General features: G+C 55.7%; 43 protein-coding genes (2 of these 43 cut by a window edge). 19 read left to right on the forward strand and 24 right to left on the reverse strand.

All coding sequences use genetic code 11. The annotated features are described in order from the left end of the window. From lon to ACYVGU_RS18510, 4 genes are all read left to right on the forward strand, one after another. On the forward strand, nucleotides 1-150 hold the 3' portion of the coding sequence (lon, locus tag ACYVGU_RS18495; RefSeq protein WP_460623258.1) for an endopeptidase La. 2,307 nt of this gene lie to the left of the window's left edge; the window shows 150 of its 2,457 coding nt (coding positions 2,308-2,457); its start codon lies beyond the left edge, outside the window; it ends in the stop codon at nucleotides 148-150. A 127-nt stretch (nucleotides 151-277) separates the two neighbouring features. Next, on the forward strand, nucleotides 278-1,363 hold the full coding sequence (porQ, locus tag ACYVGU_RS18500; RefSeq protein ID WP_460623259.1) for a type IX secretion system protein PorQ: 1,086 nt from the start codon (nucleotides 278-280) through the stop codon (nucleotides 1,361-1,363). A gap of 82 nt (nucleotides 1,364-1,445) precedes the next feature. After that, nucleotides 1,446-2,858, forward strand: a complete 1,413-nt coding sequence (gene hslU, locus ACYVGU_RS18505; RefSeq protein WP_460623260.1) for an ATP-dependent protease ATPase subunit HslU — start codon at nucleotides 1,446-1,448, stop codon at nucleotides 2,856-2,858. A gap of 121 nt (nucleotides 2,859-2,979) precedes the next feature. Further along, nucleotides 2,980-3,708 carry a Rossmann-fold NAD(P)-binding domain-containing protein gene (locus tag ACYVGU_RS18510; protein ID WP_460623261.1) on the forward strand — a complete coding sequence of 243 codons (729 nt, stop codon included), beginning with the start codon at nucleotides 2,980-2,982 and terminating at the stop codon, nucleotides 3,706-3,708. Between the two features lie 70 nt (nucleotides 3,709-3,778). Here ACYVGU_RS18510 and ACYVGU_RS18515 read toward each other — a convergent pair whose 3' ends face one another. Beyond that, on the reverse strand, nucleotides 3,779-5,146 hold the full coding sequence (locus ACYVGU_RS18515) for a RagB/SusD family nutrient uptake outer membrane protein (RefSeq protein WP_460614128.1): 1,368 nt from the start codon (nucleotides 5,144-5,146) through the stop codon (nucleotides 3,779-3,781). A gap of 26 nt (nucleotides 5,147-5,172) precedes the next feature. After that, complete coding sequence (locus ACYVGU_RS18520; protein WP_460623262.1) at nucleotides 5,173-8,373, reverse strand: SusC/RagA family TonB-linked outer membrane protein; 3,201 nt, start codon at nucleotides 8,371-8,373, stop codon at nucleotides 5,173-5,175. A 1,474-nt stretch (nucleotides 8,374-9,847) separates the two neighbouring features. Here ACYVGU_RS18520 and ACYVGU_RS18525 point away from each other — a divergent pair. Next, nucleotides 9,848-13,063 (forward strand): SusC/RagA family TonB-linked outer membrane protein, encoded by a 3,216-nt coding sequence (locus ACYVGU_RS18525; protein ID WP_460623263.1) that lies wholly within the window; start codon nucleotides 9,848-9,850, stop codon nucleotides 13,061-13,063. A gap of 12 nt (nucleotides 13,064-13,075) precedes the next feature. Next, entirely contained in the window at nucleotides 13,076-14,524 is a 1,449-nt protein-coding gene (locus ACYVGU_RS18530; protein WP_460623264.1) for a RagB/SusD family nutrient uptake outer membrane protein, read from the forward strand. Between the two features lie 74 nt (nucleotides 14,525-14,598). Here the strand turns inward: ACYVGU_RS18530 and prfB are convergent. From prfB to ACYVGU_RS18570, 8 genes are all read right to left on the reverse strand, one after another. Further along, a protein-coding gene (gene prfB / locus ACYVGU_RS18535; RefSeq protein ID WP_460623265.1) for a peptide chain release factor 2 occupies nucleotides 14,599-15,676 on the reverse strand; the annotation gives its coding sequence in 2 pieces (ribosomal slippage) (nucleotides 14,599-15,615 and nucleotides 15,617-15,676; 1,077 coding nt in all). 137 nt (nucleotides 15,677-15,813) lie between these two features. Further along, nucleotides 15,814-16,878, reverse strand: coding sequence for a branched-chain amino acid transaminase (locus ACYVGU_RS18540; RefSeq protein WP_460623266.1), 1,065 nt, complete (start codon nucleotides 16,876-16,878; stop codon nucleotides 15,814-15,816). 175 nt (nucleotides 16,879-17,053) lie between these two features. Then, on the reverse strand, nucleotides 17,054-17,602 hold the full coding sequence (locus ACYVGU_RS18545; RefSeq protein WP_460623267.1) for a cob(I)yrinic acid a,c-diamide adenosyltransferase: 549 nt from the start codon (nucleotides 17,600-17,602) through the stop codon (nucleotides 17,054-17,056). Nucleotides 17,603-17,697: 95 nt separating this feature from the next. Next, entirely contained in the window at nucleotides 17,698-18,420 is a 723-nt protein-coding gene (locus tag ACYVGU_RS18550; protein ID WP_460623268.1) for an ABC transporter ATP-binding protein, read from the reverse strand. Nucleotides 18,421-18,436: 16 nt separating this feature from the next. Continuing rightward, nucleotides 18,437-21,526 (reverse strand): tetratricopeptide repeat protein, encoded by a 3,090-nt coding sequence (locus ACYVGU_RS18555; RefSeq protein WP_460623269.1) that lies wholly within the window; start codon nucleotides 21,524-21,526, stop codon nucleotides 18,437-18,439. Nucleotides 21,527-21,532: 6 nt separating this feature from the next. Further along, nucleotides 21,533-21,820: an Asp-tRNA(Asn)/Glu-tRNA(Gln) amidotransferase subunit GatC gene (gene gatC, locus ACYVGU_RS18560; protein ID WP_460623270.1), complete on the reverse strand. Its 288-nt coding sequence runs from the start codon at nucleotides 21,818-21,820 to the stop codon at nucleotides 21,533-21,535. Between the two features lie 27 nt (nucleotides 21,821-21,847). After that, nucleotides 21,848-22,687: a lysophospholipid acyltransferase family protein gene (locus tag ACYVGU_RS18565; RefSeq protein ID WP_460623271.1), complete on the reverse strand. Its 840-nt coding sequence runs from the start codon at nucleotides 22,685-22,687 to the stop codon at nucleotides 21,848-21,850. Nucleotides 22,688-22,756: 69 nt separating this feature from the next. Beyond that, a complete protein-coding gene (locus ACYVGU_RS18570; RefSeq protein WP_460623273.1) occupies nucleotides 22,757-23,329 on the reverse strand; it encodes an NUDIX hydrolase in 573 nt (190 codons plus the stop codon). Nucleotides 23,330-23,758: 429 nt separating this feature from the next. Between ACYVGU_RS18570 and ACYVGU_RS18575 the strand changes: the two genes are divergently transcribed. Both ACYVGU_RS18575 and ACYVGU_RS18580 read left to right on the forward strand, forming a co-directional pair. Continuing rightward, entirely contained in the window at nucleotides 23,759-24,001 is a 243-nt protein-coding gene (locus ACYVGU_RS18575; RefSeq protein ID WP_460623274.1) for a hypothetical protein, read from the forward strand. A gap of 157 nt (nucleotides 24,002-24,158) precedes the next feature. After that, nucleotides 24,159-24,734, forward strand: a complete 576-nt coding sequence (locus ACYVGU_RS18580; RefSeq protein WP_460623275.1) for a ribonuclease HII — start codon at nucleotides 24,159-24,161, stop codon at nucleotides 24,732-24,734. 31 nt (nucleotides 24,735-24,765) lie between these two features. Here ACYVGU_RS18580 and ACYVGU_RS18585 read toward each other — a convergent pair whose 3' ends face one another. From ACYVGU_RS18585 to ACYVGU_RS18595, 3 genes are all read right to left on the reverse strand, one after another. Next, nucleotides 24,766-25,206 carry a response regulator gene (locus ACYVGU_RS18585; RefSeq protein WP_460614142.1) on the reverse strand — a complete coding sequence of 147 codons (441 nt, stop codon included), beginning with the start codon at nucleotides 25,204-25,206 and terminating at the stop codon, nucleotides 24,766-24,768. 84 nt (nucleotides 25,207-25,290) lie between these two features. Next, nucleotides 25,291-26,793 (reverse strand): sensor histidine kinase, encoded by a 1,503-nt coding sequence (locus tag ACYVGU_RS18590; RefSeq protein WP_460623276.1) that lies wholly within the window; start codon nucleotides 26,791-26,793, stop codon nucleotides 25,291-25,293. A gap of 33 nt (nucleotides 26,794-26,826) precedes the next feature. Next, nucleotides 26,827-27,192, reverse strand: a complete 366-nt coding sequence (locus ACYVGU_RS18595; protein ID WP_460623277.1) for a CZB domain-containing protein — start codon at nucleotides 27,190-27,192, stop codon at nucleotides 26,827-26,829. Between the two features lie 263 nt (nucleotides 27,193-27,455). Between ACYVGU_RS18595 and gcvT the strand changes: the two genes are divergently transcribed. Both gcvT and ACYVGU_RS18605 read left to right on the forward strand, forming a co-directional pair. Beyond that, entirely contained in the window at nucleotides 27,456-28,562 is a 1,107-nt protein-coding gene (gene gcvT, locus ACYVGU_RS18600) for a glycine cleavage system aminomethyltransferase GcvT (protein WP_460623278.1), read from the forward strand. Between the two features lie 231 nt (nucleotides 28,563-28,793). Further along, nucleotides 28,794-29,510, forward strand: a complete 717-nt coding sequence (locus ACYVGU_RS18605) for a 2-phosphosulfolactate phosphatase (RefSeq protein ID WP_460623279.1) — start codon at nucleotides 28,794-28,796, stop codon at nucleotides 29,508-29,510. Between the two features lie 152 nt (nucleotides 29,511-29,662). Here the strand turns inward: ACYVGU_RS18605 and aceA are convergent, their stop codons facing one another. After that, entirely contained in the window at nucleotides 29,663-30,949 is a 1,287-nt protein-coding gene (aceA, locus tag ACYVGU_RS18610) for an isocitrate lyase family protein (protein ID WP_460623280.1), read from the reverse strand. A 146-nt stretch (nucleotides 30,950-31,095) separates the two neighbouring features. Then, nucleotides 31,096-32,727: a malate synthase gene (aceB, locus tag ACYVGU_RS18615; protein WP_460623281.1), complete on the reverse strand. Its 1,632-nt coding sequence runs from the start codon at nucleotides 32,725-32,727 to the stop codon at nucleotides 31,096-31,098. Nucleotides 32,728-33,057: 330 nt separating this feature from the next. Here aceB and ACYVGU_RS18620 point away from each other — a divergent pair, with 330 nt between their 5' ends. Beyond that, nucleotides 33,058-34,542, forward strand: a complete 1,485-nt coding sequence (locus tag ACYVGU_RS18620; protein WP_460614149.1) for a helix-turn-helix domain-containing protein — start codon at nucleotides 33,058-33,060, stop codon at nucleotides 34,540-34,542. Nucleotides 34,543-34,560: 18 nt separating this feature from the next. On the opposite strand, the gene chrA is transcribed toward ACYVGU_RS18620, so the two are convergent. After that, nucleotides 34,561-35,841, reverse strand: coding sequence for a chromate transporter (gene chrA / locus ACYVGU_RS18625; RefSeq protein WP_460623282.1), 1,281 nt, complete (start codon nucleotides 35,839-35,841; stop codon nucleotides 34,561-34,563). Nucleotides 35,842-36,005: 164 nt separating this feature from the next. Between chrA and mltG the strand changes: the two genes are divergently transcribed. Next, nucleotides 36,006-37,061 carry an endolytic transglycosylase MltG gene (mltG, locus tag ACYVGU_RS18630; protein ID WP_460623283.1) on the forward strand — a complete coding sequence of 352 codons (1,056 nt, stop codon included), beginning with the start codon at nucleotides 36,006-36,008 and terminating at the stop codon, nucleotides 37,059-37,061. A 22-nt stretch (nucleotides 37,062-37,083) separates the two neighbouring features. Here mltG and ACYVGU_RS18635 read toward each other — a convergent pair whose 3' ends face one another. Continuing rightward, nucleotides 37,084-38,553, reverse strand: coding sequence for a hypothetical protein (locus tag ACYVGU_RS18635; RefSeq protein ID WP_460623285.1), 1,470 nt, complete (start codon nucleotides 38,551-38,553; stop codon nucleotides 37,084-37,086). Nucleotides 38,554-38,726: 173 nt separating this feature from the next. Between ACYVGU_RS18635 and dtd the strand changes: the two genes are divergently transcribed. Together dtd and ACYVGU_RS18645 are read left to right on the forward strand one after the other, a co-directional pair. After that, nucleotides 38,727-39,173 (forward strand): D-aminoacyl-tRNA deacylase, encoded by a 447-nt coding sequence (gene dtd, locus ACYVGU_RS18640; protein ID WP_460623286.1) that lies wholly within the window; start codon nucleotides 38,727-38,729, stop codon nucleotides 39,171-39,173. 51 nt (nucleotides 39,174-39,224) lie between these two features. Next, the gene (locus ACYVGU_RS18645) at nucleotides 39,225-39,551 is read left to right on the forward strand and encodes a nucleotide pyrophosphohydrolase (RefSeq protein WP_460623287.1); all 327 of its coding nucleotides are present in this window, start codon (nucleotides 39,225-39,227) and stop codon (nucleotides 39,549-39,551) included. Nucleotides 39,552-39,631: 80 nt separating this feature from the next. On the opposite strand, the gene ACYVGU_RS18650 is transcribed toward ACYVGU_RS18645, so the two are convergent. Then, the gene (locus tag ACYVGU_RS18650) at nucleotides 39,632-40,807 is read right to left on the reverse strand and encodes a ribonuclease D (protein WP_460623288.1); all 1,176 of its coding nucleotides are present in this window, start codon (nucleotides 40,805-40,807) and stop codon (nucleotides 39,632-39,634) included. Nucleotides 40,808-41,143: 336 nt separating this feature from the next. Between ACYVGU_RS18650 and ACYVGU_RS18655 the strand changes: the two genes are divergently transcribed. Next, the gene (locus tag ACYVGU_RS18655) at nucleotides 41,144-44,158 is read left to right on the forward strand and encodes a SusC/RagA family TonB-linked outer membrane protein (RefSeq protein WP_460623289.1); all 3,015 of its coding nucleotides are present in this window, start codon (nucleotides 41,144-41,146) and stop codon (nucleotides 44,156-44,158) included. Between the two features lie 22 nt (nucleotides 44,159-44,180). Next, entirely contained in the window at nucleotides 44,181-45,539 is a 1,359-nt protein-coding gene (locus ACYVGU_RS18660) for a RagB/SusD family nutrient uptake outer membrane protein (RefSeq protein ID WP_460614157.1), read from the forward strand. Between the two features lie 105 nt (nucleotides 45,540-45,644). Here ACYVGU_RS18660 and ACYVGU_RS18665 read toward each other — a convergent pair whose 3' ends face one another. Next, nucleotides 45,645-46,124, reverse strand: a complete 480-nt coding sequence (locus tag ACYVGU_RS18665; protein ID WP_460614158.1) for a hypothetical protein — start codon at nucleotides 46,122-46,124, stop codon at nucleotides 45,645-45,647. 170 nt (nucleotides 46,125-46,294) lie between these two features. Here ACYVGU_RS18665 and ACYVGU_RS18670 point away from each other — a divergent pair, with 170 nt between their 5' ends. Further along, entirely contained in the window at nucleotides 46,295-46,555 is a 261-nt protein-coding gene (locus tag ACYVGU_RS18670) for a hypothetical protein (RefSeq protein WP_460614159.1), read from the forward strand. Nucleotides 46,556-46,599: 44 nt separating this feature from the next. Here the strand turns inward: ACYVGU_RS18670 and ACYVGU_RS18675 are convergent, their stop codons facing one another. Further along, on the reverse strand, nucleotides 46,600-48,537 hold the full coding sequence (locus ACYVGU_RS18675; protein WP_460623290.1) for a CocE/NonD family hydrolase: 1,938 nt from the start codon (nucleotides 48,535-48,537) through the stop codon (nucleotides 46,600-46,602). A 222-nt stretch (nucleotides 48,538-48,759) separates the two neighbouring features. Between ACYVGU_RS18675 and ACYVGU_RS18680 the strand changes: the two genes are divergently transcribed. Further along, on the forward strand, nucleotides 48,760-51,357 hold the full coding sequence (locus ACYVGU_RS18680) for a M14 family metallopeptidase (protein WP_460623291.1): 2,598 nt from the start codon (nucleotides 48,760-48,762) through the stop codon (nucleotides 51,355-51,357). A gap of 68 nt (nucleotides 51,358-51,425) precedes the next feature. Here the strand turns inward: ACYVGU_RS18680 and ACYVGU_RS18685 are convergent, their stop codons facing one another. From ACYVGU_RS18685 to ACYVGU_RS18695, 3 genes are all read right to left on the reverse strand, one after another. Further along, nucleotides 51,426-51,776: a hypothetical protein gene (locus ACYVGU_RS18685; RefSeq protein ID WP_460623292.1), complete on the reverse strand. Its 351-nt coding sequence runs from the start codon at nucleotides 51,774-51,776 to the stop codon at nucleotides 51,426-51,428. A 182-nt stretch (nucleotides 51,777-51,958) separates the two neighbouring features. Then, entirely contained in the window at nucleotides 51,959-53,191 is a 1,233-nt protein-coding gene (locus tag ACYVGU_RS18690; RefSeq protein WP_460623293.1) for an S-adenosylmethionine:tRNA ribosyltransferase-isomerase, read from the reverse strand. Between the two features lie 54 nt (nucleotides 53,192-53,245). Continuing rightward, nucleotides 53,246-54,019 carry a class I SAM-dependent methyltransferase gene (locus tag ACYVGU_RS18695; protein WP_460623294.1) on the reverse strand — a complete coding sequence of 258 codons (774 nt, stop codon included), beginning with the start codon at nucleotides 54,017-54,019 and terminating at the stop codon, nucleotides 53,246-53,248. A 227-nt stretch (nucleotides 54,020-54,246) separates the two neighbouring features. Here ACYVGU_RS18695 and ACYVGU_RS18700 point away from each other — a divergent pair, with 227 nt between their 5' ends. After that, nucleotides 54,247-54,846, forward strand: coding sequence for a hypothetical protein (locus tag ACYVGU_RS18700; RefSeq protein ID WP_460623295.1), 600 nt, complete (start codon nucleotides 54,247-54,249; stop codon nucleotides 54,844-54,846). An 851-nt stretch (nucleotides 54,847-55,697) separates the two neighbouring features. On the opposite strand, the gene priA is transcribed toward ACYVGU_RS18700, so the two are convergent. Continuing rightward, a protein-coding gene (gene priA / locus ACYVGU_RS18705) for a primosomal protein N' (protein ID WP_460623296.1) crosses the window boundary here: on the reverse strand, nucleotides 55,698-57,671 show its 3' portion. The gene runs 573 nt beyond the window's last position; only the last 1,974 of its 2,547 coding nucleotides appear in the window; its start codon lies off the right edge, out of view; the stop codon is at nucleotides 55,698-55,700.

The following is a 57,671-nucleotide window of genomic DNA, read 5'->3' on the forward strand; positions in this document are numbered from 1 at the left end:
TACCTCAAGGACCTCACCATTCATTACGCCGACCGGGTAGATGATGTGCTGCGGGTAGCGTTGCTGAAAGAAAAAGTAGCACACCCGATGAAGCTAATTGTGCGCGATGATGTTCCGGTTCCGGCTTCTCCGAGCGTAGAAGTCAGCTAGTAAACGCGCAGGCCCTTTCGGCTGGCTTAAAGGCTAGGCAGCAGGGCCTGCGCGTGTAAGTGGCTACCATACAATAAAGCTTCTTCGGTCGGCGTCTTATCCGGCAACCTGCTTTATCTTTCGTCTGATGACCCGACCGTTACGCTGCACTATAGCGCTTGTTGCTTTACTAGGCCTGGCTTTGGGCGTAGCCTCGCGGGCACATGCGCAAATTGGCGGCAAACAGGCCTTTTCGTTTCTGAACCTGCCTACCAGCGCCAAGCTAGCCGGATTAGGCGGCGTGAACGTATCGGCCCGGGATGCAGACCCCACGATGCTGTACGGTAACCCGGCCTTGCTGAACCCCGACATGGACGGCACCCTGGCCTTGGGCTACGTCGATTACCTAGCGGATATCAAGCAAAGCACGGCAGCCTACGTGTTCAATACCCAGAAAGCCGGCCGATTTGGGGTGGGCCTCACCTATCTGAACTATGGGCAGTTTGACCAGTTTGATGCGGCTGGAAATTCACTAGGGCAGTTTTCGGTGAATGAGTACGCGCTTAGTATTGCCGACGCCTACACGACCGGGGTATTCACGCTCGCCGGTACGCTCAAGCTCGCCGGCTCCGGTATTGCCGGTAACCACTCGTTTGCTGCGCTGGCTGATGTTGGGGGTGTGTTCAAGCACCCGGAGCAAGACTTCACGGTGGGGCTGGTGATACGCAACGTAGGCATTCAGCTTAAACCCTATGACGGGGCTAGTAGGGAGCCGATGCCGCTGGATGTGCAAATAGGTACTTCCTTTAAGCCCGAGCATCTGCCGTTTCGCTTTTCCTTCACGGCCCACCACCTCCAGCAACTGGATATCGTGTACCTCGACCCCAACCAGCGCGGCCAGCTGGATGAGAATGGGCAGGAGGTAAAGCCTAAAAAAAGCCTAGGCGACAAAATTGCCCGGCATTTTGTGGTAGGAGGGGAGCTGCTACTTAGCAAGAACCTTAACGTGCGGGTTGGCTACAACCATCTGCAGCGCCGCGAGCTTCGCCTGGATAATACCTCGGGCGGCGCGGGCTTTTCGTTTGGCGTGATGTTGCATATCAGTCAGTTTCAGCTTGATTACACGCACGCCGGCTACCACGCATCGGGCGGCGCCAACTACCTTACCGTTTCCCGTAACCTGAATTCTTTGTTTAAAAAAGTACCAGCATCCGCTGCGCCCGTTACTCCCTAGGCTCAGAACTACGCTAAACCCTCCCAACCGCTGTGGCGCTGTGTATTGGCTTGGTCCGCGCCCGGCTTACCCTACTTGCTCTATGCTCGAATCATCTGATTTTCTGACCCCGGCCCAGATTGTGGCCGAGCTTGATAAATACATCATCGGCCAGCATGATGCCAAGCGGCACGTGGCTATTGCCTTGCGAAACCGCTGGCGTCGGCTGCACGCGCCCGCCGAAATGCAGCGCGAAATTGTGCCCAACAACATCCTCATGATTGGCTCGACGGGTGTTGGTAAAACTGAAATTGCCCGCCGGCTGGCCAGCATCTCCGGCGCTCCGTTCACCAAAGTAGAGGCCTCCAAGTTTACGGAAGTGGGCTACGTAGGCCGCGACGTAGAAAGCATGGTCCGCGACTTGGTAGAGCAATCCGTGAACATGGTAAAGCTGCGCCGCAAGGAAGAGGTGAAAGTACAGGCGGCTCAAATGGTCGAAGACATTATCCTCGACATCCTGATTCCACCCGTTACGGCCAGCAATGGTGCTACCAAGCCTGCGCTGGGTTTTCCTACCACTACCGGCACTGAGCTGCCCGACTCCGATCAGGAGCTGAATGAGCGCACCCGGGAGCGGTTTCGGGAGAAAATCCGCAACGGTGAAATGGACGAGCGCAAAATTGACATCCGGGTGCAGCAAAGCAACAATCCAGGCATCGGTGTTATTGGGGGGCCTGCCGGCATGGATGAGGCGAGTATGGCGGGCATTCAGGACATGCTGGGCTCCATGCTCCCGAAAAAGACGCGTAAGCGCAAAGTAACCGTAGCCGAGGCCCGCAAAATCCTGCTGGATGAAGAGGCTGCTAAGCTCATCGATATGGATGAGGTAAAAGACGAAGCCATTCGTCACGCTGAAAACGCGGGCATCATTTTCATCGATGAAATTGATAAGGTTGCCAGTCGCAGCGGCAAAGGCGGTGGCGGCCCCGATGTAAGTCGCGAAGGTGTGCAGCGCGACTTGCTACCTATCGTGGAAGGCTCAGCCGTCAGTACCAAGTATGGCATCATCCACACTGACCACATTCTGTTCATTGCCGCTGGTGCCTTCCACGTCTCGAAACCCTCAGACCTGATCCCGGAACTGCAGGGACGTTTCCCCATTCGCGTGGAGCTGCAGAGCTTAACGAAAGACGATTTCTACCGCATTCTAAAAGACCCCAAGAATGCTCTCACCAAGCAATACGAAGCGCTCTTGCAAGCCGAACAGGTGTTCCTGACCTTCGACGATTCAGCCCTGGAGCGGTTGGCGGAAATTGCCTTTGAGGTAAACAGTGAGGTAGAGAATATTGGCGCACGCCGCTTGCACACCGTTATGAGCCGCTTGCTCAATGATATTCTCTTCGATGTTCCGGACCTGATCGGGCCGAACGCCCGCATCCAGATTACGCGTGAAATGGTAGAAGAGCGGCTTAGCGGCATGGTCAAAAACCGTGACCTGAGCCAGTATATCCTGTAAGAATTGCTAGGTTCTAAAGAGGCTGAAACCTCCCGAAAGAATAAAAAAGGCAGCACACGCTGCCTTTTTTGCGTTTCCCGCGTACTTTTTAGCTGTCTGCCATCTTCCTTTCTCCATTCCCATGCACTACTATATCATCACCGGAGCCAGCCGTGGCCTAGGTAAAGCGCTAGCCGAAGCAGTACTGCGCCAGCCTGCTAACATTGTTATTGGTGTTTGCCGCCACGCTACCATCGAGCACGAGCGGTATTGCCACCAGCCACTTGATTTATCGGATATGCTGGCCGTGCAGAATAATCTATACAAAGTATTTCCGCACTGGTCTGATGCCGACAGCATCACGCTGATAAATAACGCCGCCGTGCTTGGAGAAATTGGCTACCTAGGAGAGCACACCAACGAGCACTTTGAGTTTGTGTTTGACGTGAATATAGTCGCGCCGGCTATGTTAATGAACACCTTCCTTAGTGCCTACAGGGGCAGTACGGTGCCGCGAACTATCTTGAATATCAGTAGCGGAGCCGCCCAACGCGCTGTCGATGGTTGGGGCGCCTACTCCGCCTCCAAAGCAGCCCTTGATGCCCTTTCCCGCACGGCGCAAAAGGAGCAAGACCTGCGGGGCAGTGGCGTGCGTATTCGCAGCCTGGCGCCTGGCATCCTTGATACCCCTATGCAGGAGCACATCCGGGCAGCCGACACGCATAGCTTCAGCGAGGCCGATCGGTTTGCAAGCTTTCACGCCGAAGGCAGGTTAGCCGAGCCTAATGAGGTAGCAGAAAAGATTGTCAGTTGGTTACGCCACGTACCATCAGCTACGGAAGAGGTAGTGCTACGAATAACGGATATCTGATGCGGATAACATAAAAAAAGGCTCCCACATTGCGTGAGAGCCTTTTTTGGAACGATAAGCGTGCTGTTGACTAGTAACCAGGGTTCTGAGTTACAATGCCACCGCTAACCTGCACTTCCCGCTGCGGGATAGGCAACACGTTGCGGAATGCTTGCTCATAGGCCGGAATAGCCGTCTGGATCATGTTCGTACGGCGCAGGTCGAACCAGTAGTGGCCTTCATACGCCAGCTCCAAGCGGCGCTGCAGCATGATGTCCGTAATCAGGTCCGCTTCGGTTTCAGCCGTAGTAGGGGCTAGGCCAGCGCGTAGGCGAATCACATCTAACTTTGCTTTAGCGTTTACCAAGTCGCCAGTGCGGGCGTAAGCTTCTGCAAGGGTCAGCACCACTTCTGAGTAACGTACCATGCTGAACTGATCATCGCCAGTAGAAGTCCGGACAAACTTAGCGGTGGTTCCAGTCGGGGAAGTCTGCGAGTTGATAACGCGACGCAGGTCGCCGGTTGGGTGAGCTGCTATCAACGAAGGAGTTGGGTCAAACTCATTCCGTCCACCTGCGGTAGAGGGGAACCAGTAAAACGCCATAGCGTTTTGGTCGGTAGGAGAGAAGAACAAACGCCAGATAGCATCATTTGCTGGGGCCGCAGTAACTGCGCCAGCCGCATTAAAACCAGCGGTGGCCGGGACTTGTAGCGCGAACGTGAGAGCATCGGTGTAGTTGCGCATCCGCAGCTCCAGACGAGCCCGCAATGCTTGCGCCGAGTTCTTGGTGATGCGGTTGCCGTTGCCAACCGGCAGATTGGCAATTGCAAAATCCAGGTCAGCCCGGATGGCTGCTACTACTTCGGCTTCGCTTGCCCGAGCGGTGGGCTTGGTCGGTTCGCCAATCTCAGTAGTTGGGGTTAGGCGCAGCGGCACACCTAGGCCGTTAGGATAGCCGTACCCTTCCGTGGTACCACCCCAGAAAGCCAGCAGGTTCATGTAGTGGAAAGCACGGAGGGCGCGAGCTTCACCGAGGGTAGCATTCTTAGCGAATGCTGGATCGGTAATGGCTTCGCTCTGCTGGATAACATAGTTGGCGCGGTTGATGGCGTTATAAATAACGTTCCATGTGTTACCTAGCTCAATGTTATCAGGCAATACCTGGTTCTGGCCTACGGCACCATAGGTAGTATTGAAAGTACCCACGTGCAGGATGTTGCCCGAAATCAGGTCGGCAAACGCCGGATACGAAATGCCATAGTAGCTGGCATTCTGTACAGCATCGTAAGCGCCTAGCAGGCCAGCTGCCGCATCTTCTTTAGTTTTGAAGCCGGTGTCTGAGCTAATGCTGTTGCGGGGCTCAACTTCCAAGGCTTTGTCGCAGGCTGCAAGTCCTAATCCAAGGGTCAGCAGAAGGGCTGAACGAGTGGCCAGTTGACGAAGGGAAAATATTTGCATGACTATATGTGCGTCGAAGAAATGAATTAGAACCCGAGCGTGATGCCACCCGTGATGGTGCGGGCTTGTGGGTAAGTGAAGAAGTCGGTGCCGAGCGCCGTGTTATTACCGCTGAACGTGCTCACTTCTGGGTCAAGGCCCGAGTAGTTCGTGAACGTTACCAGGTTTTGTGCCTGGGCGTAAATGCGCACGGTGCGGATGCGGGCGCGGCTAGCCAAGGCGGAGGGCAGAGTGTAACCCAGCGTCAGGTTTTTCAGGCGAGCATACGAGCCATCTTCCAGGAAGCGGTCTGACGTACGAGCGTTGTTGTTGGGGTCGCCATATACGGCACGGGGCATATCCGTATCGGTGTTAGTAGGCGTCCAACGGTCCCGAACGGTAACATCCTGTCCGTAAACGGTGCTCATACCTTCCGTGAACGAACGGCTGCTGTTGTAAATGTCGTTGCCAACGTTGTACTGCAGGAACGCCGTCAGGTCGAAGTTCATGTAGCGCAGAGTGTTGGTAAAGCCACCATAAAACTTCGGCTGCGCATTACCAATGATTTCCTGGTCCGCTGCCGTAATCCGGCCGTCATTGTTCAAATCACGGAACTTGATGTCGCCAGGACGGGTGTTCAATGACTGATAGGTAATGCCAGCACCGTATCGGGCTGCGGCAGCATCATTCAGGCCCTGAAGCTCTTCCTGCGTCTGGAAAATTTTGTCTACCCGGTAGCCATAGAAAGCACCCAGCGGCTGACCCTTGATCAGGCGGCTAGCAAAACCAGAAGCCTGGCCTAAAGGGTTGGTCTGCTCGTCAGCCAGCTTGGTTACTTCGTTCCGGTTGATGCTCAGGTTGAAGTTGGTTTCCCAGTTGAAGCCAGTTCCTTCATTGCGAACGTTAATCGTGTTCAGGGCAAATTCAATACCCTTGTTTTCGATGTTACCAACGTTCTGTTGGTAGCTTAGGAAGCCCGAGCTGCCAACAACGACCTGACCCAATAGTAGGTCGTCGGTCTTGCGCTGATACACATCAGCCGATACATACACGCGGTTTTCCAAGAAACCCAGGTCAATACCTGCGTTTGCCGTGCGAGTACGCTCCCACTTCAGGTCAGGGTTAGCCAACTGTGAAATAGTCAGACCACCTTGGTCAAGGTAGTTGGCACCGGGGCTGATAAGACCACGGGAAGCAAAGTTACCGATGGCCTGGTTACCGGTTTCGCCATAGCTACCACGCAGTTTCAGTTCACTTATTAGCGTCTGATCCTTCAGGAAGCCTTCTTCCAGCACACGCCAGCCAGCTGAAATAGCCGGGAAGTAACCTACTTGGTTGTTCGTGCCAAAGCGCGACGACCGGTCACGACGTACCGTAGCGCCGATCAGGTATTTACCTTTGTACGAGTAATCAACTTTACCCAATACGCCGAACAATGCGCTGAGGGTAGTAGATGAGGTAGCGGCTGTCTTCTGAGCGCCTGCTGCCAGCTCCCGGATGGTGTTACCAGGGAAGTTAGTGGCTTGGGCATACGTGTCGCTATACACGTCACGCTGGTATTCTGCTACAGCCAAGGCGCTGAGCGTATGGTCAGAACCGAACGTTTTGGAATAGTTGAAGGCGCTGACGTGGTTGTAGTTCGGGTTCTGGCTGGTGGCTACCGTTGCTTCACCCCGTACACCAACACCACCGTTGAGCAGCGTTGATATAAAGCGGTCGTCGCGGAAGTACACATAGTCCAGACCGAAGGTAGCGCGGTACTTCAGGTTTTTGATCAGCTCAAACTCCGTGTACTGCGAAGCAACCAGGCGGTTGCTGACACCTTTAATGAAGGGCTCCTTGGCGGCAGCTACAGGGTTTTCGATCGAACCAAACTTGGCATAGGTGCCATTAGGGTTATAAATCGGAATGTCGCTAGCCGTCAGGCGGGCGGTGGTTAGTACGCCGTAGATGCTGTTGTCGTTGATGATACGGTTGTTCACGCTTTGGCTCAAGCCCATCGAAACACCCATCCGAATTTTATCCGACAGCTTGTTATCGAGGGTTACGCGGGCACTGCCACGCTTGAAGCCCGAGCCAACTACTACCCCTTGCTGATCGAAGTAGTTAAGCGCTACGCGGTAGCGGCTCTGCTCAGTACCGCCCGAGAAGGTCAGGCCGTAGTTGCTGATAGGAGCCGTACGGAGTACTTCGTCGTTCCAGTTAGTGTTAGGCGACGTGGTTGGATCCTGGAACTGAGAAAGCGGACGAATAGCCCCTGTGTTGTTAGAGATGTACAAGCCATTTGAAACAGCCAGTCCTCCAGGACCATACAAATAGTTAGCTAGGTCAGCATTGCTGCGGAATGTAACGCCCAATGCTGGTACCGTACCATTGGCTGCGGCCGGATAACGGTTCGCAGTAGCCTCCAGAAACAGACGCGTCTGCTCCTCGCCACCCAGTACCTCTGGTTTTTTCCACACTGACTGTGAGCCCGTGTAGTAATCGAAGTCAATTTTTGCTTTACCAGCCTTACCACGCTTGGTAGTAATAAGTACTACCCCGTTGGAAGCCCGCGAACCGTAGATAGCCGCTGAAGCAGCATCCTTCAGAACTTCGATAGACTCGATGTCATTCGGGTTAATATCGGCCAGCGCGTTGGTTTGCTGGTTACCAGTGCCTAGCTGCGAATAGCTACCCGTATTAATAGGCAGGCCATCTACTACATAGAGAGGCTCGTTGCTGGCACCAATAGAAGCTGCACCACGGATACGAACGGCAATACCAGAGCCGGGCGTACCTGAGTTCTGGTTAACCTGAACACCAGCTGCCCGGCCTTGCAACGCTTGGTCGACACCTAGAATAGGCTGGTTCTGAAAGTCAGTTGATTTTACTGTGGCAATGGCGCCAATTACATCGCGCCGCTCTAGTTGCTGGCCGTAGCCCGTTACTACTACTTCGCTGAGCTGTTTGCTGTCAGCACTCATGGCTACCTGAATGTTGCCATCCGTGATAGGCTGATCCTGCGCCACAAACCCAACTGAGCTAAACGTGAGGGTAGTAGCTGAAGTAGGGGCGGTAAGTGTAAAGCTACCATCAGAGTTGGTAGATACACCAGTAGTAGTTCCTTTTACAAGTACCGTGACGCCTGGTAAGCCCTCTCCAGTGGCCCGATCGGTAACCCGTCCGGAAACGCTCCGGGTTTGAGCAACTACTTGTGTTGCCGTAATAGCAAGCAGGGGTAGTGCTACAAGTAATGTTCTTTTCATGAAAAAGGTAGATGTGTTGAAAAAGGCGTGATTTTTAGCAGCGTGGGTTGCGGAAATGCTAAAATAGTTATGGATTCAATACTTCCATCACTTAAAATCTGGCTAGTTTCAAAATCTCCTTATATTCTCGATGAACGCATACATTTTCTAGGTGAAAGATAATTTATGCCCCAATTTTTTTGCTTTTCATCGGGCCAAACAAATTCTGATTTCTTCTTTAATGTTGAATATATTGACAAAAGGATCTACGGAACTTCAGCTTGATTTTGAACTTGTTTGATATGTTACATAATTTAACTTAGCTTACTGCACGTTGCTATACAAATTTCCTTCTTATGGTTTCACACTTGTTAACAGAAGCAAGAATGTATAATGCTAATGCGTAGTGCATTACCAAATAGTAGCAGGCATTAAGAATTTCAGCCGATAACTCAGTCGGCTAGACTTGAAGTTATGTAAGGTAAATGATATTAAAAATAAATTAATATTTAATATAAGCAATTGTCATTGGATGCGCAGTTCTTTAAATAGTGTATGGTCTAAACAGAATATGTTCTTGCGTTATATATAATTAGTATTTAGAGTAGATTCATTAGTCTTTATGTCATGTTTTATATAATATATAGTATATATAGAGCAATTGTAAGACCGTGCACTATTAACTAAGTAATGTGTTACTCAAATTGTACACTGATATCTAAGTAAGTACTAACAAGATGAACACCAATAATTCAAGATTAATGGTGTACTAGCAAACGGCTACTAATCCTCTATTGTCAAGCCTATATACAGATGCTTATTGTGGAGCATGCACATTGCTTGAGGCGGCCAGAGCAGCAGCACTTGACAACTTACTAGGCTCTTGGAATCAGTCAACTCCTCTTGTAGGCTAAAAGCATATATAATATCAACATAAAGAGTAGTATCTGGCTTGGCTACATACTGCTAAGTAACCTTGTAGTTAATACCTAAGAAGAATCAATAGGTGGGTTTGAGACCATTACTGGCCTAGTGCAGGGTACTTATGCTAGTGTGGAGACTATACTTGCTGCGTATTTGGCTCCTCTGCTACTGTTATCTAGAGCTGGGTATTCTTATTTTGCGAAAAAAAAGCGGTATATTAAGCCAGTATAGTTAAGTGAAGATCCTGCTTTAGTTGGATTGTAAGCTCAATACCCTGTTTTGATATGAGCACTTACTATAGCGAATGACGAAGTACAGAAGAAGGCAGGGTAGGCAGAGAGGATATGGAGTAGGGGAGAGGTCTTAATCATACATCTACGATGACAAAGCTAATTTGACTTTGCTTCCTATAGGTGGCTAGTAGATGAAGCCTATATGAGAAGAGGGAGAAAGCCCTGTTGCGTTGCCAACTTCTGATGATATATAGGAGAGTAATTTAATTTTTTTCAGTTTTGAGCAGTAAATCCTAACTTGGAGCTCAGTTTCAATTCACCAAACTCTTTTCACTCACATGCGGAAAATTTTATTGACGGCGGCTCTGACCGCGCCCGTACTGTTGCAGCAGGCGGCCGCACAGAACCGGCAAGTCTCCGGACGAGTTACAGACCGTACTACAGGTCAGGGACTTCCGGGGGTTACGGTTCTCGCAAAGGGTACTAATAATGGGGTGTCGACGAATGCAGATGGTACTTACACACTATCCGTACCGTCTTCAGCTACTACCCTAACCTTCACCTCTATCGGCTTTGTATCGGTAGAGCGTGCAATCGGCGATGCTTCCTCCATTGACATTGGACTGGCTCCCGACACCAAGCAGCTGGGCGAAGTTGTAGTAACCGCCCAAAACGTAGAAAGAACCCGCAACTCGCTGCCATACTCGGCAACGCAGGTTGAGGGTGAAAGCATTACCAAGGCTCGTAACCCCAACTTCATCAACGGCCTGTCAGGTAAGGTTGCTGGTGTGAACGTTCGCCAAAGCAACACGCTGGGTGGATCAACTAACGTATTGATCCGCGGTACCAAGTCTATCTCGCGCAATAACCAGCCTCTGTTTGTTGTGGATGGTGTTCCGATCAGCAATGCCAACACGAACTCTGCCGATCAGCAGACTGGTCGTGGTGGTTATGACTATGGTAACGCTGCTGCTGACATCAACCCTGATGACATTGCTTCAACGACGATACTGAAAGGTGCTGCCGCTACGGCTCTGTACGGTGAGCGTGCTGCCAACGGTGTAATTCTGATTACTACCAAGAAAGGCCGGAAAGGCTTGGGTGTAACCATTAACTTGGGGGCTACCGCCGGTCGTATCGACAAGAAGACCTTTATTAAGTATCAGGATCAGTATGGTGCCGGTTACGGCCGCTATTATGAAGACGAGAGCGGCTTCTTCCTGTCCCGCGACATCGACGGCGATGGTACAGATGACCTGGTAACGCCTTTGTCAGAAGATGCTTCTTATGGCGCTCGTTTCGATCCAAATTTGAACGTGTACCAGTGGGATTCTTTCGATCCTACTTCGCCAACCTACCGGAAGGCTACGCCTTGGGTAGCTGCGAAGAACGGCCCAGAAGAATTCTTCAAGACGGCTGTTACGCTCAACAATAGCATTTCTATTGATGGTGGTAACGATAATGGCTACTTCAAACTGGGCTACAACAACATCCGCGACAAGGGTGTTCTGGAGAACAGCGAAGTAAACAAGAACATCGTCAATTTCGCTGGTTCGCTGAACCTAACCCCTAAACTGACTACCTCGGCTTCCATCAACTACACCCGTGTAGATGGCAAAGGCCGCTACGGTACTGGCTACGGCGATGGTAACGTAATGACGAACTTCCGCCAGTGGTGGCAGACGAACGTTGACCTGAAGGAGCAGAAAGCTGCTTATGAGCGCACCGGTCAGAACAAGACGTACAACTACTCTGATCCAGACGATCTAAGCCCAATCTACTGGAACAACCCATACTGGGTACGTTATAAGAACTACGAGACCGATAGCCGCAACCGCTTCTTCGGTAACGTAGCCGCTACGTATAAAGTAGCCGACTGGTTTAACATCCTGGGTCGCGTAACTTCTGACTCGTACGACGAAATTCAGGAAGAACGTAACGCTATTGGTAGCGTTGGCTTATCGAGCTACAGCCGTTTCAACCGTACCGCGCGTGAATATAACTACGACCTGATCGGTAACTTCAACAAGGACATTACCGAGACGTTCAACGTGAAGGCTCTGATCGGTAGTAACTTACGTCGTGTCTACGAAAGCTCTGTTTTCTCGGCTACGAACGGTGGCTTGGTTGTACCTGAGCTATACGCCTTGTCTAACTCGGTAAGTGATCCGCTGCCTGCAACGGAAAACGAAACCAAGGTTGCTGTAGATGGTGTTTTTGCCAGCGTTACGTTGGGCTTCCGGGACATGCTGTTCCTAGACCTGACGGCTCGCCGCGATAAGTCTACTACGCTGCCTTCTGCAAACAACACCTTCTACTATCCCTCTATTGCCGGTGGTTTCGTGTTCTCGGAATTGCTGAAGGACGTGCAGTGGCTCTCATATGGTAAAGTTCGTGCTAACTACGCCGAAGTAGGATCTGGTGCAAACGCTTTGTCTGTAAACGATGTGTACACGAAAGTGTCAACCTTCAACGGCACCGCTCTTTACTCTGTTCCGGGCACGAAAAACAACCCTGATCTAAAGCCTGAGCGCACAAAGAGCGCCGAAGCGGGTTTGGAGATGAACTTTCTTCAGAGCCGCCTTGGCTTTGACCTGACAGCATATCAGTTGAATACTGTTGACCAGATCATTGCAGTTGCTCTTTCTACGGCCACTGGTTACAGCCAGCGTTTCGTAAACTCGGGTGAGGTTCGGAACCGTGGTATCGAGCTATCGGCTTTCGTAACTCCAGTGAAAAACGAAAACTTCACCTGGACCTTGAATGCCAACTGGACTCGTAACCGAAACAAAATCCTTTCGCTCTACGAAGGTGTTGACAACATTGTATTGGCCAACTACCAGGGTGGTGTGAGCTCCAACGCAACGGTAGGTGAAGCCTTCGGCTCAATCCGCGGCGGGGACTTTGTTTACCTGAACGGTGAAAAGGTGGTAGGTGCTAACGGTTACTATGCGCAGACGGCAACAGTTAACAATGTGATTGGCAACCCTAACCCAGATTGGACGGGTGGTGTATCAAACACGGTGAGCTACAAAGGCGTGTCGTTGTACTTCCTTGTTGACATCCGCCAGGGTGGTGACATCTTCTCGCTGGACCGTTATTATGGCCTAGCTACAGGTATGACTCCTGAAACGGCTCAGCTTAATGATTTGGGTAACCCATCGCGTAACACAATTGCCAATGGTGGTGGTGTAATTCTGCCAGGTGTACTTGCTGATGGTACTCCTAACGCACGTCGGGTAAGCAATACCAACTACGGCCTGTATGGTTACTTGCGTAATCCTGCATCTGCATTCGTATACGATGCCAGCTTTGTGAAGCTACGTGAGGTGTCTCTGACCTACTCGTTGCCTACTACCATTGCCTCGAAAATCGGTGGCGTGAAAGGCATTGATTTCTCGTTGGTAGGTCGTAACCTGTGGATTATTTCCAAAAACCTCCCGGACGCTGACCCAGAGGATGCATTGAGCTCGGGCAACCTGGGCCAAGGCTATTCTTCGGGATCTTTCCCAGCCGTACGGACGTTTGGTGGTAATATCCGCTTTAGCTTCTAATTACTTCTAGAAATGAAAAAATCGCTTCTTTACATCCTGCCAGCGCTGGTACTAGCTACCTCCTGCGTTGAGACCTTGGATGATTATAATGTTGACCCTAAGCGCCCACAGTCTGGCCAAGTACCTGGCCCTACTCTGGTTTCGAGCGCTGAACTAGCTTTGGCTCGCACGGTAGTTAGCCCAAGCGTAAACCTTAACCCTTTCCGCCTGTACACGCAGTATTGGGCTGAGACTACCTACTTCGACGAGAGCATCTACGATATCAAGACCCGCAATATCAATGGTGGGTTCTGGACGTCGATCTACCGCGACGTGCTGCGCGACTTGCAAGAGGCCAAAACGATTATCTCGGCCAATAACGATCCGTTGTTTGACCCGGCAGCAAAGGCTAATCAGCTTGCCTCTATTGAGGTGCTGGAGGTGTATGCGTGGGCAACGCTCGTGGACACATTTGGTGATGTGCCTTATTCGGAGGCGCTGGACTTTTTGAAGGCACCTAAGTATGATGACGATGCCGCCATCTATACCGACCTGATTGCTCGTCTGGATGCCGCTATCGCGAAATTTGATGAAGGTGCAGGCTCTCTAGACCAAGCTGATCTGTTATATGGTCAGGGGCGTGGAGGAGTTGAAGGTTTCGTAAAGTTTGCCAACTCGCTAAAACTGCGTCTTGCCTTGACTATTGCTGACAAGGATCCAACTACGGCAGCGAAAATGGTTAGTGAAGTGAAAGGCAAGCTTATCTCCTCTAACGAGGAAAATGCTATAGTTTCCTTCCAGTCTTCTAACCCAAACACGAACCCTCTGTTTGAACAGTTGGTGCAGAGTGGCCGGAATGACTTTGTTGGAGCCAACACCTTCATCAACAAGCTGAATGAGTTGAAAGACCCTCGTATCGACAACTACTTCAAGCTAGCGAAAGATGGTACCTTCAAAGGTGGTGTGTATGGCACCAGCAACAACTACGCTACTTTCTCAGCTCCAGGTACAGAGCAGGAGAACGCTACTCACCCAGGCACTCTCCTTTCTTATGCTCAAGTTGAGTTTCTACTAGCAGAAGCCGTTGAGCGTGGATTTGATGTAGGGGGAGGAACTGCTGAGTCGCATTACAATGCAGCTGTTACGGCTTCTATCCTTGAGTGGGGTGGAACGGAGACAGAAGCTGCTGCCTACTTGGCTCAGCCATCTGTTAAGTACACAACTGCTGCTGGGGACTACAAGCAGAAGATTGGTGTTCAGAAGTGGATTGCTCTGTATGATCAGCCTGTTGATTCATTCAGAGAGTACCGTCGTCTGGACTCGCCTACGTTAACGGCTCCTGCTGGTGCTCTGTCGGCTTTGCCGAAGCGCTTCCCATATCCAGTTGTTGAGCAGAACCTGAACGCTACGAATAACACCGCCGCTGCCGCCGCAATTGGTGGTGACAACGTTGAGACTCGTGTGTTCTGGGATGTGAAATAACCCTTCACAGAACAAACCTAAAAAGGGCTGCCAATTTTGGCAGCCCTTTTTTGTGTCTTGGTACTAACAAAATCCTAGTTCTGCATCAGGTAAGCTTTGATGTATTCCTCCAGATCACCGTCCAGCACGTTCTGCACGTCGGTGCGTTCTACTCCGGTGCGTAGGTCTTTGATAAGCTTGTATGGGTGCAACACGTAGTTCCGGATTTGGGAGCCGAAGTCGATACGCTTTTTGCCGGCCTCCACTACAGCCCTAGCCTCATTGCGCTTATCAAGTTCCAGTTGGTACAGCCTGGACTTAAGCATACGCAACGCATGCTCTTTGTTCATGAGCTGGCTGCGCTCAATCTGGACGGCAATGATGATGCCCGAGGGCGCGTGGGTGAGGCGTACGGCAGTTTCTACCTTGTTTACGTTCTGCCCCCCAGCACCACCTGCCCGGTAGGTATCCCAGGTTATGTCGCTAGGGTTTATTTGGATGTTAATCGTGTCATCAACCACAGGGTAGGCAAACACGGAGGCAAACGAGGTATGCCGGCGGCCGCTGCTATCGAAGGGGGAGATGCGCACCAAACGATGCACGCCGATTTCGCTTTTTAGGTAGCCGTAGGCAAATGGCCCGGTTATCTCCAAAGAAGCTGACTTGATACCAGCGCCTTCTCCCGGCTGATAGTTGACCTGGCGCACGGTGAAGCCTTGCTTTTCGCCCCACATGATATACATGCGCATAAGCATCTCGGCCCAATCCTGGCTTTCGGTACCACCGGCCCCGGGATTGATGTCGATAATGGCAGAAAGCTGGTCTTCTTCATCAGACAGCATGCGCTTAAACTCGAGGCGCTCCACAGCCTGCTGAGCTGTGTTAAACTCACGCTGCATCTCATCCTCGGCAACGTCGCCTTCGCGATAGAAGTCATAGAGTACCTCAACGTCGCCGAGTAGCTTTTCAACCGCTTCGTATTCATCTGTCCAGACTTTAATGGACTTGATGTCTCGCATTACGGCCTCGGCTTTCTTAGAGTCATCCCAGAAGCCGGGGGCTGTGGTTTGTTGTTCGGTCTCTACGACCTGGGCTTTACGGGCATCGTAGTCAAAGATACCTCCTCAGGGCCTCAGCGCGGCCCTTCAATTCCTTCACCTGGTCGTGGGTCATGGGAAAGGTTAAAAGTGAAAATATGTGTGGCTCAAAGGTCGGCAAAAGAAAACAGCCGACTCATATAAGAGCCGGCTGTTTCGGGTTTAAGGCAAAGAAAGACCTAGTAAAATGGGCTTCTATTACGTATATCTTGTTTACACGCGCACCATCCAGCCGTGCGTGTCAGGCGCTTCGCCGCTGCGGATGGCAGCAAGCGCTGCAGATACCCGGTGCGAGAAAGCATCAGCAGCAGGAGTAGGAAGGGAGTAATCGTGGCCTTGGTAGCCAATTACGGAGATAGGCGCGATTGTAGCGGCAGTACCCACGCCAAAAGCTTCCTCTAGAGTGCCATTTGCCTGAGCGGCCATTATCTCAACGGCCGATACCTTGCGCTCTTCAACCGGAATACCCCAGTCTTGGGCCAGCTGGAGCACGCTGCGGCGGGTAATGCCATCCAGAATGGACGTGCTGAGCGCTGGCGTGATAACACGACCATTAATCACGAAAACGGCATTCATGGTGCCAGATTCTTCTACATATTTATGCTCTGAAGCATCGGTCCAGATGAGCTGATTGTAGCCTTCCTGCTGGGCCACTTTGGTGGGGTACATGGCCGCGCCGTAGTTACCGGCATTTTTAGCGTAGCCAGCGCCGCCTTCCGCCGAGCGTACGTACTTCTCTTCGAAGCGCACACGCAGGGGCTTATTGTAGTACAGGCCTACCGGGCACGTGATGATCATGAAACGGTAAGAGTTGGAGGGACGCACACCCAAGAAGCCATCCGTAGCAAACATGAAGGGCCGGATGTACAGCGCACTGCCAGCAAAGTTGGGTACCCACTCGTTATCAAGCCGAATGAGCTGGCTTAGTCCCTGCATAAAAATCTCCTCCGGTATGGTGGGCATGCACATGCGCTCAGCCGAAAGGTTTAGCCGGTTCAGGTTATCGTAGGGGCGGAAAATGAAGACCTCATCCTGCTGATTTTTGTAGGCTTTCATGCCTTCAAAAATAGCCTGACCATAGTGCAGTGCAGAGTTGGCCGGGCTTACCGACATGTCGCCGTACGGTACAATCTGGGGCTCCTGCCATTCGCCATCATGGTAGTCGACTACCAGCATATGGTCGGAGAAGGCCTTGCCGAATTCCAGCGTGTCGAAGTCTACTTCCGCGCGGCGCGAGGTAGTAGTACGCTGGGTGTTGATGGTGAGCGTGTCAAGCATAGGGAGTGGGGTGGGGAAAAGGGTAACTGGGACACAGCAGGTAGAGGCCTCTAAAAACGGAAGTGAGGCTACACCAGTTGTGCTGGAGTGGGTGGGACGAGAAGGTGATAAGAGCGGTTAAGTAAAGGTGCAGAATTTCTTCCGAACACTTGTTAGTCTGGCGTAACTGCCGCAGCTACATGCGAGGTTCCCACTTCACTTCTTCCGCCTGAAGCTCATGAGCCATCTGGCGGCTGAGCACAAAAAGGAAGTCGGAAAGGCGGTTCAGGTACACGATGACCAAGTCGGCTACGAAGGAATCTTCGCGGAGCTGGATTACCAGCCGCTCGGCCCGGCGGCATACGCACCGGGCTACGTGAGCAAAGGAAACGGACTGATGACCACCAGGAAGCACAAAAACCCGCAGTTCCGGCAGCGTTTCATTCATGCGGTCCATTTCCTGTTCCAGCAGGGTAATGTCCTGCTCGTGCAAATCCGGAATCTTCATCTTCGACTTTTCCGGGTCGGAAGCCAATGAAGCGCCAATGGTAAACAGCCGGTCCTGGATTTCCTTGAGCAGGTCCCGGCGCTTGGCATTTACTTCTTGGTCGCGCACTAGGCCCAAGTAGGAGTTTAACTCATCAACGGTGCCGTAGCAATCGATACGAAGGCTGGACTTTGGAACGCGCGTGCCGCCAATAAGCGAGGTGAGACCTTTGTCGCCGGTTTTGGTATAGATCTTCAACTGGAAAAGGAAGAAAAAGTGGGCAGAAAGATCTACTACCAACCAAGCGCCTTAGTTGTTAGATGCAAGCCTCCATTTATAGCGCCTGGGTAGCTTTAATGACTTTCTACTGGCTGATAGCTAGCCAGATCTGTATTCACCACATCGGACTCCACCAGGCCATCGCGCAACCGGACAATGCGGTGCGCGTGGCGGGCAATGTCCTCTTCGTGCGTTACCATAATGATGGTATTGCCGCGGACGTACAAGGCCTCAAAAAGGTCCATTATCTCGTGGCTGGTGCGAGTATCGAGGGCGCCGGTAGGCTCGTCGGCCAGGATAATGCTGGGGTTATTGACGAGGGCACGGGCAATGGCCACGCGCTGGCGCTGTCCACCGCTTAGCTCGTTGGGCTTGTGCAAAGCACGGTCGGCGAGGCCTACGCTGCGCAAGGCTTCACGGGCCAACTCTTGCCGTTCGCTTTTGCCATAGCCCGCATAAATCAGGGGCAGGGCTACATTATCGAGGGCAGTGGCCCGGGGCAGCAGGTTAAACGACTGGAATACGAACCCAATCTCGCGGTTGCGCACATCGGCCAACTGGTTGTCGGTCATGTTGCTGACGTCCTTGCCATTGAGGATGTAGCGGCCACCCGAAGGCGTATCCAGACACCCTACAATGTTCATGAGGGTTGACTTGCCGGAGCCCGATGGACCCATAAAGGCTACGTACTCACCGCGCTGGATAGTAATAGTTACTGATTGCAGCGCGTGGATTTCCTCTGCCCCCATCCGGTAGACCTTGGAAATATCGGTAGTTTCTATAACAGGAGGCAGCATAACCAGAATACCGGGGTTAGTTCCAGGGAGCAGCGGACGCTACACGCGACGCCCGCCGCGTTTCGTACTCTTTACGAAAGGTAGCGTAATCTGCGGGGGAAAGCAATGCCCCTAGGTGCTCAAGCGGCGTAGAGGCATATTCGGTTAGGCCCACCGGAATGGCAGCCAGCACATACGCCTTCAATAACACCACCGACTCCGGGTTGTAATCGATGCCGCGGAGCAAAGTGTTGTAAGCCGCCGGAAAGTCGCGGCGGCGGGTATGGAAGTTGGCGGCGGCTACCAGGCCGGTTTCCACGAATGGGGCTTCACGCACGAGCTGGTCGTAGAGACGAGCGGCATCTTGGGGTTGCTTGGCTGCTTCAGCTAGGGCCGCCCGGAAGTAAAGCCGGTAAAACACATCGAAGCCCGTGAAGCTGGCATTATCTACCAATTTCTGGAGTTGCGGCCACTGCTGCTGTTGCACCAGTAGCTCGCCCCGCCGCACGTTCCAGGCTGAGGCCACAGAGCCTGGAGCCGTTGGAGCCGGTGCGAATTGCTGTACTACACCTTGTGCGGCCGTGAACTCTCCGGCCTGAATAGCGCGGGGCAGTTGGGCCAGCAGCGCCGTTTCGCGCAGGGCCGGGGTTGTAATGGTTTGGGCCGAAGGCAGGAGTTCTTTGGCTGGCAACTCGTCGCCGCGAAGTACCAGATAGTCGGTACGGAGCGAGTCGGGAGCTTGGGCATATTCGGTGCGCAACTCTGGCGACAATACCGCTGACAAGCGCCGTGCGGCCCGGAATGCGCTTTGCTCGGAGCCTGCCAGCACCTGCCGAATGACGCGCTGGGCTGAATCGGGGCGGTTGCTGAGGGCGAGGGCGTAAGCAGCCGGTAGTGCGGCAGTGGTGGCCCCATTCTGCCGGGCCTCGTTGAGGCGGCTGGCGGCCGGAGCAGGCAGGTGCTGATCCAGAAGCCACAAGCCTTGCAGCTGTTGGTAATAGGCAGTAGTGGGGCCTGAGCCGGTAGCAAGGGGTAGTAGCGTGGTTTGGGCCGCTACCGGGCGGCCACCATAATGCTGCGTGTACGCCTGCAAAAACGTCAGCTGATCATGAAAGTCGCTGTTGGCGGCGCGCTGGTTCAGGTGCTTAAGTAGAGGTGCGTAGGTAGTGTCAGCAGCCGGTTTACTGCCTTTCGCATGCACCCGAAAGAGGGCCGCATGGTACAGATGCGCAAACTGGGCCGGCGTGAGGTCGGTACTAGGTGCTGGTTGCGGCCAAACCGGCGTAGCAGTACCGGTTGGGCCCAGATGATATGCTAGCAACATATTACTGGCCAAGGCATCATCTGAAGTAGTGGAGGCCTTTTGCATAAACTCCGAAACGGAGCCAAGCTGAGGGTCTCGCAGTAAGAAAGCCAGCCGATTGGCCTGCAGAACCGCGCTGTTGGGAGCTGCTGCTTCGGCGCGCTCCTGATAAAACTCTACGGAATCAGTGACGGTGGAGCGGCTGTACAACTGGGCCATATCGCCGTTGAGGCGGGCGCTGCCGGGCGCTGCTTTCAGGGCATCGCGCAGCACGGCCAGGCGGTCGAAAAAATCGCGGGGCTCGTTGTACAGCGCGGCCAACCGCAACGATACTTTTTCGGAAGGGCGACGGCTGAGCGCCCGGCGTAGAATGTTGATTTCGTTTTGGCGCTGCAGGCGGAAGCGGTAAAGCGCCGCCCGGCCCAGGCTGGCTTTGTGGTTGTGCTGATCCAATACGTCGCTTTCGGCGTAGTAGCGCTCGGCTAGCAAGGCCTGCGAAAGGTCATCGGGCTGCAGCTCGCTTTGCAAGCGGGCTAGGTCGCCGAGGTTGTTGTAGTAGCCCGCGCGCACCTGGTCTACTATCGAAAAGTTGTTGCGCAGCAATACCAAGCCCAGCAGTACAATCCCGAGGGTGTACATGGCATAGAAGGGCAGCCGGCGCGGCTCGTAGGCTACCCGGTATACCGGCAGTTTCTTGCGTAGCAAGGGCCCGAAGTTCAGCAGTACATACAGCAGAAACGCCACGCCCACGCACAGAAACGCCAGCGCCGTGAAGTCGCGGCTGGCCATGAGCAGCGGGTCGTTGGCAGTGGCCAGCGCGTAACCCAGCGCCGCCGCGGCAAATACTACCAGCACCGGATACAGGTAGCGCATACCGGTGTGGTAACTAACCCAAGGGCCATAAGTCGCCGCCCGACGCTTCAGGCCAAACCAGCTAATGAGCACAGCCGGCAGCAACAGCACCAAGGGGTCGAGGTGCCAGCCCGGGAAAAGCAGCACCTCGCCGTTGTTCCAGTAATACAGAAACAGCGTGCCCAAATACAGGCCACTAGCCAGCAAAAACGGGAAAAGCCCGAAGCGACCCGCCGGCGAATCAGACTGCGTGTTCAGCCAGAGCAAGCCGTACACGTTCTCAAACGCCACCCACAGCACCAGCAAAACCACCGCCACTGCCCCGGCCATGGTTACAAACGCGGTTAGGTGCAGCGCCGTTACCTCCGCCTGATTGGGGTTCAGTCCGAAAAGCAGCGCGCCCATCGACAGCACCAGTACGCCAAACAGCAGAATGCGCTGACTGATCGGTACTTCGGGCCGGAAAGCGTGTAGATAATATGCTGGCAGACCCAGCACGGCCAGCGTCAGAATCAGAAAGTACTGCTGGCTTGCATCAAATATCCCCAACAAGTCCGCATTCAAGGACATGAGCAGGAAGATGACCAGTGCCATGCCGGCCACGAAAAAGGGTCGCGTTAGTCCGCTCACTACCGCCAGGAAATATGCCAGCGCTACCCCCAGCAAACCCAGAAAGGCAAACGCAGCTTCGGTCCGCAGGAAGGGGCCGGCTACATCATGCGTTTGGGTGATGAGGTAGCCGTTGGCTTGCACAGGCAGCCTGGTAAGGCCAACCGCTACCTCACCAACAGTCAGGGGAACGGGAGCCAGCTGCGCTACCGGTTGGGCTGGCAGTACAGCGTCATCGGCAGTAAAATAATGCCAGCCAGCCAAGCCCAGGGCCAACACGGCACAGGTCAGCAACAGAAACAGCAGGCCATGACGACCAGGGTTGGGCCGGGCCGCGGGGGTATTAGGAACGGAAGTGGACACCAGCAGTTATTCCAGCACTTTGGGTACGCGGAAGTAATCAGAGTCTTTGCGCGGCGCATTGCTCAGGCCAGCCTGGTGGCTTACTGAGTTGTGGGCCTCATCGGGGCGCATCACGTTTACTTCCTGCGAAAGGTGCACCAGGGGTTCTACATCGGTGGTATCCAGCTGGCGCAGCTGGTCAACCCAATCCAAAATCTTGTTCAGGTCGCCGAGCATCTGCTGCTCTTTGGTGTCGTCGAATTCCAGGCGGGCCAGGTGGGCCAGGCCGCGGAGGGTAGCTAGGTCGGTGCTCAAGGGTAAGGCGTTATAAAAAGATGATACTTAGGAATTGGACGAGGCCAGCTCCGTTTCTTTGGTTTCCGGCGAGGCCGGTTTGCCCGGAACGAAGCGGCGCCAGGAGCTAGCCTCCGGAATGCCGCCGCCATCGGGCAGAAACCCACTGGCAATAGCATCGTGGGCCTGCTGACGAACACTAGGTGCATCGGCGGCAGTAAGGCCAGTGGTTGGAATAGGCTCGTGCAGGGTAATGGCTAGGGGCGAATACCGCACCCGCAGGCCTGCAACATCGGGCATGAAGCGGTGGTTCAGCGGCATGGTCACTGGCACGATGGGCACGCCCATGGCAATGGCCAGCTGAAAGGCACCATCCTTGAACGGCTCCATCTGCACGCCTGGCGTCTTGGATATCTTACCTTCCGGAAAGATAACCACCGAGCGACCCGCTTCCAGGGTACGCCTAGCCTGCACCATGGCCCGGCCCCGGCTCACGGCACTGTCGCGGTCGACGGTGATGTAGGCGCGGCCGAAGATAGGGCCCCACAGCGGCACCTTGGCTAGGGAGCTTTTGCCCATGATATTCAGCCAGCCCGGAATAGTGCGGAACAGCAGCGGAATATCAATGTAGGAGCTGTGGTTAGCCACGTACACGCACGGCTGGCTGGCAGGCAAGGGGTTTTTCCAGACGGTTTTGACCGGTACGGCCCACATCCGGATGAACAGCTTGCTCCAGTACCGGTTCAGGTTGTGCAGGTGGCGGTGCCCCCAGGGCTGCTTGCTCAGCAGCCACTGCACCGGATACATCAGCACGAAGGGCGCCACAAACCAGAACGTAGCCCAGGTGGTGTACAGGCGATGGCCAAGAAAGCGGAGCAGGCGCGACATACACGCAAAAGTAGCGCTAATGAAAGGAACCGCCGAAACCCGGCGAGTGGTACTGGCACTTTGGCCCGGCTACACCCCTAGTAAACGAGCCGCTTTCAACAGGCCCGCCACACTGATGGCATCCGTAATGCGGTTGTCCATGATGAGCTGCACGGCCTCAGCAAGCGGTAGCTTCCAGATATGCAGTTCCTCGGTTTCTTCCGGCTCTAGTTCGCCTTGCTCCAGGTCTTGGGCCAGGAACACAAAGCCTTCCTCATCGGTAACCGAGTTGGAGGTGTGCAGGCGCATGATGTTGGTCCAGCGGCGGGCAAGCAGGCCGGTTTCCTCACGTAGCTCCCGCTGCGCCGATTCCAGAATATCCAGCTCCACGGGGCCGCCACCCATCGGAATTTCCCAGCTGTATTCGCTCAGGGTGTAGCGGTACTGGCCCACCAACCAGGTATTGCCCTCGGCATCAACCGGCACAATGCCTAGTGCCTTGTTTTTCATTGAGACTACCCCGTAAATGCCTGGGTTGCCGGCGGGGTTGATGATTTGGTCTTGCCGCACCCGGATCCAGGGGTTTTGATAAACTATTTCCGAGCCCAGCGTTTGCCAGGGGTTGCGGGTTTCATCAAGGTTCGGGTCGGGAGTGGCTGCCATTGGGTAGTTAAGTAAAGAAGCATCAGGGCTGTAAAGGTATAGCGCCGGCTGCAGTTTGCGGGGCAAGATAAGCGCCCCGCCGTTGGATTCGCCTGATTGACCGGGCCTGGTAAGCAGTTGGTCCAATAATGCCGCGCTGGCCTGCCTCATCCTATATCTTTGACTTACTAATTATTCAGCGCGCGTCAGGGTTAATGGAAAGGAAGACTCTCACCGCGTAGTGTTGCCACCGGCAAAAGGAGTAGGGTGGATGAATGAAATTTGCCGGCCAATGCGACGGAAAAGGCCGCTACCTCGGGTAGCGGCTTTTTTATTTTCCGGCGGGCGCAAAGGCGGAATCCTGTAAGCAGCCGAAGCCAACCTCTACCATGAGTGGTGCGTACGAGACCTTACACAGCTGTTCACTTCCCGGCTGTTGCCTTATTATTTATGGCTAACCAACCCAAAAAGCAAGCTTCTCAGCCCCAGGAAGGGGATCCGCTATTCAACTTAAAACACGCCCAGGCTGAAATGGAGCTGGCACAGAAAACCGGCGGCCTCGGCCCAACCTCTAACGTATACACCACCAACGATGAAGACGAGGCCCTGGACGAAGGCCCCCGTGATAAGCAAGGTTTCCGTCGGGGAGAATCATCCGGCCCCGAAACCGGCTCTACTGCTGGCAGTCACTAGCCTGATTTATCCGGCCTAAGCGCCGGAAAACCATAGAAAAGCCTCCGCGGGTGCTACGGCCACCGCGGAGGCTTTTCCCGTCTTTAAGGTATTTTACTAGGTGTTCACTTAGCCTAAAGTGGTGCCCTATTGCAGGCGGAGCTGTAGTTTTGTGGCTATGCTACTTGTTTCACATACGGGCGAACCGCTGGAAGCCGGCCTCGATGAAGCCGGGCGAGGCTGCCTGGCCGGGCCGGTGTTTGCCGCCGCCGTTATCTTGCCGCCCGATTTCGCGCCCCGCTACCTCAACGACTCCAAGCAGATGACGGCTAAGCGCCGAGACCAGGTGCGCGAAGAAATATGCCGTGAGGCCGTAGCCTGGGCGGTAGCAGAGGCATCACCGGAGGAAATTGCCAGCATCAATATTGCGCAGGCCAGCTACCTGGCTATGCACCGCGCTGCCGCGCAACTACAGCCGCAACCCACACACTTGCTTGTCGATGGTAACCGGTTTCGGGCGCACGCCACGCTGCCACACACCTGCATTATTGGGGGCGACGGTATTTACCGCAGCATTGCGGCTGCCTCGGTGCTGGCCAAAACCTTTCGGGATGAGCGCATGAGTGCGCTGGCTCAAACGTTTCCGGAATATGGCTGGGAGCAGAACGCAGGCTACCCGACCGCAAAACACCGAGCTGCTATTCGGGAATTTGGGCCCACAGAACACCATCGCCTAGGATTCCGGCTACTTTAAGGCCTAGCGTGACCTAGCAAAAAAGCCTCGTTTACTTCAGTCGCAGCAAATCCAGAAACAGGCTGAAGCCATCCACAGTAGTGCCGCCTTCCCCAAACGTATCAAAACTCAAGGGCTTGATGATGTAGCCGCTCACGGCTAAGTCTTGGGCTTTTAGGCGGTCGGTTTCCAGATCGGAGGTAGTGGTGATAAACACGTTCAGGGCAACAAACTCAGGGTCGGAACGGAGGGTTTCCAGCAGTTCTAGCCCGTTCATGCGGGGCATGTTCAGGTCCAGCATCACTACGCTAGGTTTCGGAATTTGCTGCTGGCCAGCTTCGCCGCGGAGCATGTTCAGCGCCTCGCGGCCATTGCGGGCAATGTGCAGCGGCACTTCAATATTATGCTTACGCAACTCGCGCTGCACATTTATAATATCCATTTGGTCGTCCTCGACGAGCAAAATGCTGGGCTGATCTAGGTCGGCGTTCATGAGCAAGTAGCGAAAAATGATGCCATAGGAGTGCAGTATACGGCAAATAGCATGTTTGGGCGGAAGTTGAAGGCCGGAACCAGCTTATTCGCGGCGGCGCAACGGTTCCTTGGGCCAGGTAAAGATGAAGTTGGCACCTTGGCCTTCAGTTGATTCAACCCGAATGGTGCCACCCTGGCGCTCCACTATTTTCTTTACAATAGCCAGCCCTACGCCGGTACTTTCCACCGTGTCGCGCTCCGTGAGGGTCTGGAAAATCACGAAAATGCGGGAGTGGTATTCGGCTGCAATGCCCGGGCCATCATCGGCCACAGAGAAGGTGTAAAACTTGGGGCCTTCTACGCAGCCTATGCGCACGTTGCCGTGTTCCGGGTTATGATGATATTTGAGGGCGTTGCTGATCAGGTTCGTGAATACCTGCTGCATTTGCACGCGGTTGGTGCGCAGGGTGGGCAGGTAGAAGGGCAGCTCCACGTTGAAGCCGGCGGGCAGCTCAAGGGAATCGATGATTTCACGCAGCAGCTGGCGCACAAACACGGGTTCGTCGGCCTGCGGAATGCGGCCCACCCGCGCCAGGTCCAGAATGCCCGTAATCAGGTTTTCCATTCGGCTAACCCTAGTGCGCATCAGGCGCAGAAACTCCCGAATGTGCTCGGGCAGCTCTTGGCCCATGTCTTCCTCTATCCAGCGGGAGGCTGCTTCAATACCGCGCAGCGGAGCCTTCAGATCATGCGACACCACGTAGGAAAACTGGTCCAGCTCTTTGTTGCGGTGTTCCAGCTGCCCGATGTTGGCATTAATGGTGTCCGTCATCGTGTTCAATGAGTCCACCAGCTCCGTGAGCTCATCCTGCTCCGTATCTTTTACCTGGGTCGTGTAGTCGCCATCGGCAATGCGCTGGGCTTGCTTTACCATACCGCCAATGCGCCGGGAAAGCTGCCGCACTAGGTACGACGCATAGAGCAACCCCAGCAGAATACTAATCAGCGTAATGCTCACCGACAGAATGCGCGTTTCGCGGATGCTGTCCTGGAGCTTGCGCCGCTGTTTTGCCCGAATCTCGGTTTCCTCGCGTTCAAATACCCCAAACAACACCCGAATCTGATCCATCAGGATTTTGCCTGTGAGGTCGGTAGTGAGGTTGCGGTGCTCTAGCCCATCGAGGCCGGTTTGGTTGGGGTTCCGACGTAGGGCTTCCCGCTTTTCGCTGATCAGCAGATGCGAGTACGCCGACCACTGCTGAAACAGTTGCTGGGTCCGGATGATGCGCTGGTATTGGGGCTGGCCCACCGTCAGGTCGTTGCGCAACTCGGCAAAGCGGCCCAGCAGGTTCCGCTCACCTTCATAGTACGGCGTCAGCACAGCTTCATTCCCAATGAGCAGGTAGCCCCGGAAGCCGGTTTCCATATCAATGATGTTGCGCAGCAGGGTAGTGGCCTCGCCTGTAATGCGCGTAGAGCGCTCCACGCGCTGGGAGTTGCGCAGTACCGCCCTTGAAAGCTGGTAGTTGATGAGGGCCACCACGGCAAACAGCACCGAGATGGCTACAAAACCCGCAAATAATTTAGTAGAGATTTTTAGTTTCATGCATGAGCGGCAACAGGGCGGCAACCGGCTGGCTTATTGGCCGGTTCGGAGTTTTTCCTCCATGGTACGCAGCAGACGCGTAATGTGGTCGGCTAGCGCGTTTATTTCCGAAAGTCCGGCAATAGCCTGCTCCTGCTGGCCCTGCTGCTTCAGGTCCATCAGCCGGTTGGCTACGGCGTGTATCCGCAGGTGCACCTGGTCCAGCTCGCGGCTTTCGGGCAAGTGCCGGAAGTCCTTGAGCACGCGTTGCGCAATCCATTGGCCAAACGCGCACACCTGTGCATCCCGAATGGGGGCTTCATCGATATTGCTGCCATAGAGATAGGAGCGCACTTTGGATTTGAACAGAAGGTGCTTCACACTCACTGAATCAAATTCCTGCTTGAGTTCGACGGACATAGAGGTAAGGACTCTTTCGCTAGGATAGAGAATGAAAAGCGACGGATTAACCTACGAAAGCTGGGCAGAGAGGGTCGGCAATGCCGCTGAGCCATTCCAACAAAGATAACTGAAACCCGACGGATGCCTCCCGGCCAGAATTGGCTACTTTCGTCCGTTCATTCGGCCCGGGCCACTGAAAGTACCTGCTTTCAATGCGCAGTGCAGCGGCTGTTTACTAGCTGCTGCCGGGCCTCAAACCTGCTCATCACTTTACCACCCACATGTCCGAAACTCTCAAAACCGTTCCGCTGAATGATGTGCACCAGCAGCTAGGTGCTAAGATGGTGCCGTTTGCCGGCTACAACATGCCCGTTCGTTACTCCTCTGACCTCGATGAGCACCACACGGTGCGCCGGGCGGTGGGTATTTTCGATGTGTCGCACATGGGCGAGTTTCGGGTGCGCGGCCCCCAGGCGCTACCCCTTATTCAGCGCGTAACCTCCAACGATGCTAGCAAGCTGGCGCCCGGCAAAGCCCAGTATTCCTGCCTGCCCAACCAGGAAGGCGGCATTGTAGATGACCTGCTGGTGTATATGCTGGGCGAGGAAGACTACCTGCTGGTAGTAAATGCCTCCAACATTGAGAAAGACTGGAACTGGATTCAGCAATTCAACACCGACGGCGCCGAAATGCAGAACGTGTCGGATGAGATGAGCCTGTTTGCGGTGCAAGGCCCCAAAGCCATTGCCGCTTTGCAAAGCCTGACTGATGCTGACCTAACCAGCATTCCGTACTACTCTTTCGTGCAGGGCACCTTTGCGGGCGCGCCCAACGTCATTATTTCAGCTACGGGCTACACCGGCGCCGGTGGCTTTGAGTTGTATGTGCCCAATGAGCACGCCCAGCAAGTGTGGGCCAAGGTGATGGAAGCCGGCCAGCCCTACGGCCTGAAGCCCATCGGCCTGGGTGCCCGCGACACGCTGCGCCTGGAAATGGGCTACTGCCTCTACGGCAACGACATCACCGACGAAACCTCGCCGCTGGAAGCTGGCCTAGGCTGGATTACCAAGTTCACGAAAGACTTCACCAACGCCGACAACCTGAAAAAGCAGAAGGAAGCCGGCGTAGAGCGCAAGCTGGTAGGCTTCCTGATGGACGGCGCAGGTATTCCGCGCGGACACTACGAGTTGGTGAATGAAGCCGGCGAGAAAATCGGCGACGTAACCAGCGGCACCCAGTCGCCGAGCTTGAGCAAGGGCATTGGCCTAGGCTACGTGAAAACCGAGCTGAGCACGCCCGGCAGCAGAATTTTTGTGCAGGTGCGCGGCAAGAACCTGCCGGCCACCGTTGTGAAGCTGCCCTTCGTGAAAGGCACCGAGGAGGTTTAATCCTGCTTATACCACAACAAGCAGAACATCATGCTGAGCGCAGCCGAAGCATCTCGCGTGCGGTCGTTGCCTTGATAACCGTTTTGCTATAATAGAATGTCATGCTGAGCTGGTCGAAGCATCTCGCTCGCGTCGTTGGGGTTACTCCTGCAACGACGCGAGCGAGATGCTTCGACCAGCTCAGCATGACGTTCTATTTTACATTAGACTACTACACCCAACCTGGCTTTTATGCCCTCTATCGACATTTGTTTCTCCCCGGAGTTGCTACCCCTCTTCGACCTGCGTGGTAGGGTAGCGGTGGTGGTAGATATTCTGCGGGCTACGTCGTCCATTGTTACGGCTTTGGCGCAAGGCGTCACGCACATGGTGCCATTCAGCGAGCTAGCCGACTGTCAAGCCATGGCAAAGGAAGGCTACCTGACCGCCGCCGAGCGCGACGGACGCCAAGCCCAAGGCGTGGACCTGGGCAACTCGCCCTTTGGCTACCTCGATGGGGTAGTAGCCGTGCGCGGCCGTGGTGTGGCTATCACTACCACCAATGGCACCCGCGCCCTGCACCTTTCTGCTGCCGCTGATGAAGTGTTGGTGGGAGCCTTCCTGAACATTGGGGCCGTTGCTGACCACTTGCGCCGCCTAGGCAAAGATGTAGTGGTCGTGTGCGCCGGCTGGAAAGGCAACTTCTGCCTCGAAGACACGCTATTCGGCGGTGCGCTGGCGGCCCGCCTGCAGCCCCACTTCGATACTACCAATTCCGATGCTACCCTAGCGGCCCTCGACCTGTGGCAAGCCGCCGAGCCTGATGTAGCAGGCTACCTGCTTAAATCCTCACACGTGCGCCGCCTCAACCACCTGGAGGCGCACAAAGACATGGAGTTCTGCATTCGGCAGGATGCGTATGCCATAGTGCCCGTGTTCCGGAATGGCCGCATAGACGCGCAGTTGTAAAAGGACTTTTTCGGATTATACAGACAGCCTGAACCTACAGCACGCACTAGCCCTCCGCTCATAACAAAGGCCTCGCAAAGCAGCGTGGCCTTTGTTTTTAGAGGTTATCTGGCTCTAGATTGTCAACCCAGAAATCCGTTTCAATCGGTGATTTAGTGCTGGAACTGGGCTTCCTCGGTGCTGCCTACTAGGGCGCCGGTGCTGGTAAGGCCCGAGGTTACTACGTTCTGCACCGCATCAAAGTACCCAGTGCCTACAAAAGCTTGGTGCTTCACGGCTTTAAAGCCTTGCTTCTGGAGAGCAAACTCACGCTCCTGCAGCTCTGAGTAGCCGGCCATGCCCCGGTCGCGGTAGGCGGCGGCCAGCTCGAACATGCTGGTATTGAGGGCGTGGAAACCAGCCAGCGTGATGAACTGAAACTTATAGCCCATGGCCGCCAGCTCCTCGCGGAAAGACTCCATCTGCTCAACGCTCAATTTGGCCGCCCAGTTGAAGGATGGTGAGCAGTTATACGCCAGCAGCTTGCCCGGGAACTGCGCATGAATGGCATCGGCGAAGCGGCGTGCCTGCTCCAGGTCGGGCGTGGAGGTTTCCATCCAGATCAGGTCGGCGTAGGGCGCGTAGGCGAGGCCCCGGGCAATGCCGGCTTCTACCCCGCACCGCACCCGGTAAAAGCCTTCCGAAGTGCGCTCGGCTTCCTGCAGAATGAACGGTTTGTCCCGGTCGTCTACGTCGGAGGTGATAAGGTCGGCGGCATCGGCATCGGTACGGGCTACTACCAGGGTCGGTACGCCCATTACGTCGGCTGCCAGGCGGGCGGCAATCAGCTTATTGATGGCTTCCTGCGTGGGCACCAGTACTTTGCCGCCGAGGTGGCCGCACTTCTTGGCGGAGGAAAGCTGATCTTCGAAGTGTACGCCCGCAGCGCCGGCCTCAATCATCATCTTCATCAGCTCAAAGGCATTCAGGTTGCCCCCAAAACCGGCTTCGGCATCGGCCACAATCGGCACCAACCAGTGCACGTTGCCTTCACCCGATACGCTCTGAATCTGGTCGGCGCGGAGCAGGGCGTTGTTGATACGGCGCACCACGTTGGGTACGCTGTCGGCGGGGTAGAGGCTTTGATCGGGGTACATCTGGCCGGCGCCATTGGCATCGGCAGCCACCTGCCAACCCGAAAGGTAAATGGCGTTGAGGCCCGCCTGCACTTCCTGCACGGCCTGGTTACCAGTGAGGGCGCCTAAGCCAGCTACGTACTCTTCCGTGTGCAAGAGTTTCCAGAGCCGCTCCGCACCCTGGCGGGCCAAGGAATATTCAATCTGGACGGAGCCGCGCAGCTTCACTACTTCCTCAGCGGAATACGGGCGCTTGATGCCTCTCCAGCGGGAGTTAGTGGACCAATCCTGTTGCAATGCGGCAATACGTTCTTGCTTGTTCATGGCGAGTAGTGGTAAGGAAGTGAAGGGTAAGAAAAGGCAAAGCGGTGCCCGGCCACCACAGAAAGCGGCTTTTTAGGGCTTTGAAGCACAGAAGGGGCTAGTACTTGCTGAGGTTTAAGAGACCTCAGAGGCTAGCAGGAGGCAGCTTACGCCAGCTGGTCGTAAGCCGGAACGGTCAGGAATTCGATGAACTTCTCGCTGGATACGAGCCGGTCGAAGAGGCGGGCGGCTTCTAGGTAGTTGCCGCGGCTGTAGCGCTCTTCCCCAACCTGAGCCCTGATTTTCTCTAGCTGGCCGGGCACCAGGGAGCGGTACAGCTCCTGCGTAACGGGGCGGCCATCGTCGAGGGTCGTGCCGGGCGTGTGCAGCCACTGCCACACTTGCGCCCGACTGATTTCGGCGGTAGCGGCATCTTCCATCAGGTTGTAGATGGGCACACAACCGTTGCCACCTAACCACGACTCGAGGTACTGAATGGCCACATCGATGTTGAGCTTGAGCCCGTCTTCGGTGATGTGGCCTTCGGGCGCTTTTACTAGGTCAGCAGCGGTTACGTGCACGTCCTCGCGCTTATTGTCGATCTGGTTGGGCTGGGGCATCAGCTCATTGAACACATCAAGGGCTACTGGAACCAGGCCGGGGTGGGCCACCCATGTGCCGTCGTGGCCATTGCGAGCTTCCCGAATTTTGTCCTGGCGTACTTTCTCCAGGGCCATTTCGTTGGCTTCGGGGTCGTTTTTGATGGGAATTTGGGCTGCCATACCACCCATGGCATGCACGCCGCGACGGTGGCACGTCTGGATAACGAGCTGGGAGTAGGCCGCCATGAACGGCACCGTCATGGTTACTTCGGCGCGGTTGGGCAAGCGGAACTCCGGCTTGAGGCCCAGGCGCTTGATATAGCTGAAGATGTAGTCCCAACGGCCGCAGTTCAGGCCGGCCGAGTGTTCGCGCAGCTCCCACAAAATTTCGTTCAGCTCGAAGGCCGCAGGCAGCGTCTCGATCAGCACGGTGGCCTTAATGGTGCACTTCTGCATTTTCAACGACCACTGCGCAAACCCAAATACGTCGTTCCAGAGGCGGGCCTCCAGGTGGCTTTCAATCTTGGGCAGGTAGAAGTACGGGCCTGTGCCGCGGGAACAGAGTTCGTGGGCGTTATGGAAGTAGTAGAGGCCGAAGTCAAACAGCGACGCGCTTACTGGCTCGCCATCTACTAGCATGTGTTTTTCCAGCAAGTGCCAGCCCCGTGGCCGCACCATGAGCACGGCGGTTTCCTCATTGAGCTTGTACTCTTTGGTAGGCGTGCTAAGCGAAATAGTGCGGCGCACGGCGTCGCGGAGGTTGCGCTGGCCTTCCACTACGTTCGCCCAAGTAGGGGAGTTCGAGTCCTCCAGGTCAGCCATGAACACCTTGGCACCCGAGTTCAGGGCGTTGATGATCATTTTACGCTCTACGGGGCCCGTAATTTCTACGCGGCGGTCAAGTAGGTCCTGGGGAAGCGGCGCTACGGTCCAAGGCTTTTCGCGAATGAGGCGGGTTTCGGGCAGGAAGTCGGGCAAAATGCCGGCCTCAAACTGCAGCTGGCGCTCCTCGCGGCGCTTCAGCAACGCGCGGCGGGTGGCATCGAAGCGGCGGTGTAGCTCTGCTACAAAAGCCAGGGCCGAGGGCGTCAGGATTTCGGCGTACTCAGCCGTGTACTCCCCCACAATTTTTACGCGCTCCGGGGTGAGATAAGCAGGCGGCGAAACTAGGGTCTGGGGCTCGGCGAAAGGCGACATAACAAGGTGGTTTGGTAGTGACGGGAAAGGAACTCGTTCACACTGAACACTTCAAATATGCAAAAGCGAATTTTATCAAACAAGCGAATATTCGCTAATTTTTAATAAAGCTAGCAGAGGCGTAGATTTGCAGGTTTTTGATTTAGTTAGTTGTTTGCCTTTGGGTAAGAAGAAATTGCTAAACCCGGTCATTCCAGGCAAAGCCCAGCCTCCTTTATGTAGCACGAAGCATTGCCTTGATGCTCATTCTATCGTAGGAGGTTCGGTTTGTCTTGTCTGGATACCTAGCAGCGTCGTTTCTTCTGCTCCATCACTTTTTACTTCCCCTCTATGCTGAGTCACGGTCAGGTCGTCCGGTTGATTTTTGGGCTTAAACTGCGGGAGCTGCGCCAAGAGCGTGGCTACACGCCCGCCGAGCTGGCCCGCGCCTGCGACGTATCGGTTTCCTACCTCAATGAAATTGAGAAGGGAAAGAAGTATCCGAAGGCCGACAAAATTCTGAGCCTGAGCAAAGTGCTGGGCGTTACCTACGATCAGCTCACGTCCCTGACGCTGAGCCGCCGCCTGGAGCCCATTTCGGAACTACTGCAATCAGACCTGCTCAAGGAGTTTCCCTTGGACATGTTTGGGCTGGACCCGTTACGGATTGTGGAGCTGATTGCTGATGCGCCAGCTAAGATGAATGCCTTCATCAGCACCCTCTTTGAAATCGCCCGCAACTACGAAATGCGCCAGGAGCACTTTTTCTTGGCCGCGCTGCGCTCCTTCCAAGAGATGCACGACAACTATTTTGAGGAGCTGGAGCAGGATGTGCGCACGTTTATGGTGGAGCACAAGCTGCCTGCCGCCGCGCCGTTCGACCGAAGCCAGCTGGAGCGTGTGCTAGTAGAAAAGTACGGCTATACTATTGACCGGGCAGGGTTGGAGGAGTACGGGCACCTAGGGCGTTTGCGCTCGGTGTTCCAGCCCAAAACCAAGCGGCTGCTGCTGCGCCCCAACATGAGTGGCGCGCAGGAAGGGTTTGTGCTCGGGCGGGAGGTAGCGTTTAATTACCTGAATCTGCGGGAGCGGCCCTACGTGAATGCGTCGTTTCCGGTCCGTTCGTTTGAGGAGGTGCTCAACAACTTCAAGGCGAGCTACTTTGCCGGAGCGCTGCTGATGGAGGAGGAAATGCTGGTGCGTGACCTTACTCGGTTCTTTAACACCAAGAAGTGGGAGCCCAACTTGCTCCTGGAGCTGCTGGCCAAGTATGATGTGTCGCCGGAGATGTTCATGCAGCGCATAACCAACCTGCTGCCGCGCCATTTCGGCATCCAGAGCTTATTCTTCCTGCGTTTCGACCAGGCTAATGCCTCAGCGGGATATAAGCTGACCAAAGAGCTGCACCTGTCGCGCCTGCACAACCCGCACGGCAACGAGCTGCACGAGCACTACTGCCGCCGCTGGATTTCGTTGCGCATGATTGCCGAGCTACGCCAACAGCCTGCTACTTCGGCCCCAAACTATACCCTAGGCGCTCAACGCTCGCGCTACCCCAACAACGACGAGTATCTGTGTCTGACACTGGCCCGCGCCGGCTCGGCCACCGAGCCCGCCGTGAGCGTGACCGTGGGTTTGCTCTGCGACGACAACCTGCGCCAGAAGGTGCGCTTCCTGGATGATGTAGTCATTCCGCAGAAAGAGGTAAACGAAACCTGCGAGCGGTGTACCATTCCGAACTGCGAAGTGCGCGCCGCCGCCCCAGTGGAGGTGGAGCGCCGCCAGCGCCAGAAAGAGCTAGAGGAAGCTGTGGCAGCGTTGGTAAACGGCGGCTAGCCGAACCGCTAGCCCTGTTTAACGCAGCAACTGCACCACAGCACCCATCAGGCCACTGATACCAATCCAGAGAATCAGATTGACGTTGAAGCGACGCAGGGCTACTACGGATATTACTACCCACACCAAAGCCAGCCAATCGGGTGAAGCGGCCCAACCGGCCGGCCACACCACGGCTTTGGCCAGGAACAGCGTAAGGTTCAAGATAACGCCTACCACCGCCGCGGTTACTATGCTGAGGGCAGCCTTTACGCGGCCATCTTGCCTAGTCTTTTCCACCAGCGGCGCTCCGGCGAAGATGAACAGGAAGCTAGGCAGGAAGGTATAGAAGGTAGTCAGGAGCAAACCAGCCGTGCCCCACGCTATGGAATGGCCGCCTTGCTGCCAAGCGCCCATAAAGCCTACAAACACCAGCACCATAATAAGTGGGCCTGGCGTGGTTTCGCCCAAGGCCAGCCCATCTACCATTTGGGCCGAGGTCAGCCAGTGCAGCTTTTCGACGGCTACTTGCGCCACGTAGGGTAGCACGGCGTAGGCGCCGCCAAACGTAGAAAACGCGGCCGTAGTGAAGAAGCCTGCTAGCTGCCGCCAGAACGCCCAGTCGCCGAAAAGCAGGCCAGCGGCCACCAGCGGCAAAGCCCAGAGACCCAGGAACACCAGCACCAGGCGTGCGGCCCGCGCCCACAGGCCGGAGGACGAAGCAGCAGGGGAGGGCGCTACCGCAGGCACTGTTTGCCGGAGCCACTCCGGCCGCCAGCGGAACACGGCCCAGCCCAGCAGCAGCGCCGTGAACACCACCACCGGAAACGGAATGTGCCCTAGCGCCAGCGCCAGAAAACTCAGTGCCGCCACTACCACGTGCAGCGGCCCCAGTAAAGCTTTCTGGCTAATCTTAAGCAAGGCGCCAAGCACAATGGCAACCACGGCTGGTTTCAGGCCATACAATAGGCCTGCCACCACCGGCAATGTGCCAAACGTAACGTAAGCCCAGCTCAGCCCCAGCAGAATAAACGTAGACGGCAGCACGAACAAGGCGCCCGCTGCCAGTCCGCCCCGAATGCCGTGCAGCAGCCACCCGATATAGGTAGCCAGCTGTTGGGCTTCGGGGCCGGGCAGGAGCATGCAGTAGTTCAGCGCGTGCAGAAATTCTTCTTCCTGTAGCCACTTGCGGCGCTCCACCACATATTCGTGCAGAATGGCAATCTGGCCAGCCGGACCGCCGAAGCTGATGAAGCCCAGCTTTAGCCAGAAGCGAAGCGCCTCCCGAAAAGAAACTGCAGAAACCGTAGCAATGGGCATGAATCAAAGGCAAAGTGCTGCCGAAATGTACGGGCTTCTCACTGCACCTGAATGGGCTTACCACTCAAAGTTGACCTAGTCCGTTAGAGGTTAGGTGGAAGCTGCTAGGTCTGCGTTTCAGGAAGAGGGGTTAAATTTGACCAGTTGACCTTTTGTATTTCCGTTTGACTGCTGCTCCTCGTTCTCCTTTTCGTCGCCTGTTGTGGCCCCTGGTGTTCCTCCTGTTTCTGCTGCTTGGGGGGCTAGGCGCGGCCTGGTATATACTCTGGAAGCCGAATGTGCGCTCTTCGGCTTTCGGGCCGGCGTACCTCTATATTCGCACGGGTACGGGCTTTTCGGCGGTGCTCGATTCGTTACGCAAATACGAGTTGCTGCACCATGAAGGTACTTTTCAGCAGGTGGCCGAGTGGCAGAACTACCCGGCGCAGGTAAAGCCCGGCCGCTACCTGCTGCGCCCCGACTTGGGCAACGCAGCGCTGGTTGAGATGCTGATGCGCGGTGAGCAGGATACGGTGCCCTTTACGCTCGATGCCTTCAAGTACAAGCCCCAGCTGGCCCGGCAGGTAGCCCGCCAGCTCGAAACAGACTCTGTAAGCCTGCGCCGTTTGCTACAGGACAATGCCTACTTGCAGCGCCGCTATCAGCTTGATACCACTACCATCCTGACGATGTTTCTGCCCGGCCCGTACCGCCTGTTCTGGAACACCTCAGCCCCGCAGTTCCTGGATTCCGCCGCGGCCATGCACCGCCGCTTCTGGACGCCGGCGCGCCGGCGCCAGGCCGATTCCCTTGGGTTGTCAGAGGTTGAAGTGCATGTACTGGCTAGTATTGTGCAGCGCGAAACGGCCAAAAAGGAAGACAAGCCGCTGATTGCCGGTACTTACCTTAACCGCCTACGCCGGGGCATGCGACTGCAGGCCGACCCCACGCTGCTCTGGGCCATCGGTAACTTTGGGGTGCGGCGGGTGCTGAACAAGGATAAGCTCGTGGACTCGCCCTACAACACCTACAAGCACAAAGGTCTGCCACCCGGTCCTATCACCTCGGCCAACCGCCAGAGCCTTGATGCCGTGCTTAAGCCCGCTCAGCACGACTACTTGTTCTTCTGCGCCCGCCCCGGCGGCAGTGGCTTCTCCGACTTCGCCGCCACCTTTGCTGAGCACAAGCAGAACGCCCGCCGCTATCAGCACTGGCTGGACAGCTTGGGTGTAAAACGCTAGGTAGGCTGGGGCAGCAAACCGGCTACAAAGGAAGCAGCCGCAGCTGCACCGAATCCTGGCGGGCCGCTTGCTGGAGGTTTAGCGTTTCGCGGTAGCCCAGGCCCGTAAACTCGGAGTGTTCCAGGAAAAGTAGGGGAGAGGTCAGCAGCGGCTCGGTCCAAGTGGCTACGGGTGCTAGGTGCCGTAGCGAGTCAAACTGCGCCACATTCGTAACGCGCCAATACCCGTCGAGCAGCACGTAACGGTAACCTTGTTGGCGTAGGGCAGCAAGGTCGGCGGTTGAGTTGATTACCCGTACTGTATCAGAAGAGGCGCGAAACGGAGCGAGGCCCAAGCTTACGGTGCTGGCCACTTTTCCGCCGCCATGCGCCTGCAGCCAGGAGGCTACTGCGGGGTAGTTGGTAGGCGCGAACGCGTAAATCTCGCGTTGAATTTGATAGATGTTCAGGCCTATTGCCCCAAATACCAGCACCACCAGCGCAACAAGCGGCAATCGGCGCAGCTGCAAAAAAGCGAGGGCATACCACAACCCATACGCCCACAAGAGGCCCCGCGGCGCCTTCAGCAGCAACGACATACCCGCCAGTAGACACCAGCCCCATACGGCTAGGTATAGCTCCATCGGGAGCGGCACCCCGCGCCGAACGCGGCGCAGCAGCAGCACGGGCCCCAGCAGCCCTACCCATACTATCGGTGACTCAAAATCCCAGAGGTAGCGCAGGTAGTAAAGAAAATCAGGTGCTAGAGTAGTGCTTCGGCCAGCTGCGTTGGCCGCATCCGGGAATGCTACTTTATAGTAAATGGCCGGCCACAAATACCACTTCAGGCCCGCCGCCACCCCCAAGGTGCCTAGTACCACGTAAGGAGCTGCTAACACCAGGGCCACCCGCCACCAGTGCCCCGCCCGCCACAATAGGCCATCGGCTCGCCACCACTCCAAAACCGCCAAAATGGGCAGTGTCAGCAGAAATTTGTAGTTGAAGCACAGCCCCAGCATCAGCAAGAAAGCTGCGCGGTATAGCGTTGCCGGAGTGGCCAGGTGCAGCCGCTGATAGTACGCCCGCAGCAAACCTGCAAAGCACAACAGACTCCAGGAACTCATGGTGAAGTCGCGGCCCGAGAAGGTAAGGAACACGCTGGTTCCCATCAGCAGCAGCAGCAACGCGGTTTGCCAGCCGGGGAGCTTGGCCTGGCGGGAAACGAAATCGGAAAGCAACGCTAGCGCTACTAGGGCTACCACGGCATTCAAGTACTGAAACACCCGGTAATCACTTGTGAGCCACACTACCGGCGCGTACACCAGGTAGAATGCTGGACTGCCGTGCCGAAAGAAATGGCTGAGGTTGCCGTGGCTTACTTCCTGAACAATCTGCCAGTTGCGCACCGAGTCGTAGTCGGGCAAGGCGGCACCTATCAGCCCGTGCAGACGTACGGCCGCAACCAGCCCTAGCGCCGCCAGCAGTAAAAGGACCCGAGCTAAATAACGTGACACGTGGGATGGAAACGGAAGGGTTACTAGGTGCCGACCAAGCCAGAACCCGTTGCGAAGGTAGTTTTCACCCCTGAATATTGCGGATTGCCAGCAATAGCGCCGTACTTGCGCGCCCGCTGCCCGCCACCACTCAGGCAGTAACAGCTGTACTACCTCACTTTTCGTCTTAACATATGCGCATTGTGCTGCAACGCGTCAGGCACGCTAAAGTAACCGTGGAGGGCCGCATAACCGGGCAAATTGGGCCGGGGTTGCTGGTGCTAGCTGGTTTCGCCCCCGATGATGATGCCCGCGCCCTTGACTGGATGGCCCGCAAGCTGGTGCAACTGCGGATTTTCTCCGACGAGGAAGGCAAAATGAATCGCTCCGTGCAAGATATTGGCGGTGAGGTGCTGGTAGTAAGCCAGTTTACGCTGCTGGCTGATGCCCGCAAGGGCAACCGCCCCAGCTACATTGGTGCCGCGCCGCCACCCGTGGCTATTCCGCTGTACGAACAGTTTGTAGGCGTTGTGGCTACGTTGCTGGGCCGCCCCGTGGCAACCGGCGAGTTTGGGGCCGATATGCAGGTAGAGCTCCTCAACGACGGTCCAGTCACGATTGTGCTCGACTCGCCGGAGTAAGCCGCCGCACCCTGTTTTGGTAGTATCCATTTTCCTGCTTTCTACTAGCCCATGACAATCGAAGAAGCCCAGCAAACCGTCGACCAGTGGATTCAGACCACCGGCGTGCGCTATTTCAATGAACTCACCAACATGGCCATGCTCACGGAAGAGGTCGGGGAGGTAGCCCGCATCATTGCCCGCCAGTACGGGGAGCAGTCGTTTAAGGAGTCAGACAAAGACAAAGTGTTGGCCGACGAGCTGGCCGATGTGCTGTTTGTGGTGATTTGTCTGGCCAACCAAACCGGCATCAACCTCACCGATGCCCTACAGCGCAACCTCGAAAAGAAAACCCAGCGCGACGCTACTAGGCATCAGCAAAATGAAAAGCTGCGCTAACTGTGTGCCTCGCACTACGCAAAACCGCGCCGGCAGCTGTAGCTACCGGCGCGGTTTTGCGGTTTAAACGATATGCAGGCCTAGCCCTGAAAATCGAACGGATGCGCTATTTGCTGCATATCCAGGCCATGTTTTTGCGCAGTTTCCATTAGCAATTGATGTTGCCAGGGCTTCAGGGTGTGGTCGGTGCCCTGTTCAATGATATCGGCAATAAGCCGGTTGCTAAGCACTAGGTTAGCCATAATAGGGCTATGATCTTCGGCCAAGTGAGTTTTCAAGGTCATCAGCAGGGCTTCGCGAGCATCGGCCTGGGCGGCTTTGGCCCCGGTCAGGCGGCGGCGAAACGGAAAACGGCGCTGCTCACTAGGCAGCGGCTGCTCCGGCTCCCGGTCGTCGTTCCCAATGCTGATGAGTCGCTCGGCAAACGGGCTGCGCTTCAGCTCCGGGTGCAAGCCCGGCGCATTGCGCAAGTGCCCGGTGCTTTGCAGGGGCAGGCGGGTAAGCTCGGCTAGCCGGTCGTTGCTGGCCACCATATACGAGGGGCGGTCGATGTGGCGGGCTACCTCATCGCGCAGCAGGAATAGGTCGCGGAAAACAGGCATTTCCTGGGGCTGAATGCGGTATTTGCCGGCCAGCCGCAGGTATGGACGCTCGTCGCGGGTGTAGCGAACCTCTTCCAGGGCCTTGTTTTCCTGCTCGGCCCACGCTGTGCGGCCCAGAGCCTCCAGCTTGGCCGTCAGGCGGTCAGCTAGCTTAAACAAGTACAGCACATCATTGGCCGCGTAGTGCTTCTGCGCATCGGTAAGGGGGCGCTTCAGCCAGTTCGACTTCTGCTCGCCCTTATCTACTTCTAAGCCAAGCTCTTGCTGGATCAAACGACCAAGCGAGATGTTATTGTCAGCTTCCGCTAAAAGTGTATATTGTACACTGGTGTCATTGATGGTACGCACGTGCACGCCGTAGAGCTCATCCAGCAGCAGAATATCGGATTTGCAGCTGTGAAATACCTTCTCTACAGCGGGGTCGCGCAGTACGGCCCACAATGGCTCCAGTTCCTGTGCTGGGTTGGTAAGCGGCAGCGGATCAATGAGGTAGACGGTTTGTCCGTCGAAAATCTGAATCAGCGCCAGGTTCCGACCGTAGCGGTGGCGCATGTCGTCGAATTCCAGGTCTACGGCCAGCCGGGTGCAGTGGTGCAAAGCCTGCGCCGCCTGCAGTACAGCGGGGCCGTCAGTGATATAAAGAATATCAGCCATTAAGTAACAGTTGTTCGAGAAAGAAGGGGTAGCGTCTCGTTCAGGGCAGGACACTGCAGTGCGGGTAAAGGTAGGCAGTACGGGGGTGCTAAACCACACGTCAGAGTATCCCCTTATAAAAAGCAGCGGAAGTACAAGTTTTATGTTGTTTATTACCACCGCTGTTTCGGGTATCCGTCTACCGGCATAGCACAGGCTGCGCAAATACAACAAAAGACAGTGCAACGCTTTTGATTTGGTTTGACGGATAACGGTTTAGCTTTTTTTCACTCTAATCGGCCTCAAGGAGGGTCAGGTTGTATGAAGCATAATTACTTAGTTCCTCTGGCATGTGGGATGCTCTTCGCAGCATCAGCCACTGCCCAAACGCGCGCTGTAAGCGGCCGCGTTACCGATGCCAGCGGCTCCGGCTTACCCGGAGTTACGGTGCTGGAGCAAGGCACCTCCAACGGCACCAGCACCTCCGCCGACGGTAGCTTCACGCTAACTGTGCAGCCAGGTGCGACACTGGTCATGAGCTCAATTGGGTTTGGAACTCAAAACGTGGTAGTAGGCGACCGTACTACACTGGCCGTAACCCTGAAAAGCAGCGCTACAGAGCTGGGCGAAGCGGTAGTAGTAGGTTACGGTACGCAGGCCAAAGCCGACGTAACGGGCTCTATCACGCAGCTCACCGGAAAAGACGTGGCCAATACTCCAGTGCCTAGCTTCGAGCAGGCTATTCAGGGTAAAGCGGCCGGGGTATTCGTTGAAAATACCAGTGGTAAGCTGGGCCAGGGCATTAAAGTCCGGGTGCGGGGTGCTACCTCCGTAAGCGGTGGCAACCAGCCGCTGTATGTGGTAGATGGCGTGCCCGTTATTTCGGAAAGCCAGTCAGGCATTAGCGCCGAAACCAACCCAATTGCCGATATCAACCCCAACGATATTGAGTCTATCAGCATCCTGAAAGATGCGTCGGCGTCGGCCATTTATGGTTCGCGGGCTTCCAACGGGGTAGTGCTCATTACTACCAAGCGCGGCCGCGAAGGAGCTACCCGGTTTAACCTGAGCTACCAGACCGGTACCAGCAGCCCTACCCGCAAGCGCGACTTCCTGGATGCCACGCAATACGTAGCCCTGGCCCGTGAGGCCGCCGCAAACGTTGGCCTTGAGGCGTTCACTGAAACTCGCTTGCAGCGGTATGCAGCCGGCTCTACGGATGTAAATGCGTACAGCACCGATTGGCAGGAAGAAGTATTCCAGGATGCGCCTTTCCACCAAGTTGATTTAAGCGCTAGTGGAGGCTCCGATAAAACCAAGTTTTTCGTTTCGGGCGGCTACAGCGACCAGAAAGGTATTCTGGTAGGAAACCAGTTCAAGCGTATTACTACTAGGGCCAACCTCGACCACAAGGCTTCTGACTTTGTAAATCTGGGCTTGAACTTCTCGCTGAGCCGCACGGAAAATCAGCGCCTAGCCGCCGACAATGCTTTCTCCAATCCGATGCAGATTGTGGCCTTGTCGCCGATTACGCCGCTAATTGACCCTAGGACCAACCTCATCAGCGGGGCCCTCGATAACAACACCGGCCTGCCCAACACCAACTATCCGGTATATTACAACCCGTTGCTCAATACCATCGGAGCATCATACCTGGCTACCGTGTACCGAAACCTCGGTAATATTTACGGCCAGCTGAACTTCACCAAGAACCTTTCCTTCCGCTCAGAACTGGGAGTTGACTTGCTGAACCAGGAGGAGGACTCCTACTACGGCCGCCTGACGGCGCGCAACACGTCGTTTGCCGACAACGGCAACGGCCAGAACCGCACGGTTACGAATGGGCGCTTTATCAGCAACAACTTTGCTACGTATCGCCCCGTGTTCGGGGAGCTGCATTCCCTGGATCTGGTGGGCGGCTTTTCGTTTGAGAAGCGGCGTGTGAAGTCGAACAGCGTTACCGGTCAGCAGTTTCCCAGCGACGCCTACCGCCAGATTACAAGTGCCGCCCTTATCAGCGAGGGCTCCTCTACGCAAACGGAAAGCTCGCTGGTATCTTGGTTCGGGCGGGCTAACTACGCGTTCAGCAACCGCTACCTCGTGAACGTAAGCTTCCGCGCCGACGGCTCGTCGCGTTTCGGGGCTAACAACCAGTTTGGCTTTTTCCCGGCTGCGTCCGTGGGCTGGATTATCACGGAGGAAGATTTCCTGAAGGATAACGCCTTCATCAGCCAACTGAAGCCACGGGTAAGCTATGGCGTTACCGGCAACCAGTCGTTCCCCGACTTTCCGTGGCAGGCCTTGTACTCCGATGCTGGCTATGGCGGCGTACCGGGGCAGGCGCCCATCCAGATTGCCAACCCAGACCTAAAGTGGGAGTCAACCAGCCAACTTGATGTGGGCTTGGACTTTGGATTCTTCGATAATCGCCTGACCGGTGAGATAGATGTTTACCAAAAGAAAACCTCTGACTTAGCACTGAATGTGAACGTGCCCGGCATTACTGGCTTTGCCCAGCAGTTCCGTAACGTAGGTGATCTGGAGAACAAAGGCTTGGAAGTGGTGCTGAACACGCGCAACCTAGAAACCACCAACTTCACCTGGACTACTAGCATCAACGCCGCCGCAAACCGTAACAAAATCACTAACCTGCAAGGCCAGATTATTGAGGGCGGCTACCTTAACCGGGCCCAGGAAGGCCAGCCGCTGGGCGTATTTTTTGGGGTAGAGTATGCCGGTGTTGACCCTCAGAACGGCGACGCGCTGTACTACCTCAACACCACCAACTCCGATGGCTCGTTGAACCGCGGAACAACCAATGACTACAATGCTGCGCAGCGAACCATCATTGGCAACCCCAACCCCGACTGGATTGGGGGGGTAACTAACACGTTCTCATTCAAAAACCTGATCGATCTCTCCTTCACGTTCCAGGGTGTATTCGGCAATCAGGTGTATGATGGCGGCGGTAAGTTTATGTCGGTTGGCTTCAACAACGGTTTTGATAACCAAACATCTGACCAATTGCGCCGCTGGCAGAAGCCCGGCGACATTACGGATGTACCCCAGGCACGCCTGTTTGGCGGTAATGGTATCGGTGAGTCGTCTCGTTTCCTGTATGACGCTTCCTATGTTCGGCTACGCACCGTTACAATGGGCCTGAATCTGCCCAAAGGCCTCGCCTCCCGGGCCAAGCTTAACTCCGCCCGCATCTTCTTCTCAGGAGTTAACCTGCTCACCTTCACTGACTACAAGGGCTGGGACCCTGAGGTAAACACCGACTATCTGGCCGGTAATATTTCGCAGGGTAATGACTTCTACTCAGCGCCACAGGCTCGTACGTACACCTTTGGCCTCAATCTGGGTTTCTAAACTCTTGCAGACTCAACGTCATATGAAATATCTAATTCGTACTCTGACGGCCGCTGCCTTGCTAGGCATTGCGCCGCTCACTAGCTGCAATGATCAGCTGGATATTGACCCTCGCAACACCGTATTAACTGGTAATGCCCTCCAGACCTCTGCCGATGTTGAGGCCGCTATGGTAGGTGTGTATGATGCTCTCGGCAGCCAAACCCTCTATGGCGGGCAGTTGCAGTTTATGGGGGAGATGCTGGCTGATGATGGCGATATAGCTTTTGTAGGTACTTACAATGAACCAAACGAAGCCTATAGAAAAGCTATTCTGAGGAATAACGCGTTTGTATCGCAATCCTGGCTGGCTGGCTACCGCACCATCAATACCGCTAACAGCGTGTTGGCTGCCATTGAGAAGGTAAGCGAAGCCAAGCGCGGCCGCATCCAGGGCGAAGCGCTGTTTGTGCGTGGCCTGGTTTATTTTGATTTGGTGCGCTACTACGCCAAGGCTTGGAATGACGGCAACCCCCAAACAAACCCTGGGGTACCGCTGGTGCTCACGCCTACTTCCACTCTCGACGCCAGCGCCCAGATAGCCCGTAACTCAGTGGCAGAAGTGTATGCGCAGGTGCTGAAGGATCTGGAGCAGGCGCGTACTTTACTACCTAACAGCAACGGTGTGTTTGCTTCCAAAAATGCTGCTTCGGCCATCCTATCAAGGGTGTACTTGCAGCAAGGACGCTACGCTGATGCGGCCACAGCGGCCACGGAAGTTATTGCTTCCGGCCGGTATCGTCTGGATGAGTCGGTGGAAGCCGTGTTCACCAATACCAGCGCTTCGCCGGAAATCATCTTTGCCTTGCAGGTATCAAACCAGGATGGTAGCAATGATCTGAATACGTATTTCTCAGAGCAAAGCCGCGCCGACGTGGAGGTACAGGACCAGCACCTCGACCGCTACGATGCCAACGATACGCGCCTGGACCTATTCGGGAGTTCCGGTGGCACCAACTACCTGCTCAAGTATGACGATCCGTATGCTAACGTCGTCCTTATTCGACTGGCAGAAATGTACCTGACCCGCGCTGAGGCACGGTTCCGGACGGGCGATGCGCCAGGCGCACTTGCCGACCTCAACCTGATCAGAACCCGTTCGGGCTTGGCTCCTCTAACGGCGGCTCAGCTCACGCTGCCAGCTATTCTAGCAGAGCGTCGGCTGGAACTCGCCTTTGAAGGCTTCCGCCTACATGATGCGAAGCGCAACCAAGAGGCCGTAATTAATACAGCTCCTAACGTGGACGTAAATCTGGCCTGGAACTCTCCGCGCCTGATATTCCCGATTCCGCAGCGCGAAATTGACGTGAACCCTAAACTGGTTCAAAACGAAGGCTACTAACTTCAAGTGCGAAGAATACCTAGTAAAACAGAAGAGCCCCTGCGCACTGCGCAGGGGCTCTTCTGTTTTACTAGGTATTGAAAGCGGTTAAACCTTCGGGGAAGGCTAGTCTTCGTCGTCTTCCTCGGTCAGGTGGCTGAAGTCGAGGTTGGGGGCGAGCTTGAGGGCTTCCCGGATGACGTCATCCATCAGGGGCTGCGAGTCGGCGTCGAGGGCGCGCTCGAAGAGGTTGAGGAGCAGCTCGCCTTCCTCGTTCACGTAGAGGTTTGTATAGAGCTTCTCGAAGACGTTGGCTTCCTTGGTGATGGTGGCATCAATGGCACTTACAGAGGGCGCACGCAGGGCTCGGTGCAGCACATCCAGCACCCGGCGGCTTTCTTCTAAGTCGCCGAGGTCAGAAAGCAGCTTCATGAGGGCCAGCGCCACCCCCAGGCGCACGCGCTCAAAGCGGTAAGCTATGTCCTGCGGGGCCGCTTGCTCAAACGTACGATACGCCGCCAGCGTGGTGGGGTGGAGGTATTGAGCCGCATCGGCTTCATTGGCAAACGCTACCTGAAGCAGCCGCTGGTAGGGAGAAACAAGCATAGAAGGCAGAAAAAATAGGTCGGCTTAAACCGGAGCCTACAAAATATAGTTGGGCTTGTATGTAACCCGATGCTGCAAAGGTACGATTGTGTATTTTGACGGGGACGCAAGCCCCCTGCCGCATCAACTACGTATACTGGCTCTCTCACTTCCAACTTCCCTACACACCCATGACGCACAAAGAAAAATGGTTGGCATTTGCTCCCGCCGGACTGGTAGTAGTTGGGCTGGGCACTTGCTTGGTTCAATGGGCCTCTGATAAAAAGCGCAATGGACACTCAACCTCCGAATGGGTATCAGCCGGTACGGCAGCATTGGTAGTGCTCAATGCGGGCTTAAGCCTGTTTGGGCGCGGCGTGGCAGAAAGTGTACTGTATCAGCTCAAGGAAAAACCCGACGAAATGGACTACGACAACATTGGCCGGCTGTAAGTAATAAGAGAGGCTGAACTGCACGGTTCAGCCTCTCTTTTTGCCTAGAGAACCTTCACGGTAAGCTGCGAAGGATGCTGGGGAGAGTGATATAGCCGGTGCGTGACCGCCTGGAAATCTTTTTCGTCAGCCTCAAAAATGTTGGGTACGAACGTTTGCGGGTTCCGGTCCACGAGCGGAAACCAGCTGCTTTGCACCTGCACCATGAGGCGGTGCCCTTTCCGGAACGTGTGGCACAGGTCCTGTACCGTGAATGGTACGGCCGTTACCTGATCTGGCACAAAGGCCTCGGGCTTCGAGAAGCTGTTGCGGAAGCGGCCGCGCATTACCTCTGAGCGCACCATTTGCTGGTAACCGCCCAACTTCACCGCCGGGTTGGTGCGCGGATTGTTGGGCGTATCGTCAGGATACACGTCAATGATTTTCACTACCCAGTCGGCATCGGTGCCGGTAGTAGCCACTTGCAACAGGGCCTGAATGGGACCGGCCAGCGTCAGGTCTTCGGTGAGTACCTCCGTCTGGTAGGTCAGTACATCGGGGCGGCGGCCGGCAAAGCGCTGGTCGTCGGTCATGTACTCGCGGGTCATGCCGGTGGCGGTGGCTTCGGTAAACGGTACGGGGTGTGCTGGGTCGCTGAGGTACTGATCATAGGCCGGCCCATCCGTGGGCTGCTCGAATCCGATTTTGCCGTTGGCCTGGAAATAGAGCGTGCGGTCCTGGGCTTGCTTGGGCGGCCAGGTATCAAAGGTGCGCCAGCGGTTGGTGCCACTTTCAAACACCGTAGCCTCGGGCGTTGCGGCGGGCTTACCTTCCTTCAGATACGACCGGAAAAACGGCGCTTCAATTTCCTTTTGATAGTAGAGCGAAGGCGATTCGCCGTAGGCCACGTTGCCTACCATTTCGCCGGTTCCGCGGGCCCAACCGCCGTGCACCCAAGGGCCCATTACGAGGCCGTTGCGCATGCCAGGGTTTTGTTTTTCAATGCTGGCGTAGGTGTTCAAAGCGCCAAACAGATTTTCGGCATCGTTGAAGCCTCCAACGGTCAGCACGGCGGTGCCTTTGTTTAATTTTCTGAGGTGCGGACGCAGGTTGCGGGCCTGCCAGAACTCGTCGTAGTTGGGGTGGCGGGCCATTTCGTTCCAGAAGGCCACCTTGCCTTGGTAATATTTGGCATCAGCATTTTTCAGGGGGGCCATCTTCAGGAAGAAGTCGTAGCCATCGGGTGTGCCGTGCTTGAAGCTAGGGTTGCCCGTGGGCGTGGGCTGGGGCCGCGCCAGACCAAAGGAGGCCAGGAAGTTGAATGCGTGAGGCAGGAAGAACGCCCCGTTATGATGAAAATCGTCCCAGAACCAGTCGGCAATTGGCGCCTGTGGCGAAGAAGCCTTCAGCGCCGGATGACGACTCAGCAACCCCGTAGTTGTGTAATAGCCGGGGTAGCTGATGCCCCACTGGCCTACGCGGCCGTTGTTTTTGGGTCCTTTTTTCAGGAGCCACTCAATGGTGTCGTAGGTGTCAGTGCCTTCGTCGATATCGTTCTTGCCTTGGTGGGTGTCCTTTTCCGGGCGCACATCTACAAACTCACCCTCCGACATGTAGCGCCCGCGCACATCCTGATACGCAAAAATGTAGCCCTCATGCATCATAAGGCTACTAGGCCCCAGGTTGAGCTTATACTTGCCTGGGCCGTACGGGCCCACCGAGTAGGGGGTTCGGTTCAGCAGGATGGGGTAGCGAATTTTGTCGGCATCCTTGGGCGCATACACTATGGTGTAGAGCTTCACGCCGTCGCGCATCGGAATCTGGTATTCCGTTTTGGCGTAGTGCTGCTGAATGTAGGCTGTATCGGCCAGCACAATAGCGAGCTGGGCTTTCTCCGCTTCAGAAGCCAGCGGATAAGAAGCCGGAGTTTGGGCCTGTGCCGCCGTAAGGCTAGTCAGCAGCAGTGCCGCCAGGGCAGCAACGTAGGGAAAGGGTTTGGGCATAGGAGAGGGGTAGGGGAAGGATGCTTCTAATGTAGCTTATATTCAGTAACCTATATGCCCGCAATGCTACTAGGCCCGGAAGTGGCGCAAAGTGCTCAGCAGAGGCTCCGGATGTAGAGTAGCAGAAGGTTTTGCTGTTTTATAGCGGTCCAATGGTTCTTTCTGCTTTCTTTGGTCTTCACTTGTTCTCTGCGGGCCAACGCCTGCGCAACCTGCCTTTCCGTGCTATACTCTCGTCTCCGGGCTGTCTTCCTACTGCTGTTGCTAGTGTGGGCGCCCCGTGTTTTTGCCCAGGCCCCGGCCACCACGGCGGCCGGTCCGTTGCTTACGCCCCGCCAGTTTTTGGGCTATGAGCTGGGTACCCGCTTCACGCCCCATGCCGAGTTGCTTCGCTACGTGGAGCACGTAGTGCAGCACAGCCCCGGCCGCATGCAGCTCCAGCGCTACGGCAAAACCTACGAAAACCGCCCCCTGGAACTGGTGTACGTGGCCTCGGCTGATAACTTCACCCGCCTGGATGACATTCGCCGCAACAACCTACGCCTAGCCGGGCTGGAAACAGGAGCCGTGCAACGCCAGCAGCCCGCCGTGGTATGGCTGAGCTATAATGTGCACGGCAACGAGGCCGTATCGTCTGAGGCCGTGATGCAGGTGCTCTATGATTTGGCTAACCCCCAGAACGAGCAAATGCAGACGTGGCTCCAGAACCTAGTGGTAATTGTGGACCCCTGCGTGAACCCCGATGGGCGCGACCGGTATGCCCAGTGGTACAACCGCGTGGCCAGCCAGCAGTCTAATGCCTCGCCTCTGAGCTGGGAGCATCACGAGCCCTGGCCCGGTGGCCGCTACAACCACTACTATTTCGATCTGAACCGCGACTGGGCTTGGCAAACGCAGAAAGAAAGCCGCCAGCGCATTGAGGTGTACAACCAGTGGCTACCGCAGGTACACGCCGATTTTCATGAAATGGGGCCCAATAATCCCTATTACTTCTCGCCGGCGGCCAAACCCTTCCACGCCGACCTCACGGAGTGGCAGCGCAAATTCCAAAACATCATTGGCGACTACAACCGCAAGGTGTTCGACAAAAACAACTGGCTCTACTTCACCCGCGAAACCTACGACCTGTTTGCTCCTTTTTACGGCGACACGTGGCCTTCTTTCAACGGGGCCATTGGCATGACCTACGAGCAAGGCGGCGGCGGACCAGCAGGCATCAGCTACGTGAAAACCGACGGCGATACGCTCACGCTCACGCAGCGCATTGAGCACCACCATGCCACCAGCTTGGCTACTATTCAGGCCGCCGCCGACCGCCACGATGAGCTGATTCGAGAGTTCCAGAAGTTCTATACCGATGCCCGCACCAAGCCCCGCGGCGAGTACAAATCGTACGTGCTGGCTGGCTCCTCCGATCCCGGTCAGATGCTGGCACTTACCGAGTACCTCGACCGCCAACAGATCAGCTACGGGTATGCCACTAAGCGCAGCAAGCTGAAGGGCTATAACTACGCGTCGGGCAAAACCGAGAATGTACAGGTAGAGCCGCGCGACGTGGTAATCAGTATGTTTCAGCCGAAATCTACCCTAGTAAAAGTGCTGTTCGAGCCCCAGTCTCAGCTAGAAGACTCGCTCACTTATGACCTTACGGCGTGGTCGTTGCCGTATGCCTTCGGACTGCAGGGCTACGCCTTGCGCAACCAGCTGGCCGTTACTACGGCCGCGCCGCCTGTAGCTACGGTGGTGGGGCAAAACAATCAGCCCGTGACCAGCCCGGCCCAATTGGCCGCCGACCGGCCCTATGCTTACTTGGCGCGCTGGAATAGCCTGCAGGACATACGCTTCCTGAGCCGACTGCTACAGCAGGGCGTGAAGCTGCGGGTGGCAGCTGAGCCCTTCGAAACGGAAGGCCAGCAGTATCAGCGCGGCACGCTCATCATTCCGCGCACTGGCAACGAGCGGCTGGGCGCCCGCTTCGATCAGCTGGTGCAGGCCCAGGCCGATTCATCAGGGGTGCGGGTGCGCGCCGTGCAATCAGGCCTTTCTACCACCGGCGGCGACCTGGGCTCCAGCTCCGTTCGGCCCCTGAAACAAGTGAACGTGGCTATTCTGGCCGGCCCGGGTATTGATGCCACGGCGTTTGGCGAGGTGTGGCATTTCTTTGAGCAGCAGGTTGGCTATCCCGTTTCCGTTCTTGGTACTGACTACTTTAATACGGTGCCGCTCAGTAAGTTTGATGTACTGATTCTGCCCGACGGGAATTACGACAATGTGCTTTCGGAGCGCGGCCTGGAAAACGTGAAAACGTGGGTGCGCGGCGGGGGCCGACTCATTGCCTTGGAAGGTGCCTCGCGCTTTTTGGCGGGTAAAAAGGACTTCCTTCTGAAAACCAAGCCCTCCGACTCGGCGGCTACTGCCAAAAAGGCCAACCCCTATGCCGCCCTGCGCCGCTATGCCGATGCGGAGCGCGAACAGATTGGCGAACGGGTGCAGGGCAGCGTGTACCGCGTGCAGCTCGACAATACGCATCCACTAGCCTTCGGCTACGGCTCAACCTACTTTGCTTTGCTCCGCGATACGCCCAACTACCAGTTTCTGCCCCAGGGCGGCTGGAATGTAGGCGTTCTGAAGAAAAACAGCTACGCTTCCGGTTTCACGGGGCGCAAGGCGCAGCGGGCGCTTACCGACAGTTTCGTGCTCGGAACGCAGAGCCTAGGTCGGGGGCAGGTGGTGTATCTCGGCGATAATCCGCTGTTCAGGGCGTTCTGGCAGGGTGGAAAACTGCTGTTTGGCAATGCCGTGTTCATGGTTGGGCAATAGGCAGGCCCTAGTACATAAAAAAGCCCCGCTGACTAAGTCAGCGGGGCTTTTTTATGAAGAGCAATAGATTAATCTACTACGTCCTCAGTCTTGTTTTTCACGGCTTTAGCACCTTTTTTCACGGCGTGGCCGGTCTTTCTGGCGCCTTTCTTCACTACCGTGCCGGTTTTGCGAGCCCCACGGCCTACCGCGCTGCCCGTTTTCTTACCAGCCTCTTTTACGTCTTCTTTGGTGTTATAAGCCTTCTCGCCAGCTTCCGTACGGCCGGTGCGGGCTTCTACTTTCGTGGTGCCGTTGTCGCGGGTAGTAATGGTGGTTTTAGCACCAGTAGTAGAGTCGCGGACGGTGGTTTTTTCGCCTTGGGCGAAAGCAGCCGTCGACAGAGCAACAGCTGCGGTAAGCATCAATATCTTTTTCATGTGGAGAGTCAGATTTGGTAAAGAATCTGAGCCTTATACGGAGTGGCGAAATTAGGGATAACAATGCAGGGGAAAATTGCCAACGTCTAAACCGTAAAACACTGATCAGAGGCTAGTAAACTTCCTCGAAAAAGTGTCTGTGTGAAGATATATAAGCCTTTTGAGTGGGTTGCTGCTCTGCACTAGGGTAACAGCAACGATGAATCGCCGTAGCTCAGGAAGCGGTAGTTGTTTGCCAGCGCATGGTCGTATACGCGGCGCCAGTCGGGGCCAATAAGCGCGGCTACCAGCAGCAGCAAGGTGCTTTCAGGCTGATGAAAATTGGTAATAAGTCCGCTGATTAGCCGGAAGCGGTAGCCTGGCGCAATTAGCAGTTGCGTGGTCGCGTGTAATGAATCGGCACCGCTAGCTTCCAGGTGCTGCAAAAGAGCCGTCAGAGCTGCTGCTGCCGGCACATCAGGCTGCTCTTCATAGGGTTGCCACTGGGTTACGTGCCACTGGGGGCTAGCGGCAGGCTGCTGCACCAGCCGGGCGCCCAGCCAATATAGACTTTCCAGAGTACGCAGGCTGGTAGTGCCAACCGGAATGATGGGCTGGGGCAGATGCGCCAGCAAAGTGCGCAGCGTGGCTGCCGTAATGCTGATTGGCTCGCCGTGCATAGGGTGGCCATCCATGCGCTCGGCCTTTACGGGCTGAAAAGTGCCCGCACCCACGTGCAGTGTTACCCGCGCCGATGGAATCTGGCGGGCACTAAGCTCTGCTAGCACGGCATCAGAAAAGTGCAGACCGGCAGTGGGCGCTGCTACAGCGCCTTCGTGAGCCGCATACACCGTTTGGTACCGGATGGCATCCACATCAGTATCGGCGCGGTTGAGGTAGGGCGGCAGGGGCAAATGCCCAGCACCGCGTAGTACTTCGGCAAACGGTAGGGTACTAGGTTCCCAACTGAACTGAACCAGCGCGTAGCCCTCGCCTTGCTCTACCCGCTCCGCTGATAATGTGGCAGGCTGCCCTAGGTCTTCAAACTCCAGCGTAACCGGGCCTTCTTTCCAGCGGCGGCCATTGCCCACCAAACACTTCCAGACGCAACTGCCCGTTTGCTGCATGGCCGGTTCAATGGCACGGTGTGGAGCCACGGGTTCCAAGCAAAATAGCTCTACCATGCCACCAGTAGGCCGCTTAGCAAACAGCCGCGCCCGCACCACTTTGGTATCGTTAAAGACCAGTAGGCTACTAGGGGGCAGCAGGCCGGGCAACTCCTGAAAGTGCCGGTCCGTTAGCTCGCCGCTGCGGTACACCAGCAGCTTGGAGCTGTCCCGGTCGGGAAGGGGCTCCGGGGCGATGCGCTCGGCCGGCAGCTGATACGTGAAGTCGTGAATGGAAAGCTGGCGCGGATCAGGGGTAAGAGCAGACATAGCCGCAAAGGTAGCGCGCCAAGCAACGTTGCGCCGACTAAAATGCGGCAGCTATTAGCGCTGAAAAAACAGCAAATGCTGCTGTGGCAGCGTCTCCACTGAGTCGGTGAGGCGCAACCCTATGGCGGCCATTTCGCGGCGGGCTTGCGCAATGCTCATCTTATGAATGCGTTTGATGGGCACCTTGGGATCTTCAGCGCGATATTCTACTAGGGCAACCCGGCCCGTAGGGGTAAGTGAGTTGCGAATTTCCCGCATCATTTCCCGTGGGTGGTCAAACTCATGGTACGCATCTACCAGCAGCACCAGGTCAACACCATTGGCTGGCAGGTTGGGGCTTTGGGTGGTACCACGCACGGGCACCACATTATTGGCCTTCAGCTTCTCCTTGGTTTCGCGGAGGGCCGTAAGCATTTCAGGCTGAATATCAACGGCTAGTACCCGGCCCTGCGGCACCAAGGGGCTGATGCGGAATGTGAAGAACCCCGTGCCCGCACCAATATCGGCCACTACATCCGTTGGTTTCAGCTTCAGTTCGCGCAGCAAAATGTCGGTGCCTTCTTCCTGCTGCCGGTCAGAGCGCTCCAGCCAGCTTGAGCCCTCATGCCCCATCACGTGCGCAATCTGGCGGCCCAGGTAGTACTTGCTGATGCCATTTGGGTCCTGCGGCGCCCGCTTCTCATAGCCGCTGGTATCGGGCTGCGCGGAGCGGCGGGTTTCGGCCAGCTGAACGGTGGTGCTTTCGGTGAGAGGCTGCGTGCAGGCCAAAGGCCAGAGCAGGAAACCGGCCGCACTAAGCCGCCGCAAGTATTTTGGGAGAAGGGACATGTGCACAGGTACAAATAAACAGCGAACCACTAACATACATAGTGGCTTAACCGTTCAGCTGAACTATTGGGGCTTTAAAATTGCCGCCGCCATAGTCATGAAAGTCAGCGCGCTACGTGCTTGATTTAACCTAAGGAAAATAGAATAAATTATGTTTTCTATTTCTGTTTTATAATTTGGCCCGTATAAACCCGATTTTAAACTATTCACCCTAATTCCTTTCGCTCATGAAGCACCTATCCGGACTCTTGAACAAGCTGACGGCCGTAGCCGCTGTAGCCGTAGCCCTGACCAGCTGCAACCGCGCCGAGTATGCTATGTTGCCCAAAACTTCATCGGCCTACCATGGTACCCAGCGGGGTGTTATTGTGAAGCCAGCGCCAGCTACGGCTGTCGTTACTCCCAAGGTAGCAGCTCCTGCCGTTGCAGAGGTTGAAGCGCCCGTTGTGGCTACGCCAACTGCACCAGTTGCCGCTGAGAATCCTGTAGTAGCCTCAGCTCCGGCAGCCGCGCCCAAAGTGGCCGCTCCAGCAGAAGCAGTGCGCCCCGAGGCTAAGAAAGCATTTAGTGGCGTGAAGCTGAACGCAGTGCAGAAAGCTGCGCTTGCCAAAATTGATAAGAAAGCCGACAAGATTGCCGCCAAGCTGACCAAAAAGGACACGGCTTCGGCCAACGCCATCAGCAGCAACCTGAAGCTTGGTATTATTCTGGTGCTTATCGGCGCCCTGATTACGATTCTGCCCGGCGGCATTTTTGACCTCCTCGGTAGCATCGTGGCCATCATCGGTATCGTGTTCATCATTCTGGCCCTGCTGGACATGGCGTAAGCCACCCATAAACTCAGTTTGTAAAAAGCCCCGGCTACTCTGGTAGTCGGGGTTTTTTGTTCGGCAAATATTGCTGTGCTTAGCGTCCGTTATATCTAATCAAGTTTACAGGTTACCCATAATGTTCAAGTCAGGATTACAATTGTGGATTGGGATAGTACTAGGGCTAGCGGGGTGCCAAACCACCCGTGTATCTGCTACTTTACCCGCAGTGCGGGAATATAACGAGGTTGTAAGCCGCACTTCCACCTCCAGTTTTGAGGCAACTCAAGCTCCACCACTTGCTACGCTGGTGGCAGCAAATCTTCCGGACCTGGCTTCGACTAGCCCCGATAGAATACTTCGGAGTGGAGAGCCGCAAGTGATTGACGTGGCAAAATGGCACCCTAGGTCATCGGATGAGCTAAAGGCGCCCGGAGGGAGTGCGTCACCGCACGTGTCAGCCGTGCCTGATACCCTCAAAATGCCCCCAACATTGCCGCAGACAGTGCAGGAGATAAGCCCGAAGCCCGACCGAAATACGACTATTGTAAACCTATTTGGAGCGGTCATCACGGCTCTCGGGCTAGGAGCGATTATTACGAATGCTTCTATGACCGCAACCGGATGGGGTGGACTTACGCTGTTGGGAGGTGTTTGGCTTGGTATTATATTGAGTATTGTCGGGATAGCCCTACTGTTCTTTCAGGGCAAGAATGGGCGGTGGCGGCGCTTACGTGAGGCGCGAAAACGAACGTAATCGTAGGGTATTCACGACTACTGGGCCGGCTTGAGGCAACCTGAGAGCCTAGTAACTTTCAAGCAGACATCGAGTTTTACTGTGCCTGCTGCGGAAAGTAACTTCAAACTCCTTACATCGGGTCTACATCGGCGGCAATGCGCACCTGCTTGAACTCCTTCTGGTCCCGAACGATGTCGATGGCAGCTTGAATATCGGCTTTGGCAGCGCGCAGCACAGTGTGTTCGCGGCTGAGCTTGATGGTGATTTCCTGCAGATAGAAATTCCGGATACGGAAGATATACGGCGCCTCGGGGCCTAGTACTGCCTCGCGCCCTAGGCGGTCAACCAGCTCCTGTGTGAGCAAAATGGCAGCCCGCTCACCGGCTGTAACATCCATGTGCTTTACCGTGAGCCGGATAATACGCATAAAGGGCGGGTAGCCATGCTCGCGCCGTTGCAAAATCTCGTATTCATAAAACTCCAGGTAGTCGTTGCGGATTACCTTATCGAAGATAACCTGTTCCGGGTCGCCGGTCTGGATGATAACGCGGCCTTTTTTGCCTTTCCGGCCCGCGCGCCCGCTCACCTGCACAAACATCTGGAACGCCCGCTCGTGCGCCCGGAAATCGGGGTAATGAATAATACTGTCGGCGTTGATGATGCCTACCAGGCTCACATTGGCAAAGTCGAGGCCCTTGGTTACCATTTGGGTACCTACCAACACGTTAGTCGTCTGCTTCTCAAAGTCGGAAATGATCTGCTGATACGAGTTTTTGGCCCGGGTTGTGTCGAGGTCCATGCGCTGCACATTGGCCTGGGGCAGCATCACCTTGAGGTCGTCTTCCAGCTTTTCGGTGCCGAAGCCCACCGTCTTAACGTTGCGCGAGCCGCAGGCGGGGCACTGCACAGGCATCCGCTCGTGGTAGCCGCAGTAGTGGCAGCGCAGCTCGTGGGCGTGCTTGTGGTAGCTTAGGCTCACGGCGCAACTCTTGCACTTCGGTATCCAGCCGCAGTCGAGGCAATTAATGAACGGAGCGTAGCCACGACGATTCTGAAACAGAATAACCTGCTCCTTCATGGCCAGCTTCGTCTCCATTTCCGTCATCAACTCCGGCGTGAAATGGTTGTGCATGGTTTTCTGCTCCCGGCTTTTGCGGGTATCCACCAGCACAATTTCCGGCAGGCCAGCTTCGCCAAAGCGCTTGGTCAGAGATACTAAGCCATAACGGCCGGCGCGGGCCTGGTAATATGTCTCAACGGCAGGCGTAGCCGAGCCCAGCAGCGTTTTAGAGCCCTGGAAGTTGGCCATCATTAGGGCAACCTCACGGGCATTGTAGCGCGGAGCCGGGTCGTACTGCTTGTAGCTCGACTCGTGCTCTTCGTCGACGATCGTGAGGGCTAGGTTGTCGAAGGGCAGGAAGATGGACGAGCGCACGCCAATCACTACCTGAAAACGACCCGAGAGCACGCCGTTCCAGACTTCTACCCGCTCGTTATCGGAAAACTTGGAATGGTACACGCCCAGGCGCGAGCCGAATACCCGCATCAGGCGCGTTACAATTTGGGCCGTCAGGGCAATTTCGGGTAGCAGGTACAACACCTGTCCGCCACCGTCCAGGGCCTGCTTGATCAGCTCAATATAGATTTCGGTTTTGCCAGCGCCCGTCACGCCGTGCAGCAGCACAATGTCTTTCTCCTGAAACTGCCGCATGATGTCGTCGCGGGCTTCCTGCTGGGCTTCACTCAGGGTGAAGTGCATCTTGGCCTCGGCGTCGTCTTCATCCAGCGGAAAGCGCGACACAATGGTATCGAACTGCTCGAGCACGCCGTTTTTGATGAGCGTGTTCACGGCGGAAGGGGAAAGGTGCGGTGCGCTGGTAAGGGCGGCTTTCTCCAGGCCCTTGTGGTTGGCATGCTCACTCTGGTACACCGGCACCCGCTGCAGGTAGCGCATAAGCACATCCAGCTGCTTCGAGCGCGAAGCCAGTTGCGCAAACAGCTGCTCCAGCGCCGCTTCGGCTACGTAATGATGGGCTAGGCGCACCTTCTTCACCACTTTGGGCGAGTACTTATCCTGCAGGTGCTCGAAAAGGAACACTACGTC

This window comes from Hymenobacter tenuis (assembly GCF_054780495.1).

Excerpts from the sequence above, each read along its gene's own strand:
- porQ (WP_460623259.1), top strand. The coding sequence starts at position 278 with ATGACCCGACCGTTACGCTGCACTATAGCGCTTGTTGCTTTACTAGGC.
- hslU (WP_460623260.1), top strand. The coding sequence starts at position 1,446 with ATGCTCGAATCATCTGATTTTCTGACCCCGGCCCAGATTGTGGCCGAG.
- ACYVGU_RS18510 (WP_460623261.1), top strand. The coding sequence starts at position 2,980 with ATGCACTACTATATCATCACCGGAGCCAGCCGTGGCCTAGGTAAAGCG.
- ACYVGU_RS18515 (WP_460614128.1), bottom strand. The coding sequence starts at position 5,146 with ATGCAAATATTTTCCCTTCGTCAACTGGCCACTCGTTCAGCCCTTCTG.
- ACYVGU_RS18520 (WP_460623262.1), bottom strand. The coding sequence starts at position 8,373 with ATGAAAAGAACATTACTTGTAGCACTACCCCTGCTTGCTATTACGGCA.
- ACYVGU_RS18525 (WP_460623263.1), top strand. The coding sequence starts at position 9,848 with ATGCGGAAAATTTTATTGACGGCGGCTCTGACCGCGCCCGTACTGTTG.
- ACYVGU_RS18530 (WP_460623264.1), top strand. The coding sequence starts at position 13,076 with ATGAAAAAATCGCTTCTTTACATCCTGCCAGCGCTGGTACTAGCTACC.
- ACYVGU_RS18540 (WP_460623266.1), bottom strand. The coding sequence starts at position 16,878 with ATGCTTGACACGCTCACCATCAACACCCAGCGTACTACTACCTCGCGC.
- ACYVGU_RS18550 (WP_460623268.1), bottom strand. The coding sequence starts at position 18,420 with ATGCTGCCTCCTGTTATAGAAACTACCGATATTTCCAAGGTCTACCGG.
- ACYVGU_RS18565 (WP_460623271.1), bottom strand. The coding sequence starts at position 22,687 with ATGTCGCGCCTGCTCCGCTTTCTTGGCCATCGCCTGTACACCACCTGG.
- ACYVGU_RS18570 (WP_460623273.1), bottom strand. The coding sequence starts at position 23,329 with ATGGCAGCCACTCCCGACCCGAACCTTGATGAAACCCGCAACCCCTGG.
- ACYVGU_RS18575 (WP_460623274.1), top strand. The coding sequence starts at position 23,759 with ATGGCTAACCAACCCAAAAAGCAAGCTTCTCAGCCCCAGGAAGGGGAT.
- ACYVGU_RS18580 (WP_460623275.1), top strand. The coding sequence starts at position 24,159 with ATGCTACTTGTTTCACATACGGGCGAACCGCTGGAAGCCGGCCTCGAT.
- ACYVGU_RS18585 (WP_460614142.1), bottom strand. The coding sequence starts at position 25,206 with ATGAACGCCGACCTAGATCAGCCCAGCATTTTGCTCGTCGAGGACGAC.
- ACYVGU_RS18590 (WP_460623276.1), bottom strand. The coding sequence starts at position 26,793 with ATGAAACTAAAAATCTCTACTAAATTATTTGCGGGTTTTGTAGCCATC.
- ACYVGU_RS18595 (WP_460623277.1), bottom strand. The coding sequence starts at position 27,192 with ATGTCCGTCGAACTCAAGCAGGAATTTGATTCAGTGAGTGTGAAGCAC.
- gcvT (WP_460623278.1), top strand. The coding sequence starts at position 27,456 with ATGTCCGAAACTCTCAAAACCGTTCCGCTGAATGATGTGCACCAGCAG.
- ACYVGU_RS18605 (WP_460623279.1), top strand. The coding sequence starts at position 28,794 with ATGCCCTCTATCGACATTTGTTTCTCCCCGGAGTTGCTACCCCTCTTC.
- aceA (WP_460623280.1), bottom strand. The coding sequence starts at position 30,949 with ATGAACAAGCAAGAACGTATTGCCGCATTGCAACAGGATTGGTCCACT.
- aceB (WP_460623281.1), bottom strand. The coding sequence starts at position 32,727 with ATGTCGCCTTTCGCCGAGCCCCAGACCCTAGTTTCGCCGCCTGCTTAT.
- ACYVGU_RS18620 (WP_460614149.1), top strand. The coding sequence starts at position 33,058 with ATGCTGAGTCACGGTCAGGTCGTCCGGTTGATTTTTGGGCTTAAACTG.
- chrA (WP_460623282.1), bottom strand. The coding sequence starts at position 35,841 with ATGCCCATTGCTACGGTTTCTGCAGTTTCTTTTCGGGAGGCGCTTCGC.
- dtd (WP_460623286.1), top strand. The coding sequence starts at position 38,727 with ATGCGCATTGTGCTGCAACGCGTCAGGCACGCTAAAGTAACCGTGGAG.
- ACYVGU_RS18645 (WP_460623287.1), top strand. The coding sequence starts at position 39,225 with ATGACAATCGAAGAAGCCCAGCAAACCGTCGACCAGTGGATTCAGACC.
- ACYVGU_RS18650 (WP_460623288.1), bottom strand. The coding sequence starts at position 40,807 with ATGGCTGATATTCTTTATATCACTGACGGCCCCGCTGTACTGCAGGCG.
- ACYVGU_RS18655 (WP_460623289.1), top strand. The coding sequence starts at position 41,144 with ATGCTCTTCGCAGCATCAGCCACTGCCCAAACGCGCGCTGTAAGCGGC.
- ACYVGU_RS18660 (WP_460614157.1), top strand. The coding sequence starts at position 44,181 with ATGAAATATCTAATTCGTACTCTGACGGCCGCTGCCTTGCTAGGCATT.
- ACYVGU_RS18665 (WP_460614158.1), bottom strand. The coding sequence starts at position 46,124 with ATGCTTGTTTCTCCCTACCAGCGGCTGCTTCAGGTAGCGTTTGCCAAT.
- ACYVGU_RS18670 (WP_460614159.1), top strand. The coding sequence starts at position 46,295 with ATGACGCACAAAGAAAAATGGTTGGCATTTGCTCCCGCCGGACTGGTA.
- ACYVGU_RS18675 (WP_460623290.1), bottom strand. The coding sequence starts at position 48,537 with ATGCCCAAACCCTTTCCCTACGTTGCTGCCCTGGCGGCACTGCTGCTG.
- ACYVGU_RS18685 (WP_460623292.1), bottom strand. The coding sequence starts at position 51,776 with ATGAAAAAGATATTGATGCTTACCGCAGCTGTTGCTCTGTCGACGGCT.
- ACYVGU_RS18690 (WP_460623293.1), bottom strand. The coding sequence starts at position 53,191 with ATGTCTGCTCTTACCCCTGATCCGCGCCAGCTTTCCATTCACGACTTC.
- ACYVGU_RS18695 (WP_460623294.1), bottom strand. The coding sequence starts at position 54,019 with ATGTCCCTTCTCCCAAAATACTTGCGGCGGCTTAGTGCGGCCGGTTTC.
- ACYVGU_RS18700 (WP_460623295.1), top strand. The coding sequence starts at position 54,247 with ATGAAGCACCTATCCGGACTCTTGAACAAGCTGACGGCCGTAGCCGCT.